Source organism: Streptococcus cristatus, assembly GCF_001588905.1.
Lineage (GTDB): Bacteria > Bacillota > Bacilli > Lactobacillales > Streptococcaceae > Streptococcus > Streptococcus cristatus_N.
On sequence record NZ_LAWH01000010.1, the window covers coordinates 1 to 57,671 of the forward strand.

The window sequence follows — 57,671 nt, forward strand, 5'->3', positions numbered from 1 at the left end:
CTAGGACTTTTGTCCCAGCCTCTTTTTTGAACTCATTTTTACCTATAAATAATTTCTAATATATTGCTTTTATGATATACTATAGATGGATAAAGTCATTTGAAAAGCTTGAAATATCTCTCTTCAAGCTCTCTTTAGAAAGTGTGATCTTATGAAACGAGTCTTTATTATCTTTTCTAATCTTTTTGTCACCAGCTTTCTTCTTTGGATTGCCTTTATTTCACCAAATACGCTTATCCACCGAAGTCTCCCTGTAGTAGGAGTTCTTAAACAAGAAAGAAATATCACCAATGAGGAGCTTTCAGCCAACTTAGATCAGTTAGCAAGGGAAAGCAATAGTGTAATCGCTCGCCAGATTCAACAAACGGATTCGCAAGGTCAGATCAAGTTCTCCTATGATATCTACGGAGAGGGAGAGCTTCCAAAGGGCATCAAAAAAGCAGATAAAGAAGTCGCTTCTAAGAAAAGCTTACTTACCAATTACTATATACTCTCAGGGAAGTTACCACTCGAAAAGTTGGATCAAAAACTACACGAACTTGCTTTCTCAAAGACTTTCATGAATAAGCCTAATCTCTTGCAGAATTTTATGGCATTTTTTGGTTCCAGTTCCCAATCCTTAGCCTTGGTTATTTTTATTCTTAGCTTTAGTGCATTGACCATTATTCAAAAAACACTTGAATTGAGGAGTGCAGGGATTCGTTACATTGCAGGGATGAGACGGTACCAACTCTTTGGACGTTCTCTCATGGAAGACAGCAGAGAGCTGCTTTTAGGATGTATTGGAGCCGGTGCCTTAGGATCCATTTTGATTTATTGTTTACAATTAACCCCCTTTGCCTATTCCTTCATCATTTCGAGTAGTATCATTTACAATATGCTCTTACTCATCGTATCAGCTCTCCTGTCCTTTATCTTTGCTTTCAGCATCCAGACGGTGCACTTGGTTAGCCTTTTAAAAGGGAAAATTCCAGTAAAAAGGATTTTAGTTTTTCTCTTTACCTGTCAATTTCTCGCTGTTGCTCTCATTGGCCTTGCTATCCATCGAGTCAGTATCTATGGTTCTGTCTGGCAGACTTACCAAGAGGGGAAAGTGGCTTGGTCTAAAGAGACGAATTGGGTTCAAATTGGTGTAAATCGGGAGGATTTTTCACAGAGTACAAACAAAGAGACGCAAATTGAGAACAGAGCCAAATGGTCTAAGCTCATCGAGTCTGGCATCGAAAAAGGTGGTCTCTTGGTCTATCATCAGCTCGCATCTTTTGATTCAAAAGGCTTCATGAATGATCCTAGAACAGGGAGAGATCTTTCGATCACAGATTACGATTCTCTTGCCAATACTCTGTATGTCACTCCAAATTACCTTGATATCCAAAGGATCTCAGTTTCCCCTGAGGAAAAAGAGCGCTTGAATCACTTGCAAGCTGGAGAATTTGGACTCTTGCTCCCTGAAAAGTTGAAAGGGCAAGAAGAGGAGTTGAAAAAACGCTATGAAGATTATCTGACTCCTAAAGATAATCAAGGAAAGAGCCAGTTACACATGAAAGCACGGATGACCTATCTTCCTAACAACCAAAAACGATTTATCTATAATAATACACCTCTGAACTATCAGCAATTCTTAACCGATCCGATTTTGGTTGTTGTTCGACCTAGAAGTTTTGGTGGCTACGACAATCCTTATTTCTCTCATCTTAATTCTTATCTGTATTTTGATGGACTTGAAAAAAGCAAGAAGCTAATAGCTGAGCATGGGCTTGAAAAAAACGTGAGTCAATACGACTATGCAGCGGCTGTCTATCAGCAGATGATGCAATCCATTCAATTAGAGAACCTCATGGCCATTGCTGGCGGTATCTTCGGAATGGGGACCTCCATTCTACTCTTTAACACCATGAATTTCCTCTATTTTGAAGAGTTTAGAAGACCGATATTCCTGAAGAAGATTGCGGGCATGGACTTTTTGAAAATTCATAAAAGTATGCTCGTATCAGAGATTACCATGCTGCTATTAGGTAGTGTCCTGATTTTCTTTCTCACACAGGAATGGTGGATCGCTCTCGTCACGCTTTTATTATTTACGATTAATGCTTGGCTGATTCTCCTTTACCGCTCGCACAAAGAAGAGCATTTCTTGCCCATTATTCTGAAAGGAGCCTAATATGATAAAAATAGAACACCTGGCAAAATCATTTGGAGAACGAACTGTCTTTCAGGATATCAATCTGCAATTTGCAGCAGGAAAAGTCTATGCCCTAATCGGAAATAGCGGTTGTGGCAAAACAACCCTGCTCAATATCCTGGCTAAGCTAGAACCTTATGATAAGGGAAGCATCAGCTACCGAGGGCAAGAGCTTAAGCAAATCAAATCTCATCACTTTTTCAAAAATGAATTAGGCTATCTCTTTCAAAATTTTGGTCTTCTTGAAAACGAGACCGTAGCGGCCAATTTAGAACTTGGATTGATTGGTCAAAAATTGACTAAACAAGAGAAGAAGCAGCGAGAAGAAGAAGTCTTAGAAAAGGTGGGATTGGATTATCTCACACTCGGTCAAAAAGTCTATGAATTATCAGGCGGAGAAGCGCAACGTATCGCCTTGGCCAAAGTCATCCTCAAGGATCCTACCTTGATTTTGGCAGATGAATTGACTGCAGCACTCGATCCCGAAACTTCACAAGAAATTATGAACTTACTGTTATCATTGAAAAAGCCCGACCGTTTGATGATTCTTGCAACGCATAACCCAGCGATTTGGGAAAAAGCTGATGAAGTGATTCGGTTAAATACTATCTAAGTAAAAATACTCTATGATTAAAAATCGTAGAGTATTTTCTGTGTATGTCATAATTTTAATTATGTAAATCAAAGCTTATCTAGAGCATTCTTTTGCTCATCATTGACAATGTGGGTGTAAAGGTCAGTGACTTGTGTACTAGCATGCCCTAGCTGGTGACTGACGAGAACTTGAGATTTGGTTGCATCATACAAACGTGTAGCAAGTGTATGGCGGAGTTTGTGGGGAGTCACCCGCACTTTGAAGTCCTCAGAATACTTAGCCACCATTTTTTCGACACTGGAAGCATCAATTCGATTCGGAGTGCCACGGTATTCAGTCAAAAAGAAGGCTGTATCCGTCTTTTCGGCCTTGTATCGTTTGCTCCGAATGCTCAGATATTTCTCTAAATAGGGCTTAGCAAAAGCAGCAACGTTGACAGAGTCCCTTTTTCCGCCTTTTCTTGTCACTTCAATAACCATCATTTTGAGATTAATGTCTTTCAGGTCTAGATTAACAGCTTCAGACAGACGAACACCAGAGGCAAGCAGCAAGGCAATGATGGCTAGATCTCGTTCCTTGTTTTTGTTGAAAGAGGACAGGGCGCGATTAGAGAGCTTCTTAGGGTACTCCGTATCGATATATCGGAGAAATTCCTCGGTTTCATCTCCTAAAAAAAGCTTCTGCTTAATATTCTCTGCACGAGCAGCCAGAGTTTCTTTTTTCTTCTTAGTAGCAACTTTTTTCATTACATTTCGATAGAAGTAGGGCTCACCCTGCTCGTTTTCCACTTCCTCAGTCAAATATTTGTAGAGGCTGGACAAAGCTGACAGAGTCCGATTGATGGTTGTCTGGGAAACACCGTTTTGTGTCGTGTTGGCATTGAGGAGCGGCCGCTCTCGCAAATACAGAATGAAGGCCTCCATGTCTTTCTTGCTCATATTTTCCAAGACAGAAAGAGGAATCTCAGCAATCTCTGAAGCGTCAGAAATATCGGAGTCTAAAACCCAGCGAAAAAATCGATCGTATTCTTTAAGATATTCATACAAGGTCGTAAAACTATAAGGTACCGCCAGCTTGGACTGATAGTACTCTAGAACGTACCAGGGCATGATTTGCTTCAGCTTATCAATTCGTTCCAATAAAATCTCGCGTTTCATTCAATCTTCCTCATAATTTTTCTATAAAAGAAGTATAGCATATCTAGATATATTTTTCAAGAAAATTATAGTTTTTCGGAAAGATATCAGAGGGGAGATATGTGTCCGACTTTGCTAGAAAATAGATAATAAAGAAACAAGACAGAATTGAAAAAACAAACTCTGTCTTGTTTTACCTAAAATTTATTCTTCTAATTCGATTTTTTGAAAATAATCCAGTTGCCATTTTTGTGTTGCCCGAGCTGCTTTATTTAAATTGCTGCACCAGGACGGATAAAACCGCATAGCCATTTTTCCTTTACAATCCTTTGTAGAAAGAATTTTTTTACTGATAGCCACCTCTTTGGGAATTATAAATATACCGCAATGACGGTCGTCGATGACGACAATAACCAGTTCATCTCCCAAGTCCTCATCGCTATAAGGAATATTCTTGTTGTCTTGGCCTTTTTTCCAAAAGACTGTAAAGTAGCCTTCTTTTTTGGGTGTTTTCTTTGCCAAACGGCATCTTTTATATTCTTGATCATCCTTTGGCTTAATCAAAATGTTTTCATAGTCTTCATTCCATCTTTCATTTATCAGATCAAAGTCACCATAATACCTATGAAGAATGTCTGTCATTTTCATTGTTTTATTGTCTTTCTAAATTTTTACCGAAATAAAATTATGTAATATAATTATTAGAATAAAAACTCCCGAATTAAATCAATGACTTGATCATTTTGCGGCAGAGATGAATGATGTGCAGTCTTACCTGTGATGACGACCTCTCTGTGCGAAGCGATCTTTCCTTTATAAATCAAGCTCCCAGCTTCTACACTGCTTCTATGGACAATTCCGTCACCATCCCGGAAAAATATCCCTAAAATCGATAGATGCTGCAGCTTCTTAGGCAGTTTTTCCTGATTGGCTACAAAGTCATCTAGCATCGCAACTCGATGATTGAGATTTTTCTTATTCAGATTATAAGGGCTGCCAATAGTCAGGAGCTTTTCCATCTCTAACCCAGAATAGTTTGCAAGATATTGCTGCAGGAATACTGTATAAATTAGGCCACCGTTTGAATGCCCCAGCGCCTTAAAACTGTTAAAAGAGTACTTCTCTCGCAAAACAGTCAAGGCAGCGTCAAACATTGCCGCCTGCTTCTTGATATTTTTGTAACCATCGCGATTATTCTGAAAACCGACCACAAAAATGGGGGTTCTGTCCTTTCGCTTCAAATGCCCACGATAAGTCATGTGGCCGTCATTCCAGACTTTGATACGAATGAGACTATGGTGAGGATGCTGGCCGTGATTGAGCTTTCTAACCATTTTGTTAAAACGATTCTCTGTTGCTGAACTGCCCGGAATCATGATAATTGGCTGAATATCAACTTTGCTAAAGGGCAGATGGCTGATGGGATGGGAAGTGAGCTTCGCTTGTATGTCGTTATAAAGCCGAATTAGGTACTTAATAAACTTTTTCATTTCTTTTTCCTAAGTGTATAAAACAAGTTACATAAAATAAATTATGTAACTTGTTTGCGATTACTTCCGTTTTTTCTTGTTTTTCTTCATTTGCTTGGCCATTTTATTCATGCTGCGGCGCATGAGAAATTCTCCTGCTTTCCCTTTGAGGCCACCGCCAAAAAGTTGGCTCATATCTGGCATTCCTGCTCCGCCTAGGGCAGATAAATCAGGCATACCGCCTTGTCCCATCATGCCTTCTAAAGCTGACATATCAGGCATGCCGCCCGGCATATTTTTAGGTAGATTGTTAGGATTGAGCCCCATCTGTTTCATCATTTTGTTCATATCTCCAGATAGGACACCCTGCATCATCTGTTTGGCTTGGTTAAAGTCTTTGATAAACTTATTGACTTCGACAAAGCTATTACCAGAACCAGCCGCAATCCGACGACGACGACTCGGGTTGAGCAGATCTGGATTTTCCCGCTCAGCTGGCGTCATAGAAGATACGATGGCACGCTTACGAGCAATTTCTTTTTCATCTACTTTGATGTTCTTTAGAGCAGGATTATTGGCCATACCTGGCAGCATCTTGAGCAATTCTTCCATAGGCCCCATGTTCTGCACTTGGTCCAGTTGGTCGATGAAATCATTGAAATCAAAGGTATTTTCCCGCATTTTTTCAGCCATTTCAAGAGACTTTTTCTCATCGTACTCTTGAGCGGCCTTTTCAATCAGGGTCAGCATATCTCCCATACCGAGGATACGGCCAGACATACGGTCTGGGTGGAAGGTCTCGATATCGGTAATCTTTTCACCAGTACCAGTAAACTTGATTGGTTTGCCGGTAATCTGACGGACGGACAGTGCCGCACCACCACGAGTATCCCCATCAATTTTAGTCAGGATAACCCCGGTTACTTCCAGCTGATTGTTAAATTCACGGGCTACATTTGCTGCTTCCTGACCGATCATAGCATCGACCACCAGCAGAATTTCATTTGGCTGTGCTAAAGCCTTGACATCAGCCAGCTCCTGCATGAGTTTTTCATCAATTTGTAGGCGACCAGCCGTATCAATCAGGACATAGTCGTTGTGATTAGCCTTGGCTTGCTCCAAACCTTGACGGACAATCTCTACTGCTGGAATTTCTGTCCCCAAGGCAAAGACTGGCACATCAATCTGTTGGCCCAGTGTTTTCAGCTGATCAATAGCCGCTGGACGGTAGATATCCGCCGCAATCATCAAAGGACGAGCATTTTCTTCTTTCTTGAGTTTATTGGCCAATTTACCCGCAAAGGTCGTTTTACCAGCCCCTTGCAAACCAACCATCATGATAACAGTCGGAATCTTTGGTGACTTGATAATCTCGGCAGTATCAGAACCTAGAATGGCTGTCAGCTCTTCATCTACGATTTTGATGATTTGTTGAGCTGGATTGAGCGTGTCAATAACTTCGTGTCCAATAGCTCGCTCACGAATCTTTTTAATAAAGTCTTTAACAACAGGCAGGGCAACGTCAGCCTCCAATAGAGCAAGACGGATCTCTTTGGTCGCTTCCTGGATATCACTCTCAGAAATTTTGCCCTTTCTGCGTAGGTTCTTAAAGACGTTCTGTAAGCGTTCAGTTAAATTTTCAAAAGCCATAAATTTTTCTCCTCTTAATTATCAAATGATGAAAGTGGACAGGTTTCTATCCGCTCTATTCTCGGTTATCAATACTGGACAAAACCGCAAGCTGCTCCTGCAAATAGGGATCATCAGGGTATTTTTCCATAATCTGGTCGAAAATCTGACTTCTGACGATATAGTCAGAGTACATGTGCAGTTTCATTTCGTAGTCTTCCAGAATTTTCTCTGTCCGCTTGATATTGTCATAGACAGCTTGGCGGCTCACATTAAACTCCTCGGCAATCTCAGCAAGGCTGTAGTCGTCCGCATAGTAAAGCTCAATATAGTTCATCTGCTTGTCGGTCAGCAAAGCCGCATAAAACTCAAACAGAGCGTTCATTCGATTTGTTTTTTCAATTTCCATAAAGAATATTATACCAAATAATCCCTTTAAACTCCACTCTTTCGGTAGGTTTGAAAATAGAGAATTATAAAAAACTGCCGACCGACAGTTTTTATAACGTAATTTAAATTATGTAATTATTTGTTTTCTAAATAAAATTCAAAGCGTTCGCCGACATACTGGCTTTTTACATATTCAAAGGCCGTTCCATCATCAAAATAAGAAACTTGTGTCAAGCCTAAAATGGCATGACCACGGGGAATTCCTAGGTATTTAGCGATTTTCTCCTTGGCCAAACGGGCGTAAATGGTCTGTTGGGACTTGCCAATTTTATAGCCGTGCTCTTGCAGGGTTTGAAAGAAATGGCTGGTCACTTCTTCTTTTTTGAAATTTTTTATAAATTTCTCTGGGATCGAGGCGACCTCATAGACTACGGGGATATCGTCAGCGTAGCGAACCCGTTCCATGCGGATGATGTTCTCTGTCTTATGAATGCCCAGCTTTTCGACTTCTCGCTCGCTAGGCAGCGTCCGACGGTAGGAAATCAGCTGGCTGGACGGTATTTTCCCTTGAGACTTCATAATTTCTGTAAAACTAGTCGTTCCACGCATCTTTTCCTGAACGCGTGTACTTGCAACATAAGTCCCGCTACCGACTCGACGCTCTAGCACTCCTTCCTCCACCAGAAGCGTAATAGCTTGGCGCAGGGTCATTCTGCTGACCTCGAAAGTTTCAGCAAGATCACGTTCACTTGGTAAACGCTCGCCAATCTCCCAAACCCCTTCGTCAATATCTTTTTTTATTTGATCATGTATTTTCACATAAGCAGGTAACATCAATAGCCCTCTTTTCTGATTTTAAGCAGCTTTTTATACATTTATTGTATTATCAATTAGTTTAAAAGTCAAACTAAATATCAATCATTGTAGGGAAATCCTATTTGATTATCATTCTTTAGAACAAATGTCCTAGCTTTTCATTTATTTTACTTGCAGCTAGCCCTATAACCTTGGAAAAATCCGATTTTTGTGATAAAATGAGGGGAAAAGATTACTTCTTTTAAGAAAGGGAAAAGATGACAACTACAACTGAATTGCAAGATGTTGAAAAAATCATCGTGCTTGATTACGGCAGCCAGTACAACCAGCTGATTTCACGTCGCATCCGTGAAATTGGTGTATTTTCTGAACTTAAGAGCCACAAGATCACAGCGGATGAAGTCCGTGCTATCCGTCCTGTCGGGATTATCCTTTCAGGTGGACCTAACTCAGTTTATGAAGAAGGTTCATTTGATATTGATCCAGAGATCTTTGAGCTGGGGATTCCAATTTTAGGGATTTGCTACGGTATGCAGCTTTTGACTCATAAATTAGGCGGGAAAGTATTGCCAGCAGGTGATGCCGGCAATCGTGAATATGGTCAATCCAAACTGACACGTGCTACTTCTCCTCTTTTTGAAGGTACACCAGATGAGCAGCTTGTCCTGATGAGCCACGGTGATGCGGTGACAGAGATTCCTGCAGACTTTGTTCGTACGGGTACATCTGCAGATTGTCCTTTTGCATCTATTGAAAATCCTGACAAGAAAATCTACGGAATCCAGTTCCACCCTGAGGTTCGTCATTCTGAGTACGGTTACGATATTTTGCGCAATTTTGCTCTCAATATCTGTGGTGCTAAGGGCGACTGGTCTATGGATAACTTCATCGAGATGCAGATTCAAAATATCCGTGAAACAGTCGGCGACAAACGTGTTCTGCTCGGCCTGTCAGGTGGTGTTGACTCTTCTGTTGTAGGTGTCCTCTTGCAGAAAGCTATCGGCGATCAATTGATCTGTATCTTTGTAGATCACGGTCTTTTGCGTAAAGGCGAAGCTGATCAAGTTATGGAGATGCTAGGTGGCAAATTTGGTCTTAACATCATTAAAGCAGATGCAGCGAAGCGTTTTCTTGACAAACTTGCTGGTGTATCAGATCCAGAGCAAAAACGTAAAATCATCGGAAACGAGTTTGTTTATGTCTTTGATGACGAAGCAAGTAAGCTAAAAGATGTAAAATTCCTTGCTCAAGGAACACTATACACTGACGTGATTGAGTCTGGAACTGATACTGCTCAAACTATCAAGTCACACCACAACGTTGGTGGACTTCCAGAAGACATGCAGTTTGAATTGATTGAACCATTGAACACTCTTTATAAAGACGAAGTCCGTGCCCTCGGTACAGAGCTTGGTATGCCAGACCACATCGTATGGCGCCAACCATTCCCAGGACCAGGACTTGCTATCCGTGTCATGGGTGAAATCACTGAAGAAAAACTAGAAACTGTTCGTGAGTCTGATGCTATCCTTCGTGAAGAAATCGCTAAAGCTGGTCTTGACCGCGATATCTGGCAATACTTCACTGTCAACACTGGTGTTCGTTCAGTCGGTGTTATGGGTGACGGTCGTACTTACGACTACACGATTGCTATTCGTGCCATCACTTCTATCGATGGTATGACAGCTGACTTTGCCAAAATTCCTTGGGAAGTCCTTCAAAAGATTTCTGTACGTATCGTAAATGAAGTGGATCACGTTAACCGTATCGTCTACGACATTACAAGTAAACCACCTGCAACTGTTGAGTGGGAATGATTTATAAACATGATTTGAAGTGAAATGGTTGATTTAACAGCATTTTCAGTTATTATAAAAGGTTAAAAATTAATCAAAATTGATTGGTTCCCCACCAAGAATCCCACCAGAAATATTCTGATGGGATTTTTTATATTAAATTCTATTTTTATATTAAAAGAGTTTATTAGCAGTTCTTTCTGCAAAATACATCATAACACCAACAATTAATGCCGTCAAAACAGGAATCTTGAATTTAAATGCTGAAATCATTAACTTAACACAACCCAAATTCCATTTCGGCCAAATTGATGAGAAAGAATTGTCAGATAAAATCAAGACCGCGCACCGTAATACAGTGAGAATGATATTAAAAATCATAGCTTATCAACACCAATCCGATTTATTACCAGAAAAGTGGGAGATTGAACATATCCTTCCTTAAAAATGGCAATCAAGTTATTTCCAAACGAATTCAGATTCTGATGTCAAAGAATTGGTTGAACATATTGGAAATAAAATTCCCTTTGAAAAGAGGCTCAATATTATCGCAAGCAACGGATACTTTGTTAAGAAAAAAGAAAGCTACAGGAAATCCAAAGTTGGTATATTACTCGAAATAACAGCAATTGGGGACTTGATGAAATTAGAGAACGTGATATTCGTATTTCTGATAAATTAGTTGAAATACTGAAGGACTGAAGCTTAAACCAACATGAAACCAATATTGCAGAATCGTTAACATTTATCCCGGAAGATCGATCTCCAGCCTATCTTGAATTTTTAAAAATTTTCAAAATGGAAGATTCAAATGAAGCAAGAGAAAAATTTTTGAGTATATAAAAAATCAACAAAGCACTTTGGCCGGTAACACATATTATGTTACAATCAACTAAAGTGCTTTTTGTATATATTTATCAGCAATTATTAATATGTTTATCTATTTGTATCTGCTTCCACATTAAAAAAGTTTTTACAAAATTTTACTTATACACATAGAAACTCTGCTACAGCAGATTTTGCAACAATTCTTAAAAATGTAATATTATATTTAAAACAACTAATTTAAATATTAAAAACACCTTCCTCAATAATTAGTTTCAAAAAACCTACACTTGTATATGCTGCATAACTTTGATAAACATCATTTTTTTCTGAATTTGCAAAATCACAGACGCTCTTAACGGCAAGAAAGTTTTCTGGCTTGGGTGTTGAAGTATTCATACATGAAAAATACATTCCATATATTTCCATTTCAAGTCCTAACAATTTCCTAGTCATACTTTTGGGTTTTTCCAAAACTGCTGAATCTCCTACAACAGCTGAACCTGATGCAACTGGACCAATCTTCATTTTTAAATCATGATTAGGAGCTTTCCCTTGAAAACTCTGTTTAATACCAAATAATTTCATTGGCATGTCGGTGATTTTCCTTATCTTCGAGTGAAGCTCTGGTTTAACGGCAATCGCACTATAATCTGGACGGAATCCTTCTTCTACTATTTTTCCACTTTCATAGTTCCATGACTCACTAGCCACCATTATATCACCAAGACCAATCTCCCCTTCGACCCCTGCAGCAATTCCAGTCATACAAACATTTCGAGGTCGAAATGTTTGTATGATCTTTTCTGTAAACTGAGCCATCGCAACCATTCCCATTTTATCATCTGTTGCTAACAAAAGTTTTTGTCCATTGCTTAGTTTTGCTTCATAGTAAATAGAGCTATCTCCCACAACATTTATCGGGTTATAGTCTACAAAAACTTGCTTTACGGCATCAAATTCTGGACTATTCAATGCCGTAATAATTGCATAATCGTAGAGATAACCGCTTTTATAATAATAGCTAGGAGTAGACTGTTCAATTGTTTTTATTTTTGCCAATAAATTTTCACGCCACTCCTGAGTCGAAAAATCAAATTTTATTATCTCAGTAAATGAAGAAGAGAATATCGGATTTCCTTGATCAAGTGCTTCAACGTCTGCTGTTAAACCAACAATATATTTAGGCCTTACAATCTTTGTACTTCTTTGGAGTTCCTCCAACAAGTCAACTGAATTTTTTAACTCTGGATTATCTAAACCAAATATTTTAGGTATAACTAAATCTAAAATCAATAAATCAAATTCATATTTTTTTATGAAACTTATAGTGTCATAAATTCCAGTCGCAACCTGAATTTCCCATTTTTTTTGATCAAAAACTTCTTTTATTTTAGAAATTTTGTTTTCATTGTCATCAACTATCAGTACTTTCATTAAGTTCTCCTACTAACTTTGTTAAGTTCTCAAACCAGCTTTTTGAGGACGAGCTATAATATATAATCTCAATAAAATTTTTATGATATTTTTCCTTTAAAATAGTTCTCATTTGAGAAATAGTGATTTGTTCTTCCCCAAAACTTTCATATTGAGTTATAATGATTGTTTTTAGATTAATCTCGCGTTGTAGCATTTCTTCTAAAATTTCCATTCCAGCAAAATTCCTTATTTTTCCACCACCACTATTGGTGTCGATATCGAAAGTTGGCAGGGTCATATCAAGAAGTAGCAAATCAAAACTAGAATTTCTCAGGGATTTGACACCCTGTTGAAATGATCTTTTTTCTGAAAATGTTAAATTGGAATACTGGCTATTTAAACGTTCTATAACTTGAGAACTTTTATTTTTATCATCCTCGATTATTAGTATCTTCACTATACTCCCCCATGTTAATAATAACTTCAAATTCTTCAGAGGTTACTTCAAATTTAAAAGTTAGCTTTTTCTGCAAATTAAATTTTATTATTTTGTACAATTTTGAATACCCTGATCCGCCCTCTTTCGTTAGCATTGGAATATCGAGACTACTATCAATAACTTGCAATTCCTTTTCTAACTTCTCAACTGATTCTTTTATAGTTGCCTCTTTATTACTTAAGTAGTTATTTCTAAATTTAATAACCGAACAATCGTCTTCATCAGTTATCGAAGCATTAATAATCAAATCCTCACTTTTAATACCACTATGCTTCATAGAATTATTAAATAAGATAAGGAGAATATCGATGTAAAAAGGTAGTTCTTTGCTTGATATACTATAGTCCTCACTTAAATTTAAATTAAACGTAACTTTTTCAAAATCCGAATTTATTTTAGAAATAATATTTTCCGAAACAGAAATCAAATCTTCGCTTCTGACAATAGTATCTTCAGAAATTTGTGAGCGTTCAAACCAGCCCGCCACTTCCTCTAAAGCAATTTGAATTTCTGTCTTACAAGAAGCTATATTATTTTTAATACTAGGAACTTCTACACCGTTTGTAACCAAATTAGATTCTAATGTTGTCAGTTTATCAATAAAATTATTTGTAATATCATTTTTTATTAAATCCTGTAACTTAGATACCTTGTTATCAATTTTTTTCCAAATATATTCTACAATTATATCGTAGATTTGCTTTTGATTACTTAGCACCTTAACTTTGTCATAAACTTCTTTTTCCAGATCGCTGAAACTTTCGTTTAAGTTAAAAATACCGGAGTCAATCCCTCTACTTTTATATTTAATTTGCAAGAGTTCTTGCTTAATAGAAGATATTTCATCATCTATCGATTTTGAAAATTTATCTAAAATATCAGATATCTTTCCATACTCGACTCCAACTATGTCTCTTATGTGTTCATTTTGAGCATAAACTTCTGAAGAATCCGATATTTTCTCGGTTATCAAGTAATAGTTATTAAACGGCTTCCTTATCTGCCCCTGTAGAGTCCCATGCCTAATTCTTGTGCTAAGATATGAGTCTAATCCATCGTCATCAAATAAAAATTTATTAACTATTCTCTCAAACAAACCTTCAAGTGCTCTCATTTTAGGGGTATATTCTTCTAAATTTAGTAAAAAATATTGATTCCCATCACTTAAATTTATTGTTTGCTTTGGAATATATTCAATTTCTCTAGAATCCGCACTATCGAAAAAATCATTGAAAAATTTTTCAAAATCATTCTTATTTTTTTCATATATTTTTTCGCTATCAACAGTTAACTTACTTTGGTTAACCGATTGAACCAGTTTCTTCAATAGCACCTCTTGAGATAACTCACTAATTTCTTTTGTATATTTATTATCAAAGTCTTCTTCATTTTCCTCGTTCAATTTGCTGAGAATACTTAGACGTTCGCTAACTACTTGTTCCTCAGATTCAAATAACAATGCCATATCAGATAAAAAATCACGTGTACAAATACGCTCTAATATAAACCTGACCCTATCTTTATTACTAGTTGTAATTTTAATATTAGAAGGATAGTCAATTGAATTACCTTCTAAGTAATCTTCGAAAACATATTTCAGTCTATCTGAGCCACACAGCTTTGCAAATATTGGTACCTCAAGTTTTGACAAATCTAGATTACGATTTTCTGCATCAAAAAAATCTTTCATCTCGTCTAACGGGTACATAAAAATAGCATTTGGGGTTCGGAAATATGTATCTGCAAATTCTAATACTACATTTCCCAAATCTCTTTTTCCAAAATAATATTTATAGAGGAAATACCTCACCTCTTCTTGATACCAGTTAGGTAGTTTCTGTCTTTCGATTACTTCAATAAGAATTTTAAAGTCAGTAATATTAATTTCTGACTGCCTCAACAAACTTAAAACCACCTCAAATTCTAGTGCGGATTTTAGATTCTCGAACTTTTGATCAGTTATACTTGCAAAATCTATATTTGATAATGCACTTGTTTTAGAGAGAAACTCTACAGTTTCTGAAATATTGCCAACATATTTCAAATAAGAGAAGCCAATGTACCTATCATACAATTCTATACTTATATCATCTTGGCTTCCATTTAAAAATTGTTTTAAATACAACAGAACTTGATTGAGTAAGTCAAAATTACTATATTTTCTTGTATAAAAGAATAGTTTGCTAACATATTTTTCAAAAGAAGTTTGACTAAAACTCTTTACTGATCGATAGCAATCAATAATATCTACCAAGTCAAAGATATAAGCTGAATTTAAAATACCCTCGTCATAATCTCCCTCACTAATCTGTAATGAAGTGTAGTAGGACAACATATCGAGGCTCGATTTGCTTATGTAAAACTCTTTTATTATTCTACTAATTGGATCTAGGCACTGCTTGTAGTTTCCACAATACAAGTTAATTTCTAATTCCATAAATTGAATATCAATATCTTTCATATTTTCAATAAATTCGGAATCTTCAAATAAAAAATGTTTAATTCTATAATCATCAAACTGACATAAAATATCTATAAAATTCTTCCGAATTCTTTTCTTTATATTTTCCGGAAAATTCAATAATAACTTTACTAAAATATTGAATCTATCTATTACAGAAAGCAATGTGGATGTTGATAATAACATTCCAACCATTTCTTCATTGTCAGTTGGGAAATTCTCAAATGAAGCGAAAAAAGAGAGTATAGGCTTGAATGTAGGGTGTACATTCTCAATTTGCCTTTTACTTGTTTTACTATAGAGAACTGGATCAGTCTCATCTACCATTTTATTGACTACTAAAGATAGTAAATATGAATTAAAGTTTAAATAGCTACTTTTATTCTGAATTTGATTTTCATAATATTGTTGAAGCTCCTTTTTTGAAAGATTATTTTTGTTTTTCTGAATCAATAATTCATTCTCAATGCCCCACAACGAAAAACCAAATTTCTCCTTTATTTGAGTTAAAATGGCTTCGCCAAAATCTGTTCCTTTCTTAAAAAAAGAATCTTCAAATTCCAATTTAAGTGATGAATATTCATTCAATTGTTTTTTATAGAAGAGAAGTTCTAAAATATACCATTCCATTTCTTTCATAAAACCAACAGAGTCTACATTAAGTACCCAAAGATCTTCTACCTTTGTAATATCTTTAATAATGGTATTTTTAGAATATCGTAAAAAATACTCATTGGCAATAATTGTTGTTCTAAAAAAATCCCTTTTAAGTTCGGAGTTGCTCGATTCTTTTATTTTTAATATGTCTTTTATTGATAGTTTTTTCTGAAAGGCTTTTGCCTTAAGTTTTGGCAAATTCTGCTTATTTGTAACATGCTTTTTCATCTTTGAACTCATCCTCTATCTCCAGACATTCTATAATAAAATTCTATAATTTAATATTATTATACTACTTTTTCACTCGTTATGCTAGTTAATTTTTAATCATCTCAGGTTATAAGCAAATATAATTCGCTCAATTCTCAACTACAATCCTGTTAATCATCTAGTTGGTGACTAAATAACAACAAAAATAGTAGAAAGGTCTGCTAATCGCGTTTCAATGATTCATCTCATAACCAAGAGTTCCAACAATTGTCTTGTATAACTCCTCCCATATTTTGACGTAATGGGGTCCAAAGATAGTAACCTTGCTGTTTTAAATGATTTCTGAGTTCATAACTAAGATAACCTAAATATGCTAATACCGTTAAGAACAATTTTCTAGTAAGTCATCAACGGCCCTAATATTATCAGCTGAGCTACGTATCACAATATAATTCAGACTATAGCCTGATAGAGTGACTTATATATACTTTAAATCCATAGAACCAAATGTGCTTAGAGAAATTACAACCAATGATGGCTAGTTCATTAAAATCATATGATATATGATTACGAACAGGTTGACAAAGTGATTAAGGAAAACTATCGATGATGACAGTGCTATTTTGAGAAATATGAGTTTTTATTCCTTTCCATATGATTTGAACTTACCAAATTTATTGTCTTGACCATAGATTATATCGACTTCTCTCAAGGAGACACACTAAAGGAAAGAGTTTATATATCCGATATAAATAATTTTGTGATTTAATACCTAGTTCATCCTGTAAAATAAGTAGTAATTAATTACTCTGTTTACAAGCAAGTGTTAATTGTTTGAAGCAACTTATCAACAACTAAACGAATCTATAATGATATAAATAGAGATAAGGTATTATAAAAGATATAAAATCCTTCATCATTTTGTTAAATTTGAAATATATACATTTTAAAAATAGCTCAAGATAAATCTGGACCTCTTTTCTTTTTATTTATACTTCATCTTCACTTCCTGCATCCAATTTGGAAGGACTTTGTTTAGCTCCATATTAAGTTTGAGCTTGCTTCCAGAAAATTCACTCGTTGCCTTAGTTGTGTCAAGTGTTTTTACGAGATCTTCCCTGAATGGAATTTCTTCTGGCTTTTTCAAGTCATAAGATTTAAGTGATTTAGTAAGTAGTTGATTATCTAATCCCCACTCTGTCGCAAATTCTTTTACAAGATTCATTTGTCTGTTTTCCTGCCATGCATCACTGTTAATTAATGAATTAAATGTTTCTGTACTTATTCTATCAAAACGTTTAGGACACTCTTCTCCTGAAATCACCTTGAAACACTACTCACATCTATGGGATGGCGCTGATGAAGTTATCAGTAATGAAATGGTAGGAATTATTAATGTTTCTTTCCCATCTTCTAGCTTAGTACATTTCAATGGGAACCAATCAATTTCAAAATAACATTCCCACCAAAAACCCCACCAAAGAATTACTAACTCCTTAAAAAGCCTATTAGATAGAGATTTCCAAGGAGTCTGCAACCGTTGAGTGGGAATAAGAAATATGAAAAACCAGCTAGATTCTAGCTGGTTTTTTAGTTATATTTTTAAAGACAGTCTTATTGACCTAGCAGGCCCTTAAAGAAATTAACGATTGCATTCCAGATATTGCTAAAGAAATTACCGCCATCTTCAAGAAGTCCGTTTGCATCAAAGTTAAGGTTGATATTATTGAAGGTATCACCAGCCTTTGAGACAATGCTGTTTTTCAGGTCGGTGAGCGTCTTTGTGAAATCAGAATTTGTGATGACTCCGCTATTTGAAAGATTGACTGCAAAGTTAATAATCAGATTGATTTGGTCAGCTGTGATTGAACTACTGAGACCGTAGTTCTTCAGTGTTTCTTCAACGATTTTACGGACATCAGCTTCTGTCAAGTTGCTGCTATTCTTTTTAGCATTGGCAACAGCTGTTTTTATATCTGTCAAAGCCACATTCAATTTATCAGCATCGTAACCTTCCTTGCCCTGGTTCTCGGCGTTGATATTTGAAAGTGCGGATAATTCTTCCTGAGCCAGATCTTTATTTTCTTGAGGAACGCTCGCTCCATTTTCCTCCAGTGAGTAATAGATACCAGCCAGGGCGCTTTCTCCAGTTACAGGGATAGGTGCTGCTACTGTGATTTCTGCATGCTGTACGCCCAAGGTGACTGCCGCATTGCGATACATATCCTCTGTAACCTTGGTGATGTTTTGCGGCGTAACAATCTTAACTTGAAGTGGCTTCTTGTTGCCCAACTTCTTAATCTTAACAGAAGAATATAGCTGCAAACTAGGATCATTTGCCACATTCATAATTTTTGAATAGACATCAGGTGTCATTGTTTTCAAAGGTTTAGAATCGCTCGATGCATTGTAGCCTAAGAGCTGAAGCGTTTGCTCTTTTTGACTATCATCCAAGGAATAGCCCAAGACATACTCAGGCTGAACATAGGTTTCGTCAATGACTTTTTGAACGTTTGTGTCAGCAGTTACTGTGGATACGGTAAAGAGCGTAGCTAGAAAAGCTCCTGCCGTTAGTAATGTTTTCTTAAATTTCATTTTACTCCTCAATCTATCTCTAAACAATAAGGTTTTAGAGAAGTTTCGATTATAATCAGCGGATTGCGCTGTCATACTAAATTAGGAAAGGAAAACTTTCCATAGAACAAAATAGTATAAAATGCTTAAAGTTTTCTTATAGACAAAGAATAGCCTTCATTTCTTAAAATTATTTGCCCCAAAGAAAGTCAATCAATAATCTATCGACTTCTGGATTTTCATGCAGCTGGCTATGCTGGGCCAGAGGGCCAGTCACTCGTTTTTCCTGATAGGACTTGGCATTGTCAATTACAAGATACTTGAGACTGCGAGAAGAAACGTTTAAGACGGAACCATCTGATTGATTTTTAAAATCTCCATAGATATTGAGAACATCCACTTGATCTTGCGGATAAATTTCGCGCAAGCCTAGAAGTTTTTGATAGCTATCACTCATGGCGCTAGGTTCCCCTGTTTTGGAATTTAGAATGGTCAAATTAGCCGGCAAATCCATGCCCTCCAAACCATTGACATGATTGGCGATATTTACCTGCTTTTGTAGTTGTGGAAGTTCTTCATTTTGAGCGTGCTCCAATAGGTAAAATAAAATAGACATATTTCCCATAGAATGTGCAACAAAATTCATCTTTTTAAAGCCATATCTTGCTTGCAACTCTCTGACAACTGCTGCCGCATACTCTCCATCCTGAGCATAGTTGGCATTTCGATTGTCTTTGAACTCAACCATAACAATTGGATTGATAGCATCTTTTGTTATCTCTCCTTTCAAGCTTACTTGAGCATGACTATCAACTGTAGCTGTGATAATTGTTTGAGTAACTCCAGCTTGTCTGGCTGCTTCTACCATATGCTTTTCAGCATTGGCACTCGATCCATAACCGTGGAAAAATAGGGTCGGAGTCCTTGACTGAATATAGTCACTACTATTTAACTCTCTTGTTTGCAGCTTGGACACTAGAAATAAAGTGACAAGAGCAATAAACAGAAAAGTTGAGAGTGCTATGATAGACCGTTTACTCATTTTCCACCTCCTATCTTGTATGGATCGTATTATAACATTTCTAATAGCCTTAAACAACTAAAGAAGACAGTGTTCTATTTAAAAAGAATTCAAAGGAACCTAATTTGTATTAAATCGGATATGTTTTGTTTTTATTCGTATTAACTTGAATAAAAAATCATCGCACCGAGAACTATCATGTTATTCAATTTTATCGTCATACCTTCTCTTATAAAGCTTTTTAGCTTTTTGCGTGTACCGTCTGATGAAGTCAGTTTTAGCTTCTGTGTAAGCATCACGATTGTACTCATACTTTTTCCATAAGATTAATTTTAACTGCTCGTAGTCTTTAGCGACAGCTGGATGATCTTTCAGATAGTCTCGGAAATAGAGTTCATCATGGTCTCCATAGTAGCGCAAATGCAAGTGAAAAATACGCTCCGCAAAACCTTGCAGTGTATAGCCCTTGTTAAAAGACATGCGACCTTCTGACTCTGACATAAGCAGGTAGCCATGCTCTAGCAATTCTCTCTTGATGCTCCCCATATCTTCACTTCGAGGAACTTCTAAAAGAAGGTCTATAATCGGCTTAGCCCATATCCCCTCAATAGATGTGGAACCAATATGATACATTTCATACAACTGATTTGCTGGCAAAAAACTTTGTATTCTTCTGCTTTCCTCCTGATACCAAGCTGCCCAGTTCTTATTGTGCTCCTCTAAGAAAATCGGGAACAACTGCCATAATTCTTCTAAAGACATATCTTCTAGGGCTTTTGCCATGTGACTTCTCCTTACCTTGTATCAAATGAGAATTAGAGTAAAGACTGGGAATCCTATCCTAGCCTCAGTTTTTATTACCAATAAAGCAAGCCATAAGTCAGTAAAACGCTGATCATGCTAAAAAGTGAACCGATCAGATAGTATTCTGCAAAGGACTGGCTTTCCGAGATCTTATTATAGCGGGCAATAGATTTAGCTGTAAAAACTAACCCAATGGCAGTAAACTGCCCGAAAATAAGGGAAAGTCCCATAATCAAGCGCTCCAAAATCCCAATCATTGCACCAGCCCCCGCAATAGTCTCTCCGCTGTCTTCTCCTGCCTGATACTTGCTGAAGAAGAGTTTAAAGAGGATATTAATCGGCTTACCAGTAAGGGCGAAGAAAAAGAGAGCTTGCAGCATGAGATAACGATCAGACAGCCAATTAGGTGCTGAATTTTGCTGCTGCCCTAAAAGAAAATAAAGAGCAAAAATACTAATTAAATGCAAGATCTGATCCAGTATAAAGGCAAACTTTTGAGCATGATGCTGGACAATCAAAGAATTCAGCTTATATTTCAAGAGGTCAATAAGCGCATGACTGAGCCAGACCAAGGCGAAATATAGCAGATACTTAGGTAAAATTATCCCTAAGAGCAACAAGGGCAAGAGAACAATTCCCAAGTGGAGAATCAAAAAATGCAACCGCCGGCTTTTGAGGTCGGCCATTTTCTGACTTTGAAGCTGAAAATCAGCTAGTACATGAGCCAGCAAAGTCAGTACAAGAATCGGATTCTGCATGAAAAATTCTGAAAATCCCATAAAATTTGTCATTGTTCAGCCTCCTTTGCTGCCTGTAGAATCATTCTCATAGCTAAACGGCGATTTCTCAGATAGATCTTCAGACCAGACGACTTGAGCCGCTTACTAAGCGCACTGGGACTAATCTGCAGCAGCTCTGCTATTTCCCCATGAGAAAAATTCTCGTCATAGATATATTCCATGAGCATCCGCTCGAGCACCTCTCTCTGGCTAGCATTCCACTTGCTCTGGATAAAGGACGCAGCCGCCAGCACCGTATTGACCGCCTGACTGAGCTCTTCATCTCCTAAGGATACAGCTATGCGACTGCTTCCATAATCATTTTTTTCGTGGACTGCGTTAATAGCTGCGCGTGCCCTCCAGTAGGCTGGACCGTCCGAGCCAATACTTTGCTCTCGATTGATATCCGTCACAATCTCACCCAGACCAAGACCAAAGCGAATCGGGTGAGGAAAGCCTAAGGCAATCTGATCAATGAGCCGCATGATCTCAGGATTAGGCCGCAGCAAAGCCTGAAACTCGTCTCCAGTCGTTACTGTAAAAGGCGACACCAGATAATCCCGATAATCCTGGTTCAAGACTGCCATCAATTCCTGCAACTCTTGCTGCGCCTGCTTGCGGTTTTTTAGCTGTTTGGATTCGATCAAATCTCCAATAAGAGCAATATAAAGCATAGCTGACCAAACCTCCTTTAAGTCCATTATAAAGGAAAATTTTAAAAATGTCTATTACAACGGAAAGTTTTAGAAATATCCATTAGAACAGAAAGACTATTTATTCTTTTTAGCTGCTGGTAAGGCAGGATAGGCAGCTTCAATCAGATTACAGAGAAAGGCAGCATCTTCTACTTCTTCTATATGAAGCATTGGCTTTGCACCTGGATAAGGGAGTTCATAGACTAGATTCTCTAAGAGAGTCAGAGCAGGCTGGACTGGCTTGAGCAGCAAGCGATTGTCATAAATCCCGCCAAATAAGCGACCTCGATAATAGAGCAAATATTCCCCCATCATCTTGCGAAAGCTGATTTCTTGGCCTAAGCCTTGCAGCTGCTTCAGGATAAAATCCAAATATTCTTGGCTAGACGCCATCGGAACACCTCTATTCATTGATACTTTATTATATCAAAAATGGATGAAGATTGCTGATGTATCTTCTTCAATCTGCAGTCTATCTATTCTAAAATAAGTAAAAAAGCTAGACCTTATAAGTCTAACTCTTTTACTTCTTATTTTTTTAAAAGCCCTTCCTTGACCAGAAAGTCACGCGCGACGTCTTCTGCTTTCTTGCCTTCAATGCCAACTTGATAATTCATCTGGCTCATCTGGCTTTCTGTAATTTTACCAGCCAGCTTATTGAGAATACCTTCCAATTCAGGGTGTTTTTCTAGCAGTTCAGCCTTCAGGAGAGGTGCCCCTTGATAAGGAGGGAAAAGATGTTTATCGTCTTCTAAAATCTGAAGTTGATAGCGCTCAATTTCAGGGTCAGTTGAGTAGACTTCCATAATCTGGATATCGCCTGATTGAATCGCATCATAGCGAAGGGCTGGCTCCATAGTTGACACATTGAGATTGAGTCCATAGACAGACTGCAAGCCCTTATTCCCATCTTCACGGTCGTTAAATTCCAAGGTAAACCCTGCCTTAAGCTTATCTTGGACTGCTTTAAGATCAGAGATGGTTTTAAGATTGTATTCTTTAGCAACACTCTTAGGTACTGCAATGGCATAGGTATTTTGATAAGCCATGTGATTGAGCAAGACTAGATTGTCCTGTTTTCTGATTCCATCACGCGCTGCTTTAAAGACTTCTTCAGCATCATTGCTGACCTTTGGAGCAGGTTGCAAGAGAGTTCCAGTAATCGTACCAGTAAACTCAGGATAGATATCAATATCACCTTTTTTCAGTGCTTGATAAAGGAAGTCGGTTTTACCAAAGTTTGGTTTGACCGTCACAGTCATATCCGTATTTTCCTCGATGAGGAGTTTATACATATTCATGAGGATTTCTGGTTCTGGACCTAATTTCCCAGCAATAACCAGATGATCCTTGCTTTGTTTTGGTAGCAAGCTTGGCGTGTAAGAAGCGCCTAGTCCGAGGATTAAGACCGCAAAAGCTGTAAATACCGTCCGAAGCTTAGCCTTTTCCATCCATTTAAGGAGACTGTTGAAAAGAATTGCCAAAACTGCAGATGAAATTGCTCCAATCAAGATCAGACTGGCATTGCGACGGTCAATTCCTAGAAGGATAAAAGAACCTAGCCCACCAGCTCCGACAAGGGCTGCCAGAGTCGCTGTTCCGATAATCATTACCGTTGCCGTCCGAACTCCTGACACGATGACGGGCATAGCTAGAGGCAGTTCAAACTTCTTGAGTCGCTCCCACTTAGTCATCCCAAAGGCGATTCCAGCTTCTTCTAAACTAGGATCAATCCCATTCAAAGCCGTGACAGTATTTTCTAAAATCGGGAAAATAGCGTAGATCACCAGGGCAGTCAGTGCCGGCAGTGTACCAATCCCCATGAGGGGGATAAAGAGCCCCAGCAAAGCCATTGAAGGAATGGTTTGAAAAATTCCTGCAATTTGTAGCACCCAATTGGCTGCTTTTTTGTGACTATTGAGATAGATAGCGAGTGGAATGGTCAGGAAGATGGCCACTAGTAAGGTCAAAAGAGATAGCTGGAGATGTTGCCCTAAAGCTGCCAACCATTCGCCAAAGCGCTCTTGAAAGGTAGAAATTAAATTAGCCATGTTGAACACCTCCAAATAAATCTGCTACGAAGCTGGTTGCAGGTGCAGATAAGATTTCCTCAGGTGTCGCCACTTGACGAATCTCCCCGTCCTGCAGAACGGCAATCCGATTCCCCAACTTTAAAGCCTCGTCCGTATCATGGGTGACAAAAATGGTAGTCATCCCAAATTCATTGTGCAATTCTCTGGTCAAAGTTTGTAGTTGTTTTCTCGAAATGGCATCCAAGGCCGAAAAAGGTTCATCCATGAGGAGAATCTTAGGTTGACCAATCATGGCCCGGACAATGCCCACCCGTTGCTGTTCTCCACCAGATAATTCACTAGGAAGTCGATGTCCATACTCAGCTACTGGTAAACCAACCTTAGCCAAAAGCTCTTCTGTTTTCTGAGCAATCTCTTCCTTAGTCCACCCCTTCATTTCAGGAATGAGAGCAATATTTTCAGCCACAGTTAGATTGGGAAAGAGGGCAATCGCCTGTAAAACATAACCAGTAGAAAGACGCAGCTCACGCTCATCATAGTCCTTAATCCGCTTCCCATCCATGTAAACATCGCCATCTGTAGGTTCCAAGAGGCGGTTGATCATCTTGAGCATGGTTGTCTTACCAGACCCAGAAGGACCCACTAAAACCATGAACTCTCCATTCTCAATCCTTAAATTGACATCTCTCAAGACATCCTTTTCAGTATAGCGTAGCGCTACATTTTTATATTCAATCATTCTTTCTCCTCATTTTTTACGATAACCTTGCCAAAAGACTGGCTACTTTCCAGATAAGCATGCGCATCCTGGATTTGCTCAATAGAAAATACTTTTTCAGGTCGTACGTCTACCTGATAACGCTCCACAAAGTCCACTAAAGCTTGTAGCTTGTCTTGAGACACATTGCCAGAAGCAAAGGTAGTCAAGTAGAGATTGCGGTAAAGCATTTCAATAGGGTCGAAGTCTGGAATAGTCCACTGACCGCCCAGCAAGCCACAAGAACAGATCATACCACCATCTGCCGTACGAGCAAATGTATCAAGAATAGCACTCGGACCGACAAGATCTAAGACCTTATCAAACTGCTCTTCCGTTTGCAAGACGCCATCCTTATCCAAAATCACCTGGTCAAATCCTACTTCCTTTAGTTGCTCTTCCTTGCCCAGACTACGGCTACTTCCAGCTAGATAGACATTTGGAAATTGCCCTTTGAGAAGTTTTGCAAAAGCAATCCCAACACCACTAGTCGCCGCCCGAACCAGAACTCGGTCTCCCTCCTCAATCTTGAGATTGATATAAGAGCCAAATGCTGTGTAGTAGGTTTCAGGCAGTGCAATTAAACTTTCCAAAGCAAGCTCTGTCCTCACAGGATAAACCTGTTCATCTGGTAGCAAAACATACTCAGCATAACCACCATCAAAAGCACGCCCCATTTCTCCCATGATGGAAATGATTTGCTGCCCGACCTGCAAATCGGGACGATTGGTCTCCTCTACAAGTCCCACACATTCAATTCCTAAAATCCGTGGAAATTGAACGGAGAGCGATAGTCCTTGACGAGTAAAGATCTCGCTATGGTTGATTCCAAATCCTTGTACCTTGACCAAGGTCCAACCTTCTTTAACAGTCGGTTTTGGAACTTCCACAACCTGCAGAACTTCTGGTCCTCCGGCTTCCTTAACAAGCACAGCTTTCATCTTAGTATCTCCTTTTAAAACTTCCCTCGATTGGTCAAGTCTTCTACCTTAGGCATGACTTCTTTATTGTCCCAATGCTCCACAATCAAGCCATTCTCATCCGCACGGAAAGTATCTGTCGTCACCCATTGCGCTTCCCCGCCATTGAGATATTGGTGAACATGGACAAAGACCAGATTGCCGTCTTCAATAGTGCGAACAATCTTCATCTCACGCTCTGGATAACGCTCAAAGAAATTTGCAAAAAAAGCCGCAAAACCTTCTTTCCCATCTGGCACACCTGTCGAATGTTGAATATAGGTATCCCCTACAGACTGAGCTTGGGCCTCGGCAACACGCCCATCTTGAATGGCATGAATATATAGATTTTGTGCATTTTCAACTTGTTTTGACATGATTTATTCCTCATTTGCTTTCTCTTTCAGATTGGCTAAAATGCGTTCCTGATAATTTTCAAACTGGCGAATTTCATCTTCTGAGAAACCTTTGTAAAAAATCGCATCCAACTTTTGACTAACACGATGCCCAACTTCTTTCTGAGACCAACCTTGCTCCGTCAACTTGATATATTTTTTTCGCTTGTCTGAACCACACTGACTAAAGGTTACCAAATCTTGCTCTTCCAACTTTTTCAGCATAGTCGTAAGCGTATTATTGGCAAGTCCTGTCGCCAGCGCAATATCTGTCGCCGTCGCACAGCCTGTCTCGCTATTCCATAAAACGGTGAGAATCTTGCCCTGTTCACTGCGATAAAGTGCTTCAGGATCTTGATTCAGTAACTTTTGAAAAATCCGCCCATTCAACAAACGAATATGATGGGCAACTAAATGACTGTCTTTCATACTCCCTCCAGTTTATTTCTATATCGAATTGTTTTTATTTATTGTAACACTAGATATAACATCTGTCAAGAATTTTGTTCTATTTAGAAATAATTTTAAACTGAATAAAGATTTTAAACTAAAAATTCCAAATAAAAAACTCAGTGTAAAGAGGAAATCTCCCTCTCCTACACTGAGCTTATTTTTTTATCTTAGTAATATTCACCCTGACGGTAATCCCATGAGTTGAAAGTATCGGACAGGTGCATCATGATTTTGTCGATGTCCAAGCCTTTGCGGATGACCACTGGTGCTGGTGAGACGGAACGTTGCCCACCTTGTTCTGGAATCAGTTTTCCACCCTTGTCCACCATGGAGACCATAACACCTTGCTCGTAGCGAGTTTCAATGGTCTTGTCTGGCTGGATAGAGGCTACATAGTCATCTGCTTCAATGACGAGGTCAACAGCGTTTTCGATGCGCTCGCCAATTCCTTCGACCTTGCCGCGGTTTCCTTTACCGGATGGGTTTGCTGAGGATGCATAAACCATCTTGCCTTCTTCCCAAAGCTTAGCTGCCAGCTGCTCGCCCGCCTTACCAAACTTAATAACAAAACAGCTCGTGCCACGAACATCTGTCATCAGCTCTTCCCGACCGTCGCCATAGGCTTTAAGCTTTTCAAAAGCTTCTGGCTTCCATGGAAGGATACAGCCCAAGAGGATGTCTTCATCCCAATGCTTTTGATAAAAAGCTTCAATTTCCGGATTGAGTTGTGCTAAAGCACGAAGCTCATCCATACTGCCACAGAGGACAACACCTGGCTTATTACGGTTACGAGCCTTAGCTTCGAACTTACGCTCCAAGCCAGCTTTATCGCTAGTCATAATGATGTAACCCACCTTGGTCGGGCAAACGATACAGCCGCCATCGCCTTTCAGGATGTCATAACCTTCTTGTGAAAGAGTTCCGTTCCATTGAATGTGTTTTGTCATAAGTTTCTTCCTTTTCTATTAAATTAAGATTTATTTTACCATATATTTTTATCGTAGACAAGATGTTTTCAGAATTTTCTCAATATATCGAAAATAATTTTATTGCCAATAAGAGGGACGATTTTTTTCATATTCTGCAATCAAATCCTCATACTGCAGGGTAATACCGATGTCATCCAGACCGTTGAGGAGCTTGTGCTTCCATTCTCCATCGATGTCAAAGGAGAATTCTCCCACCGGTGAAAAAATCTTCTGCTGCTCCAAATCCACCGTCACTTCATCCGTCGGCTTCAGATTAGCCAAAGCTTGCCGGACTTCGAGCGGCTGAACGATAGGCAACATTCCGTTATTCAGCTCGTTATTGTAATGAATATCCCCGAAAGATCCGGCAATAACTACCTTAAAGCCATAGTCAGCCAAGGCCCAGGCAGCGTGCTCCCGAGAGGAACCCGCACCGAAATTATCCCCTGAAATCAGAATAGTCGCCTTGCGGTACTCTGGTCTATTAAAGACGAAATCCGGATCTTCAGTATATCGATTGTCCAGATAGCGCCACGCGTACATGAGATACTTACCAAAGCCTTTTTTATCAATCAACTTGAGAAACTGCTTGGGCAAAATTTGGTCTGTATCGATATTATCGTTCATGAGGGGGACTGTTGTCCCCGTGTAGATTGTAAATTTTTCCATAAAACTTCCTTACCTTACTGGACCTCCGGTAGTTGGCGGACGTCTACGAAGTGCCCGGCAATGGCTGCCGCTGCTGCCATGGCAGGACTGCAAAGATGGGTTTTAGCGCCAAATCCCTGACGATCCTCAAAGTTCCGATTGCTGGTTGAGGCACAGTGAACTCCGTCTGGCACCTTATCTGGATTCATTCCTAGGCACATGGAACAGCCTGGATCGCGCCACTCAAAGCCTGCATCCATGAAAATTTTATCCAGTCCCATCTTTTCAGCAGCCCGCTTGACCGGACGAGAGCCTGGTACGACGATAGCAGTCAGATTGGGAGCAATGTGCTTACCAGCGACGAACTTAGCTGCCAGCTGCAAATCGCTGAGTCTGGCATTGGTACAGGATCCGATAAAGATATAACCTAGGTCAATATCTTCTGCTTTCTTACCCGGTGAGAGGTCCATGTAATTGTAAGCCCGCTCGTCGTTCATGTCACGGATTTCAGGGAAAGCCGCTCCGAACTCTACTCCCATAGAAGGATTGGTTCCCCAAGTCACCATAGGTGCCAACTGGGAAACATCCATCTCAATGACCTTATCATAGACAGCATCAGGATCACTGACCAGAGTCTTCCAATCAGCTACTGCTGCCTCAAAATCCTTGGGAGCGCCCGGCCGCCCTTTAACGTAATCATAAGTCTTCTGGTCAGGATTCATAATGCCCATCTTTGAGCCAAACTCTATGGACATATTGCAGATGGTCATGCGCTCTTCCATGGTCAAATGATCAATCGCATCACCGGCATATTCGACCACATAGCCAACACCGGCAGCTACACCGTATTTGGCAATCAAAGCGAGGATGAAGTCCTTGGAATAAACACCTTTAGGTGGCACACCGGTAAATTTGACCAGCATTTTCTTAGGCTTGACCTGCCAAATGGTCTGCGTTGCAAAGACGTGCTCTACCTCTGAAGTACCGATTCCAAAAGCAATAGCTCCAAAAGCTCCGTGAGTGGCCGTGTGACTGTCACCGCAGACGATAAATTTCCCTGGCTGCGTCTTGCCCGTTTCGGGTCCAACCATATGAACAATCCCCTGCAGTTCCGATCCGTGAGCCGCATGCTCGATGCCAAAATCCTTGACATTCTCAGAAAGCTTATCAATCTGAGCCTTGGAAATCACATCCCGAATATCATAGATATTGACCGTAGGAACATTATGGTCAAAGGTTCCAAAGGTCAAGTCCGGCCGTCTAACTTTGCGCCCTGCATCTCGAAGGCCTTGAAAAGCCTGAGGGCTGGTTACTTCATGAATATAATGCTGATCCACATACATAAGCTGGGGTTGACCTTCTTGGCCTGTTATTACGTGTCTTTCCCAAATCTTATCAAAAATTGATTTTCCAGCCATACTAGCTTCTCCATATGTAATACAAAATTCCAATTTCCACTATTATTCCGCCAATCCAAGCCAACCAGAAATACCATTTTCTGGTCTTGTGATGAAAGAGGCGACCGCCTAATAAAGCGCCCAAACCTCCGGCTGCCAAAGATGACAACAGCAAGGTTTTCTCTGGAATGCGGTAGTGATTTCTCTTAGCCTTTCGCTTATCCCAGCCATAAAGCAGGAAAACGACAAGGTTCCATAGCAGGCAAATACCCGTTAATATCCATTTCATAAGTTCTTAATAATTGCCTCCGTCATTTGAGCTGTTCCTGCCTGACCGCGAAGATCTCGGGTTAAAATCCCTTGAGCCAAAGTCTTCTCAACCGCTGCTTCAATCGCCTCTGCAGCTTCAAGCTCTGCAAAACTATCCCGTAGCATCATAGCTACAGAAAGGATCATACTGATAGGGTTGGCAATGCCTTGCCCCGCAATATCAGGAGCAGAACCATGAATGGGTTCATAAAGACTTGGCCCAGCAGCCGAATGACTGGCCGATGGCATAACTCCCAGCGTCCCTGATAGGACACTGGACTCGTCGGATAGAATATCTCCAAAAAGATTTTCCGTTACCACAACATCAAACTTAGCAGGATTGGTAATCATGAGCATCGCAGCGCTGTCCACCAGTTGGTGCTCCAAGGTCACATCTGGATAATCCTTGGCTACTTCATCTGCTACTCTACGCCAGAGTTTGGATGTCGCTAGCACATTTTGCTTGTCAATACTGGTCACGCGCTTTCTGCGACCACGCGCAATATCAAAGGCCTTACGGACAATCCGCTCCACCTCTTCATAGCTGTAATCATTAATATCCCTAGCAGATTTGTCCTCCAAAATATGCTCGCCAAAGTAAATCCCACCAGTCAGCTCGCGCACGACCACGAAATCCACACCAGCAATTCTTTCAGCTTTCAAAGGCGACAAATGCTTAAGAGCATCAAAAATCTTAACTGGACGGATATTTGCATAGAGTTCAAGCTCCTTACGCAGAGCGAGCAAACCTTGCTCCGGACGAACCGGTGCATCATCATACTGGGGACTGCCGATAGCTGCAAGGAGAATAGCATCCGCCTCCTTAGCCGCTTCTAGAGTTGACTGAGGCAGAGGATGACCTTCCGCATCAATACCAGCACCCCCAAAAGCTTTCTCCGTGATATGATAAGTAAAACCGAACTTGTCCGCAACAGCAGCCAGCACTTGGAGACCAGCTTCCATAATTTCTGGGCCGATACCGTCACCCGCTAGAGCTACAATTTCTTTTGTCATAGTCGCTTCCTTCTAATTATTTGCAGGCAGATCGTGGTAGGATACCTGATGGCCGATTTCACCCGCATTTTCCTTTTGCACAAAGGTGTTGGCATGGATATAGGCAATGGCGCTAGCCTTAAGAACATCAAAGTCAATACCAGAGGAGTTGAAAATGGTATCTGTGTCCGTATTTTCAACAGCTACCAAGACGCGAGCCTGGGAGTCGATACCATCCGTTACTGCCTCTATGTTATAAGACAAAAGCTGAACAGACTGGTTAAAGAATTGGTCAATGGCATTAAAAATGGCTTCGACGCTTCCCTTACCTTCCGCCACACAGCTAACCGTCTCACCATCGCCATTAACCAGCTGCACATCTGCTGTGATGGTATGATCGTCATTGGTCGTCAGCTGCAGATCATTAAAGTGGAAGCCTTCTGGATTTTCAACTGTCGTCCCAGCAATCAGAGCCCGAATGTCAGCATCTGTAACTTCATTTTTCTTATCAGCCAAGACCTTAAACTTAGCAAAGAGCTCATTAATTTCAGATTCTTCAAAGTCCAGAGACAGCTCTTTGAGCTTTTCAACAAAGGCGTGGCGACCAGACAGCTTGCCAAGCGGAAGTGAATTGCTCTTGACACCAACCAGCTCAGGTGTGATGATTTCATAGGTCAGTGGATTCTTAAGGACACCATCCTGATGGATACCAGACTCATGAGAGAAGGCGTTTCCACCAACGACTGCCTTGTTCTTAGGCACCGGAATGCCTGAGAAACGAGATACTAGCTCAGAAGTGTTGATGGTTTCATTGAGGACGATATCTGTCTCGACCTGATAATAGTCCTTGCGAATTTCCAAGGCAACTGCTACTTCTTCCAGCGCTACATTCCCAGCCCGCTCACCGATTCCATTGATAGTCCCCTGAACACGACCAGCACCGTGCTTGATAGCCGTCAAAGTATTAGCCGTTGCCATACCAAGGTCATCATGACAATGAACACCAAATACCACCTTATGATCAGAAGTCACATTTGCCACTAGGTAGTCGAAAATATTTGCAAACTCTTCCGGAGTAGTAAAGCCGACTGTATCTGGAATATTGATATAAGTCGCACCTGCATCAACCGCTGTTTGTACCACCTGAAAAAGGAAATCCAGCTCTGTTCGCGTCGCATCCTCGGGTGAAAACTCGACTATATCGAACTTGGAGCGCGCGTAGGAGACATGCTCTTTCACAGTTTCTAAAATCTCTTCCTTGGACTTTTTCAGCTTGAACTCTCGGTGAATGGGACTGGTCGCAATGAAGACATGAATCTGTGGATGCTTGGCATCCTTGAGCGCTTCATAGCAGGCATCAATATCAGACTTGACCGAACGCGCCAGACCAGTAACAGAAGCTTTTGTGATGACTTTAGCAATCTCCTGCACCGCCGCAAAAGAATCTGGACTCGCAGCAGGAAAACCAGCTTCAATGACTGAAATACCCCACTTCTCTAACTGCTTGGCAATAGCCACTTTCTCCTTGATAGAGAAATTCACTCCTGGTGTCTGCTCACCATCCCGGAGGCTGGTATCAAAAAACTCAACTTTGCGTGTCATAGACAACTCCTTTTCTAAGATACATAGACCAATTAGGCAAAAATCTTCCCCAACTTCTAGGTCGTGTTCAATGACTGAGATGGTATGAGATAAATTGATTTCAGAAAAATCAAAATATACTCCCACTCCTGTTGCTCCTTTAGAATCCATTTCTTACCCATAGGAGCTTGAGGTAAGATAGGTGAAATAAAAAACATCTCGCTGGAAGCCAAGCGAGATGTTGATTTACTCCCGCTTGGTAAGCCAAACAGGACTAATGCTTTCGCACTAGCCCGAGTAACGCAACAACAAAGCAAAGTTTGAATATTGAGTTGACTTCATGTTTGACTGACTCCTTTTGAAATGTTATTGATTAGTATTTTAGCACAGTATCATTCAGCTGTCAACAGATAATTCGATATTTTCTGAAAATTTTTAATATGCTGGATTATTTTGTGGCCTTATTACTATAAATGCGAAAAAGAAAAAGAAGCAGGCCAGCTCCTTCTTCTAGTATTATATTATTTCTCATTTCTCTTCTTTTTATAATTTACTAATCAGGCTTCTTCATTCCTAAGCCGCCTCGTCTTTATCTTCGTACATACTGAACCAAGCGGAACATCATGAAGGTAAATAGAATTCCTGCAACGATCCAAATGGTTCGCAAGGCGTAAAATTGGAGCAGGTAGGTAGAAATAATGGCTCCGATGACAAAGCTTCCTAACAAAGCAACAAAGAAAATGCCCTCTTTCAAGTATGGTTTTTCCTGAGTTCGCACAAAATTTCCAAAAGCCACCATCGTTTTCTTGATATTTCCTGTCATAAAGGAATTATTGTAGACTATGCCATCTACTTCGCCAAAAGCTGTCGCAACGACTCCCATACAGAAAGCAATCGGAGGAACAATCAGCATATTTGGCACGGTACTTGGCATAAAGCCTACCAGAGTACAGATGAGCACCATTGGAGAAATGCTACTTACTCGCCATATTGACTGCTCAAAAAAGGGGCGGAAAACGGTTATCAGAAAGATCCCCAGCATAAAAGCCAGCATGGTAGCCAGTTTCACTTCAATCTCTCCAGTCTTGTGATGAATCAGCTCAACGGACAAAAAGACGACGTTTCCTGTCTGGCCCGCAACCAATGTACCCCCGCGTTCCATAAAAGTGTAAGCATCCACAAAACCTGCGCAAAAGGTCAACAAACAGGCAAAAAACTTTGATCGAGAATGGAATTCTCTTTTGACGAACTTTCTCATAATTTACCCAAAAAGTCCAGTGTAACACCAGACTTCCTTTCTATCCTTCTCTAGCTTCCTCCAAAATCTTTTCAATCTTGGTGGTAATCAAATCAATCGCAACTTTATTAGAAGCGCCCTCTGGAATGATGACATCCGCATAGCGCTTGGTCGGCTCGATAAACTGATGGTACATAGGCTTGACGACACCCAGATACTGCTCAATGACACTATCCAAACTGCGTCCACGTTCTTCCATGTCCCTCTTAATCCGACGAATAATCCGCACATCATCATCAGTATCAACGAAAATCTTGATGTCCATCAAATCGCGGAGGCGTTGATCTTCCAAGACCAAAATCCCCTCTACAATGAAGACATCCTGCGGTTCCTGGCGATAGGTTTTATTACTGCGCGTGTGCTCCGTATAGTCATAGGTCGGGATGTCCACTGGACGGCCAGCCAAAAGCTCCTTGATCTGCTCAATCATGAGATCTGTATCAAAAGCAAAAGGATGGTCATAGTTGGTTTTGACCCGCTCCTCAAAGGTCAAATGAGACTGATCCTTGTAGTAAGAATCATGCTCAATCATGGAAATCTTTTCATTAGGAAAATGATCTAAAATAGCCCGAGATACACTGGTTTTTCCCCCACCAGATCCACCTGTAACACCAATAATAATAGGTCTGTTTTGCATTGTTTTCTCCATTACTTGTTATCTTATCTATTTTACCTTAATTCATGATATAATGAAAGGGTGAATCAAGAAAAATTCAGGAAAATCATTTTAAAGGAGAAAGTATGTTACAACTCGGAATCATCGGCACGGGGTCCATTTCTCATGAGTTTATCAAGGCAGCCCAACTGAGTGGTGAGTATCAGTTAACAGCTGTTTACTCGCGCACCTTGAGTTCTGCGGAGCGTTTTGCGCAAGCTTATCAAAACATCGCACTCTACACCGATATGATTGAATTCTTATCTGCCGACCTAGATGTAATTTATATCGCCAGTCCCAATAGCCTCCACTTTAACCATGCCAAGGTAGCCATTTTGGCTCGAAAGCATGTCATCGTTGAAAAGCCGGCTGTATCAAGGCCTGAAGAATGGCAAGAATTAGTCAAGCTGGCCGCTGAACATCAGGTTTATATCTTTGAGGCAGCCAGAAACTACCATGAAGCAGCTTTCGCAGTCATTCGTAACTTCCTAAAAGACAAGAAAATCTGGGGAGCCAATTTTACTTATGCTAAATACTCCTCAAAGATGGGCGCTCTGCTGAGTGGACAGGAACCCAATGTTTTTTCTGCTAAATTCTCAGGCGGTGCTCTAATGGATTTGGGAGTCTATACGCTTTATGCAGCTACCCGACTATTTGGTGCTCCACAAAGCGTTTGCTATACAGCTCAACAACTACCAAATAGCGTTGACCTCAACGGTTCAGGCAGTCTGATTTATCCTGATTTTCAGGTTCGTATCCAAGCTGGAAAAAATATTCATAGCCAGCTGCCAGCTGAAATCTATACGGACCAAGGCACTCTGACCTTAGACGGTATCGAGTTTATCCGCTCTGCCATTTTCCAAAAGCTCAATGGAGAGACGGAAAGTCTAGCTATCCGCCAAGCAGACCACCAAATGCTGGAAGAGGCTCAGGCTTTTGCTCGTGTCCTTAAAGGCGGCCAGGAAGAACTTTATAGCGACTTTCTGCAGGCTGCTGCTACTGTGCATGAGTGCATGTTTGCTATGAGAAAAGAGGCTGGCATTAGATTTGAGGTTGACCATGATTAAAGAAACATTTCCAACAGTTTGGCAGGAACAGCTAAATCAGCTCGGTTTTGATGAACTGACTGCCATCCAAGAAAAAATATTCCAGCCCATTTCTCAGGGAGAAACGGTGCTAGGCATCAGTCCGACCGGTACTGGCAAGACATTGGCCTATCTCTTTCCTAGCTTATTAAAATTGAAGCCTAAAAAAGCGCAGCAGCTTTTGATTTTAGCTCCAAATACAGAGCTGGCGGGACAGATTTTTGATGTTTGTAAGTATTGGGCGGAGCCTTTGGGATTGAGTAGTCAACTCCTCCTCTCTGGTAATAGCCAGAAAAGGCAGATTGAGCGACTCAAGAAAGGTCCTGAGATACTGATTGGTACACCTGGTCGGATTTTCGAACTTATCAAGCTCAAGAAAATCAAGATGATGAATGTTGACACTATTATTCTAGATGAATTTGATCAACTTCTCAGTGATTCCCAGTATGCGTTTGTTGATAAGATTCTGCATTATGCACCGCGTGACCACCAGCTGATTTACATGAGTGCTACTGCTAAGTTCGATCAAGATAAGATTGCTGAAAATACTCTGCGCATCAGCATTGACGACCAGACTTTGGACAATATCCAGCACTTCTATATGCAGGTGGAAAAGCGCGACAAGGTCGAACTCTTGCGCAAGCTATCCAATGTAGAAGAATTTCGTGGGCTAGTCTTCTTCAATAGCCTGTCAGATTTGGGCAGCGCCGAAGAAAAGCTTCAGTACCGAGGAGCTAGCGCGGTCTCTCTTGCCAGCGATGTCAATGTGAAATTCCGCAAGGTCATTCTTGAGAAATTTAAAGATTACGATATCACGCTCTTGCTGGCGACTGACATAGTTGCGCGTGGCATTGATATTGATTCTCTAGAATGCGTAGTCAACTACGAAGTGCCACGCGATCTGGAAACCTACACTCACCGTTCCGGCCGGACGGGTCGCATGGGCAAGGAAGGCTATGTTATCACCTTCATCAGCCACCCAGAAGAACTAAAAGCTCTCAAAAAATATGCCTCTGTCCGCGAAATTATCTTGAAAAAACAAGAACTGTATGTGCAGCCTTGAGTGAGAATTACGGTCATCGATAGTTTTATCTGATGATAGCAAAGCAAAAAGCATTGGAAATCTTAAATTTCCAATGCTTTTTTTAATTTCTGCTGTAATAAATCTGATGTGGTTGAAGCTGATTTTCTAATAGTTCATCAACTGTCACCAAAGTATAGCCGTTGTTCTTTAGATAGTCAAGAACGCTTGGCAGAGCATCGATGGACGTCTGATGGATATCGTGCATGAGAATAATAGATCCCGGCTGGGTCTTCACGATCTCCTGCATAATAGCCTTTGTATTACGCGTTTTCCAGTCGAGACTGTCCACGCTCCACATAATAAAGGACTGATCGACAGCATTTTGAACCGTAGAGTTGATGGCTCCGTAAGGCGGTCTTGTGATCATAGGTCGGATACCAGTCGCCTTATAAATGGCTTCCTGAGTGTCTAAAATTTCCTTTTTGGATTGATTCAGAGGTAACTTGGTCAAATCCGGATGGCTCCATGTATGGATGCCGAGCTGATGGCCTTCATCAAGGACACGTTTAGCCAGTTCTGGATTGGCAGCAACATTTTGTCCCACCATAAAGAAGGTCGCTTTAGCATTGTAGCGTTTCAGAATTTCCAAGGCCTGAGGAGTCGTTTTACTGTCGGGACCGTCATCAAAGGTCAAGGCAACCATTTTCTCATGCCGCTTGGTTTCATACTGCTGGTAAGCTGCCAAATCAGCCCCCTGCAAATATTCCGAACGGATTAGGTCATAAAAACTAGACAGAGGCACTGTCACGCTCGACACACCGTTGATTTCTTTGGGCAGACGAATGGAAAATAAACTTTGCTCATAGTGAAAATTCCACTGGCTCAGTTCTATTTCTCGGAGGTCATTTAAAGCTGCTGTTTGCTGGCTTTCCTCCACCTGTCTAAAGGTTAGCTGACTGGTCAACTCCTTCAGGAAAATTTCCTTAGCAGCTTCTGGATTTTGAAACAGCTTGTCCAAAGTGACCGCCGTACCTTCCTGATTGATATAAGTTGAGGCTACCTCTCTTGCCTCCTCAGACTTGATGTCTCTTTTTGAGATGCTGTAATCTTTTCGCTGAATGACTACTTCCTTGGTATTGGCCAGACTAGTTGACTTTTCTTCTGTATAGTAAAAGGTCAAAGCAGTCAAGTTTTCCTTCTGCTTTTTGTCATCTGAAATGCTCTGACTGTCCTGCAACATTTTATCTTTGACACTTTGAAGAGGCTGCCTATTCATCAGAGGATAAAAAGCTGCCACATAATGGCTGCCAATCCTACCAGACTGCTTTTCGGCATTACCAGCATGATCTTGCTCTTCCTTGGCAATCACTTCTGTAACCTTTTTCTGGAATTCCTGCTCCTGAAACATTTCAAAGATTCGCAGTCCGCCAAAAACAAGAGATCCTAAGAGAAGCAGATTCAGAAGACTGATAATCAGTCTATATTTTCGTCTACGCTTCCTTTTATGTTGTCTTTTCATCTATTATCCCCTAAGCTATTGTCATAAAATGATTCTGATGTTAAAAAACTTGTATCTTACAAGTGCTAAAATACAAGTTTCACCTATTTTTAAAGACTTTTTTCTCGAATCACTTCGACCTTGTAGCCATCAGGATCTTTGATGAAATAATAATTTGGCGGATTGCCTGGCAGCCCTTTTGGCTCAGTCACTTCATAGCCCTTGGCAGCATGCTCAGCGTGCAAACCTTCCAAATCAGGCGTGCTAAGAGCAATATGAGCAAAGCCATCACCGATTACATAAGGTCCGTGGTCATAATTATAAGTCAATTCAAGCTCATAATCATCGCCATCCAAACCAAGATAAACAATAGTAAAAGCATGCTCTGGAAAGTCCTTGCGGCGCAATTCCTTAAAACCAAACGCGTCTTCATAAAAGGCAATCGAAGCCTCTAAATTTTCCACTCGTAAACAAGTGTGCAACATTTTTGATGTCATAGTTTTACCTCTCTCATTTCTTTCTTTTATTATACCGCAAAAGCAGTCAAATTTGAAATAATATGAAAAGTTTTTCAGCTTTTGCTAATTCGTTTTCTAATATCTGACCTAAGGGGAACTTTGATTTCAAAAATAGTTCCACGCGGTTTGTTGTCTTTGACTGTGATGGTTCCTTTTAAGGCGTCTACAATTTGTTTTGCCAAGGATAGGCCTAGTCCAAAACCACCCTTTTGACGAGTCCGAGCCTTGTCCACCCGATAAAAACGATCGAAGACTTTTTTCTTATCATCGCCCGCAATCCCTGGACCATTGTCAGAGATCCGCAAGGTCAAGCTCCGATCATTGGCGGAAGCCACGAAATAGATCTCTCCATCTTCTTCCGTGTATTTGATGGCATTATCAAAAAGGATGGTCATCACCTGCTTAAGCAAGACCTTGTCTGTCGTGATTGATTTTGAAACTAGATTTTTAAAATCAAAGACCTTATCGCTTTCCTCTGCGATAATAGCATAGTTAGAGAAAGCTGTCGTGAAGAAGTCTGGGGTGACTTCACCGTATTCTGGCTTGATACCGTCATCGCGCCGAGCTAGGTTGAGTAAGTTGGTCGTCAACAGACGCATATTTCGCACTTCCTCTAAACTAGATGCGATGCTCTCACTAGACTCCATAATCGTGGCTTCAGGCTTGCGGAAGAGAGATTCCAGACGATTTTGCAGAACGGCCAAGGGCGTTCTCAATTCATGGCTGGCATTCTCAACAAAAGACTTCTGCTTTTGCATGCTATCCAAGAGAGGCTTGACACTCATCCGAGCCAGATAGATACTGGCAATCAAAGAGATACCCCAGAAACTAATCATGACAATAGCAATCAGCTTTTCATGCTTTTCGCTAGTCTGCTCCAGCTGGCTGATACTGGTCATGACAACTGCGTATTTGACATTCTCAATTTCATCATCTGGATCAATGTCAAACATATAGGCCCGATAACTCTCGACCTGTCCATAGCTATTGGTCAGCTGAATTTGCTTGATCTGATTAAGAAAGCGTTTGTTAAATTTAATCGCATCAAAGTTTAAAAAGCTATTTTTTGCCGATACATTCTGATAATCATCATTCAAAAGAATAGCTGAAGTATTGGCGCTAACATTTACCCTACCCGGTTCCTCAATCTTGATATCATGAGCTTGCACAGACTCTGAATCTCTATTCTCTGAATCCTTATTCTCAGGATCTTGGTATTGCCGACCCGTCGTCCGATAGGCTAGATTGGCTACCCAGGCGGGATTTTGACTGAGACTTTTGAGATTATCATCAACGGTCGTGTAGAGGCTAGAGCGCATGACTTGGATAATAATGAGCGTCATGGCCGAGAAAATCAGGGTGAACACACCAAAATAGCGAATGAAATAAGAAAAATCATCCGCATAAAAGGTTTTTTTGAGTTTATTCAGCATTCTTTAAAATGTAACCGACACTGCGAAGAGTTTGAAGATTATTCGCAAAAGCCGTTCCTTTCAATTTTTTCCGAATCTTAGATACATAGACTTCCACCACAGAAATCGTCGTATCGCTGTCAAAGCCCCATAAACGATCGAAGATCTGAGTTTTAGGCAAAATGACATTTTGATTCTGAAGGAAGTAGACCAACAGATCAAACTCTTTACCCAGCAGCTCAACTTCCTTTCCATCTACCAAGGTCGAATTGGTCGAAAGATTGACCGTCACATCACCATAGGAAAGGGTATTTTCATTAAACTTACCAGAGCGTTTGAGCAAGGCCTGAATCCGCATCTTCAGCTCTTCCAGATAAAATGGCTTGGTCAGGTAATCGTCAGCACCGAGCTCAAAACCATGGCCTTTATCATCGATACTTTCCTTGGCAGTCATGATGAGGACAGGAGTGCTCACCCCTTTTTCACGCAATTCTTTGAGTACTTGGAAGCCGTCCTTTTCAGGAAGCATCAAGTCCAGTAGAATCAGGTCATACACACCGCTTTCTGCTTCGTATAAACCTTCTTCGCCATCAAAGACCTGCATAACATCTGCAAAATCATCTAAAAAATCAAATACTGAATTTGACAGACCGAGGTCATCCTCCACTAATAGAATCTTAATCATCCTGTTCCTCCCTTTCTAGAAAAAGCTTATGCTGTGTAGTTTAAATTGAGACATGGTAAACACTTCTCATTCTATCTTCACTTATCTTTTTCTATTATATCATGACTTGTCGAAAATGCTTTAAGAATTTGTTGTTTTCGAGTTATTTTCGCTGTTCTTATCATCTTTTGTTGTGCCGTCAGCGTTTGATGGCTTCTTTTTTGATTGATTTCCTTCTTGGGGTCCCTCTAGCTGACCATTTCCTTGTGGTGGCTGACCTCCACCTCCAGGACCGCCTTGGCCATCTTGACCGTTTTGTCCCCCCATCTGTGGTGGCATACCATTTTCATTTCCCTGCCCCTGACCTTGAGGAGCTTGACCACCTTGACCTGGCATCCTGCCATCTTGCTTGTTTTGCTGAGGCATAGTGGCTTGCACTGAGCTCTGTTGCGGGCTTTTCTGGGTCAAAGCACCAATTCCATAGCCACCAATTGCTCCGACAGCTAAGGAGGCACTAGCTACTGCTGTCATCCACCATTTGGTACTCTTTTTAACTACAATTATTTTTTCCATATCCATTAAAGTTTTCCTCTTTCTAAATTTTGTATTTCATGGATTTTAACACTATGAAGCAATATAAAGTTTGATTACACAAGTTCACATCTTTTCACGTGCTAGAGTTATTATAGGGAGTTTTGCTTAAACGGGACTGAATTTTTTCTTAAAGAAGACTGAAACTATGGGATTCTAAACAACAAAAAAGACCAGACTTTATAATCTGATCTTTTCATTTATCTAGACTGATGCTTTGATAGCTTTCTCAACTGCTGCTTTTTCACGGGCAATCAAGTCAACACGCGCTGCGATTTCCTTGATTCCCATGCTGATGTTACGGCTGATAGCCATATCGTCCAGCTGCGGCTCAAAGAAGGCCTTGTATTCTTCTAGTCTTTCCTCTGTCTTGAAGGCATTAGCTGGATAAATGACGAATTTATCAAAGCTCATGTCGCCACCCAAAGCCGCCTTTATCCACTCCCAATTCTCACGCGCCCAAGTCCAAGCAGTGGCTTGAGTAAATTGGTGATTCAAGAGAGGGAAATACCAACTCATGGCCAAATCTTGTGGTTTTACGATATCCTTGTTTTTCAAAGATTCCAAGATACGAGCAAGAGTTTCTGCGTCCTTAGTGTAAGCCAAAGCAGATGCCAATTGGCGTTTGAAGCTACCGTCAACTGTTGAAACATAATCATTCAAGTATTGGTCGGCCAATTCTTTGCTCTCAAAATGCTTGATTTGGTTGATGAGAATATGCAAGCGAATAGCTGCAGGCAATTTCTCCAAGTTCTCTTGATGAGCAGCAAAAATGCGACTTGCTTCTTGACTTGCTGCTTGATCGTCAGCTGCAATCAGACTTCCTACAACAATCTGACGAACCAACTCATCTTCATCACTTTCGCCTTCTTTTGCTTCAAAGCCTAGGCGGTCAAAGTTGAATTTGCTAAGTTTAACTACCAATTTATGATAGGCTTTCTCGCACTCGCTTCCTTCGTCCACAAACAGCTTGAGACCATTTAGAACGGCTTTGACTCCTGAGACAACCAAATAAGAGGTTTCTTCTGTTAGTTTTTCAATAACTGGAACCAAATCAGCAAATGAAATGCTGCCTGCTTCAGCCAAAAGACGGCGCTCTTGCACCACTTGAAGCTTGCTGGTGCTATCCAAGTCTGTAATGGTATCTAAAATCTGCTCAAGCAAGACACCTTGATAGTCCGTGATATAGTGAGCTGTATTTTCAGTATTAAAGCGCAGGGCTCCTTGGTTTTGAGCAGCCAAGGTAGAGTAATTTGGAATTTCCAGCGTTTCTGTTTCCAGCGTATCTGGCAAACCTTTCCAGTTGCTATTTAAAGGCAAGACCCAAGTGCGTTTCTTATCTTCGTGCTCTCCGATAAAGAATTGTTTTTGAGAGAGTTTCAAGGTATCGTTTTCTACTGTAGCTGTCAAAACAGGGTAGCCTGGCTGTTCCAACCAAGAGTCCATAAAGGCTGCTACATCACGACCAGAAGCAGCTCCCAAGGCATTCCAGAGATCACGACCGATGGTATTTCCATACTGGTGTTTAGCAAAGTAAGCGTTCAATCCTTTAGCAAAGGCCTCATCACCCAACCAACGACGAAGCATGTGCATAAGGCGGCTTCCCTTAGCATAAACGATAGCCGGATCAAACAAGGTATTGATTTCGTCAGGGTGCTTCACTTCCACATGGACAGACTGAACTCCGTCTGTCGCATCCCGCTTAAGCGCCAAAGGCACACCTGTTGTTTGGAAATTCTCAAAGATATTCCAGCTTGGTTCAATCGCATTGACACAGACATACTCCATCATGTTGGCAAAACTTTCGTTGAGCCAAAGGTCATCCCACCACTTCATAGTGACCAAGTTTCCAAACCATTGGTGAGCCAACTCATGAGCAACGACAAGTGCTACATCTTGACGGCTGGATACCGTAGAATTTTCATCTACTAAGAGATAAATCTCACGGTAGGTCACCAGACCCCAGTTTTCCATAGCACCAGATGAAAAGTCCGGCAGGGCAACATGCAGCGACTGAGGAATAGGGTATTTAACACCGTAATACTCTTCGTAAAATTCAATCGAGCGAACCGCAATGTCCAAAGCAAATTCTAAGTTGCTAGCTGGGTGAGCCTTGGTTGCATAAACACCGACCAAAGTGCCGTTTTTAGTTTTAGCAGTAATTCCTTGCATATCACCTGCAGCAAAAGCCAAGAGATAGGAAGACATGCGAGGCGTTCTTTCAAACTTCCAAATGCCAGTCGCTTTCCGGTTTTCAACGTCGATTTCAGGCATGTTAGACAAGGCAAGTTCGCCTTCTGCTTGGTCAAATTTCAAGGCCAGATCAAAAGTTGCCTTAGCTTCTGGCTCATCCACACTTGGAAAGGCTTCGCGGGCAAAATGGCTCTCAAACTGAGTAGAAATAATTTCTTTTTTCACTCCATCCACAGTATAGTAAGATGGGTAAATCCCCGTCATATTGTCAGTAATCTTACCTGTATAGGTCAAGGTTACTCCCACAGAGCCTGCTGTTTCCAACTCAACATAAAGAGCTTCATTGTCATTATCAAGAGTGAAGGGGCGAGCTTGTCCAGCCACTTCTACGGTCTCAATCGTCAAATCCTTTTGGTGTAAGGAAATTTTCTCAGCTTTGGCTTCACCGGTAATGGTAACTTTCCCTGAGAAAGTCTTATCCGCACGATTTAAATCCAAAAAGAGATCATAGTGCTCTGGAACAAAGGTATCAATAAAATGTGCAACTGCTTGCATGTTTTTCTCCTCATCTAATTGAAGGGGTTGGTATAAACCAACCTCCATTCAGGATTCATCTCTTACTATTCTACCATATTTAGTGACTTTATACTCATTCCAACTGAACCAAAATTGATTTTTACTTTCAAACATATAGTAATCATTTTAAAGCCACTCTATCATGCACTTTTCTCCTCCCAAAACAAAAAAGACAAGCTTAGCCTGTCTCTTTAACATATATTATAATTCAATAATTTTACCCGTTTCAAAGTAAACGACCCATTCGCAGATGTTTTTGGCATAATCGCCGATACGTTCCAAGAAAGAAATAACCTGGAAATAATCACGGCCTGTAACGATGGCTTCAGGATTTTTCTTGATTTCTTCCGTAGCCAGATCACGAATGCTATCAAAATAATGGTTGATTTTTTCATCCATGGCTGCTACTTCATAGGCTTGATCTACAGAACCATTCAGGTAGAGATCAAGGGCAGCTTCAACGAAATTTTTCACATCGCGGCCCATCTTTTTAATTTCGTCCTCGACAGCTGGAATACGCTGCTCGCCCTTCATACGAATGGCTGCTTTTGCAATGGATACCGCATGGTCTCCCATACGCTCTAAGTCTGAAACAGCCTTGAGAACGGTTAAGACAGTACGAAGGTCTTGAGAAACAGGTTGTTGGAGGGCAATCATTTCAAATGATTTCTTTTCCAATTTCACTTCATATTCATTTACTTCTGCATCATCTTCGATGACTTCCTTTGCCAAGTCACGGTCATGCGTGACAAAAGCACGCACCGTGCGGTTGATTTGTGAGAGCACTTCTTGTCCCATTGCATAGAACTGATTGTGCAATTTCTCCAAATCTTCTTCAAATTGAGATCGTAACATCATTCAACTCCTTATCCAAATTTTCCTGTAATATAATCTTCTGTTTCCTTATTTTGTGGGTTGAGGAACATCTCCTTAGTATCATTAAACTCCATCAAATCACCACCCAAGAAGAAGCCTGTTTTATCCGAAAGCCGAGAAGCCTGCTGCATGGAGCGAGTTACCAAGAGCATGGTATAGGTGTCCTTAAGTCCATAGAGAGTTTCCTCAATCTTACCCGCAGAGATTGGATCTAGCGCTGACGTTGGCTCATCCAAGAGGATAATTTTCGGGCTGGTAGCCAAAACGCGTGCTACACAAATCCGCTGCTGTTGACCACCCGAGAGGCCGATAGCCGAATCATGTAAACGGTCTTTCACTTCGTCCCAAATAGAAGCCCCGATCAGGGAACGCTCCACCGCTTCATCTAAAATTTGTTTATCCTTGACGCCGTTAATGCGCAGTCCGTAGACAACATTTTCATAAATGGTCATCGGGAAAGGATTAGGTTGCTGGAACACCATGCCAATCTCTTTGCGCAACTCCACCGTATCTGTCCGAGGACTGTAGATATTGTGGCCGTTATAGATGACTGTGCCTGTCGTAGTGACTTCTGGATTCAAATCACCCATACGGTTGATAGCCTTGAGCAAGGTAGATTTCCCTGAACCTGACGGTCCAATCAAGGCAGTGATTTCATTAGGCATAAAGTCCAAGGAGACACTATTGAGCGCTTTCTTTTTATTATAATAAACCGACAAGTCCTTGACTTGCAAAATAGGTTCTGTCATAAGTTCATTCCTTTAGTTTCTTCACCTCTAACCAAAATGACCAGAAACATAGTCATTGGTCGACTGCAGTTTGGCATTTTGGAAGATATTGGCAGTCTTGTCGTACTCAATCAAATCTCCCAGATAAAAGAAGCCGGTGTAGTCACTAGCCCGGGCAGCCTGCTGCATATTGTGCGTCACGATGATGATCGTATAGTCCTTTTTGAGCTCAAACATGGTTTCTTCTAGCTGCATGGTCGCAATCGGATCCAGCGCAGATGCTGGCTCGTCCATAAGCAAGATATCAGGCTTGACCGAAATAGCTCGGGCAATACAGAGCCGTTGCTGCTGTCCGCCTGACAAGGTCAAGGCTGATTTATGAAGATCATCCTTGACTTGGTCCCAAAGTGCGGCTTGTTTGAGCGAAGTTTCAACAAGCTCATCCAAAATCTTTTTATCTTTTACACCAGCACGTTCATGGGCAAAGGTAATGTTGCGATAAATAGACTTGGCAAATGGATTAGGCCGTTGAAAGACCATGCCGATATGCTTACGCATCTCGTAAACGTTGATATCAGGACGATTGACGTCTATTCCTTGGTAAAGAATCTGCCCTGTTACCTTGGCAATATCAATCGTATCATTCATACGGTTGAGACTGCGGAGGTAGGTTGATTTCCCTGAACCTGAAGGTCCAATCAGAGCTGTGATTTTATTCTTTTCAAACTGCATATCAATGCCCTTGATGGATTCTTTTTTACCGTAGTAAACATGCAAATCCTTGGTCGAAAGGGCTACCTTTTCTTCAGGAAAAGTAATGATATGTTTTTCATTCCAATTATATTCTGTCATTGCTTCTCCTTTATGCAGAGGTTAATTTCTTGTGCAAGTAGGAACCGAGTTTGCGGGCTCCAAAGTTGAAAATCAAGATAAAAATCAGAAGCACCGCTGCTGATCCTGCTGACACCACAGTGCCATCAGGAATGGTCCCTTCACTATTAACCTTCCAGATATGGACGGCCAGCGTCTCCGCTTGACGGAAAATCGAAATCGGGCTGGTAATGCTGAAAATGTTCCAGTTAGACCAATCCAGAGCTGGCGCAGATTGCCCAGCAGTATAGATCAAGGCAGCTGCTTCACCGAAAATCCGACCAGAAGCAAGGACAATCCCTGTCACAATCCCTGGTAAAGCTTCAGGAATGACCACATGAAGCACTGTTTCCCAGCGGGAAATTCCGAGAGCCAGCCCTGCTTCGCGTTGTGTATGATGAACGTGACGTAAGCTATCCTCGACGTTCCGCGTCATCTGAGGCAGATTAAAGACTGTCAGCGCCAGAGCACCAGAGATGATAGAAAAGCCATATTCAAACTGGACAACAAAGATCAAATAGCCAAAGAGTCCGACTACCACGGATGGCAGCGAGGACAGGATTTCAATACAGGTACGGACAAAGTTGGTCACCGGACCTTTTTTAGCGTACTCAGCCAAGTAGACACCCGCTCCCATCGAAAGGGGAACAGAGATAATCAGAGTAATCACCAGCAGAAAGAAGGAATTGTATAGCTGAATCCCAATACCACCGCCAGCCTGATAGGAAGAAGATTTTCCAGTCAGGAAAGACCAAGAAATGTGCGGCAATCCTCTTACCAGAATATAAAGAATCAGAGAGGCAAGGATGGCAACAATGATACCAGCTATCGTATAGAGGATACCAGTCGCCAATTTATCTAATTTCTTAGCGTGCATAGTTTTTCTTACCTCTTTCTTTTGTAATCAGTTTAATGACACTGTTAAAGGCTAAGCTCATCATCAAGAGCACCAGAGCCAGAGACCAGAGAACGTTATTATCCACTGTTCCCATAACGGTATTTCCGATACCCATGGTTAAGACAGAGGTCAGTGTAGCTGCTGGCGTTGTCAGAGAGGTTGGGACCACTGCAGAGTTACCAACAACCATCTGGATAGCTAGGGCTTCACCAAAGGCACGTGCCATTCCAAAGACCACTGCTGTAAAAATACCTGAGCGAGCAGCCTTGAGTGTTACCCGCCAAATGGTCTGCCAGCGCGTTGCGCCCATAGCTAGACTAGCTTCACGGTAGTGACGCGGCACAGCACGAAGACTGTCCGTCGTCATAAAGGTTACTGTCGGCAAAATCATGACAAAGAGCACAAAAATACCAGACAAAATCCCAAATCCGGTACCACCAAAAACAGTCCGAACAAAGGGAACAACAACCTGCAAGCCGATAAATCCGTACACAACAGACGGAATCCCGACCAAGAGCTCGATCGCAGGCTGAAGAATCTTAGCTCCTTTAGGCGATACTTCAGTCATAAAGACGGCTGCTCCAATAGCAAAGGGAGTTGCAATCAATGCTGATAGGATCGTAACAATGAAGGACCCCAAGATCATCGGCAGGGCACCGAATTCCTTACCTGACGGATTCCAAGTGGAGCCAAATAAAAATTCAAACACATTGACTCCATTGACAAAGAAGGTCGATAAGCCTTTTTGTGCTACGAAGATTAAAATCATGGCTACAATCAGGACGATTAAAGACAGGCAGGCAAAGGTGATATATTTCCCAAATTTTTCCAGACGAGAGTTTTTCGAAGGGGATAGTAATTTTTTTGCTAATTCTTCATTTCTCATTTGCTATCTCCTTTTAAGCTCATAACATTTCCATCAGCAGCCTTGCTGACCTGCATTTCCTTGATGGAAATATAGCCCATTCCTGAGACGATTCCATCTTGAACTTCATCTGACAGCATGTAGTCCAGAAACTCTGCTGCCAAGCCCTTAGGCTGACCAAGAGTGTACATATGCTCGTACGACCATAGTGGCCAAGCATTGGTCGCAACATTCTTAGCCGTTGGCTCGTAGCCATTAAGCTTCAAAGTCTTGACAGAATCATCCACGTAAGCAAAGGCCAGATAAGAAATGGCTCCCGGTGTTTGAGAAACAATGGACTTAACCATCCCATTTGAATCCTGCTCCTGACTTTGAACGGCTGATTTACCATTCATGATGACACTGTCAAACGTAGCTCGAGAACCAGAGCTTGCCGCACGGTTGATGATGGAAATCTCTAGATTTTTCCCACCCAGCTGCTTCCAGTTGGTCACTTCACCAGTAAAAATCTTCTGCAGCTGCTCCGCCGTTAAATTATCGACAGATACTTCTTTATTGACAATCACGGCAATTCCAGCAACTGCTACTTTGTGGTCAACAAGGGCTGAAGCATCAATCCCTTCTTTTTCCTCAGCAAATACATCTGAGTTGCCAATTTCGACCGCACCAGACTGAACCTGAGACAAGCCCGTACCTGATCCGCCACCTTGAACATTGACCGTTTTTCCAATATTGGCTGAACCAAACTCATCTGCTGCAGCTTCAACGAGCGGCTGAAGGGCTGTCGAACCAACGGCAGTCATGGACTCCCCTCGGTCAATCCAGCTGGAACAGGCTGATAGGCTGACTGCAAATAGCACTAGAACCGCTGACAAAATCAGCTTATATTTTTTCTTTACCATTTTTTTCCTCGAAATCTTGAGAATGATAGTGGAATGTCTATTTGAAAGAAACTGAAAATCCCACTATATCCACTATAACATAGAAAGAGGGCTTTGCCTAGTCTTTTGAACGAAAGCGAAGCCCCTTTGGGAAATAATTTTTCAAGGTATTCCCAGTAATTTTTGCAAAACCCAAACCGTTTCCTTGGGCAAGCACTTGATACCAGCCATTTGGATAGTTTTGAGAAAGTTGAACCGTCTCGCCTGCTACATATTTGCTAAAGGCATCCTCATCAATCTCAAGGACTGAGACGACTTCACTCGGCCTCAAAGCCAGCCCTAAGGCAAAGCTCGGTTCAAAGCGATTTTTCTTAAATTCTCCTAGATGCAGGCCATTGCGAGCGATTTTCAGCTTGGACATGTCTGGCAGTCCAGCTGGCAGCAGATAAAGATTGTCCCCAAAAGTATCTAAATGTCCTTCTAGCTCAATGTTTAGATGCTTTTTCTGGAAATCTTGCCAGAGTTTTCTCTGCTCTGCTGTCAATTTATTTTTGGTCACCTTGATTTTTTTAGCAGACTGACTGCCTGTAAAACGAAATTTCGCTACAAATTGCCCTTCACCTTTGAAATGGTGGGGATACATACGAGCTGTTTCTGGGAAATCAATCCCTGCTACCATGCCATTGATTTTTGGTATTTCCAGCAATTCCAAGGGAAAATTCTCTAAAAGCCAAGCAACAACTTCTTCATTTTCTTCTGGCGCCCAAGTGCAAGTTGAATAAACCAACTGCCCGCCTGTCGCCAACATCTTGACAGCGTCCTCTAAAATTTCTCGTTGCAAACGCGCGCACCGGGCAGGATATTCCAGACTCCAATACTGGATAGCATCTGGCTGCTTGCGAAACATTCCTTCGCCAGAGCAAGGAGCATCCAGAACAATGAGATCAAAATAGCCCTGAAAGACCTTAGCCAATCGATCCGCAGATTCGTTGGTGACAAGGACATTTCGCGCTCCAAAACGCTCTATATTTTCTACCAAAATTTTACTGCGTTTGGCATTGATTTCGTTAGAAACCAGCACACCTGTATTTTCTAGATAAGAGAGTAGATGAGTAGATTTTCCTCCTGGTGCGGCAGCTAAGTCCAGAACTTTCATGCCCTTTTGTGGTGCTGCAACTTGGGCAACCATTTGGGCAGCTGGCTCCTGAGAATAAACTAGGCCCGTGACATGTTCTACCGACTTCCCAGACACTTTCCCGTAATATCCCCAGTCTGTATTCGGGATAGCATTCACAAAATCTTTCTGATTTTCTTTTAAAGGATTGCTGCGAAAGGCTGAAATCGGATCTTGTTCAAAAGTCGCAAAAAAAGCCTCTGCTTCCTTCCCCAAGAGCTCCTCATACTTTTCCTTAAAACCTACTGGAAAGTCCATACTAGCCTTTTCCCTTTCGTAAATACTCTTGTAATTCGTCTAACTTACACTTTGGTGCAATCATAATCGGCTCCTGAGTCTGAAAATTCGGCTGTTCGCCATCAAGAGTCTGAATGACGAAGCCTAGTTTGTCAGCCATCACATAGGCCGCCGCATAGTCCCAAGGCCAATTATAAGAGAAATAGGCAACTAAACCACCAGCCAAGGTCTTAGCAAAACTAATCCCAGCACTGCCATAGACACGCACTCCCAAGCAATCACGAGCCAAGTCAGCTAGTCCCCAGTGATTATGCTCCAGCATACTAGCATTTGAAGCCATAAGATATTGCTGTAAGGGCTTATCGGTAAAAACAGTCAACTTTCTGTCATTGCAGTAAACATCAAAAGCCCCGCCTCCGTGAAAAAGCTGGTCTCTTGTCACATCGTAAATTAGGCCGAACTTGCCCTGCCCATTTTCAAAATAAGCTAACATAATAGCAAAATCGGCCCGCTGGGTGATGAAATTATTGGTACCATCAATGGGATCAATCACCCAGACATTACCATCCGCTATGTCGTGTCGCAGGTCATTTTCCTCAGCCAAAATCGCGTCGTTCGGATACTGGGCTAAAATTTTCCCAACCAAGTCATCCTGGATGAGCCGGTCCATTTGGGTTACCAAGTCAGTCGGACTGCTCTTTTGTACGACATCCAAGTCATCATAGAGATGGTCTCTTAAAAAAGCACCTGCCTGATAAACTATTTCTTTCGCAAAATGAAATTTATTTTCCAAGAGAAATCATTCCTTTCCCTTTCCTTTTTGCCTCCTGAACAGCGCGATAAAGAGAATAGCCACTGACCGTCTCAAACTCACGGCCGAGTCGCTTCTCTTCTCCCTTGCTGGGAACAACTTTCTTGAAGACTGCATAGGACTGGAGCAGTTTCTCCGCTTGAATCTTCTGTTCATAGGCTTGCTCTACATCATTAAAAAAAGAAAGCACTGAAGCAAGCTCTTCAGTGCTCCACGATAAGTCTAGTGGGTAACTATAATTTTTTTCCATATTTTAAATATCAGCACGCATAGTTGCGGCTCTAAGTTCTTCTTTCCGATATCCTCTAGGCAAGAAAGCACGGATTTCATCTTCATTGAAGCCGATTTGCATTCGTTTACCATCGAGGATAATTGGGCGACGCAAAAGACTAGGATTTTCCTCAATCAGCTTAATAAGCGTTGAAATCGATAAATCCTCTACATCTAAATCTAGTTTTTGAAAAATTTTTGAGCGGGTTGAGATGATGTCATCAGTGCCGTTTTCTGTCAATGAAAGAATGTGTTGCAATTCTGGAGCAGACAGAGGGCTCGTCATGATATTATGCTCCGTAAATGGAACTTCATGACTAATCAACCAAGCACGCGCCTTGCGACAGGAAGTGCAGCTAGGCGATAAAAATAATGTAATCATGCTGTTCTCTTCTTATTTTTATATAGTAACTAACTCTATTATACTAAATTTTATCTCTCTTGACTAGATATTTTTAAGAATCGGCTTGAAATACTAAGAAAAATATCAAAAACCGACATTTATTCCGAACATTCCCAGTTTTTTGCCACTTCTTCATCACTCTTTAATTGAGCAACCAGTTCTTCAATACCATCAAATTTGACCATATCACGAATCTTATCCAACCAGATAATCCTGATCGTATCGCCATAGATTTCCTCCGAAAAGTCAAATAGATTAGCCTCAAACCGAAGTTCATCTCCTTCAAAGGTTACATTTTTTCCGACACTAGCCATACCTCGATAAATCTTACCATTGTGTTCAACATCCACTACATAGACGCCATCTGCTGGCAAAATCACGCGATCCAAAGGAGCCAGATTAGCTGTCGGATAGCCAATGGTGCGCCCTCTAGCATTGCCATGAACCACAATGCCACGAGTAGAGAGAGGGTATCCTAATAGCTGATGCGCCTTGGCAACATCACCATTTTGGATGGTTTCTCTAATCCGAGTAGAAGAGATTTTTTCCTCATCTTGATTGACTGATGAGACGATGACAATCTGACCATCGAAATAGTCTGCAAGCTCCTCTGCCTTTCTCTTATCAGAACCAAAGTGATAGTCAAATCCCGCCACAACTGCCTTTGCTTTCAGCGCAGCAACGTACTTATCAAAAAATTCTTGAGCAGTATTTTTAGAAAAATGGCTAGTAAAGTCAATCAAGTAAAGGTAGTCCACACCCAAATTTTCTAAGTGAGCAGCTCGTTCCTCTGGATGATTCAAATGCAACATCAACTCTGGCTGATAGCGGACAAAAGCTAATTTTGGTGACTCAGGAAAGGTCAGTACGGCAATCTTCAGTCCTTGCTCAGCTGCAATTTTCCTTGCTTCCTTAAAAAGTGTCTGATGCCCTTTATGCAGGCCGTCAAAATAGCCCAGAACCAAGACTGTATCTTCTTCCTGATTTATCTCTAATTCATTATTTATTCGTCTTATTTTCATCATTTTTCTATTTTACTATGTATCCGCTTTTTTTACAACAAATTAAATCCCATGAAAAGAACTTCTATCGCTCCAAGAAAACACCTTGCTATCTCTAACAAAGTGTCTCTGTAAATATTTGAAACTACACTGGTTACTGACGATCATCATAGCCATTTGGATGATTGGAATGCCATTTCCAAGCAGTTTCGATAATGGTTTCGATATTGTCAAATTTCGGCTGCCAGCCCAAAACTTTTCTCGCTTTCTCAGAGGAAGCAATCAGCGTATCCGGATCCCCTGGGCGCCGCTCTGCTATTTCCAAAGGAATAGGATGGCCGGTCACCTTTCGTGCTGCTTCTACAATCTGCAGGTTGGAAAAACCAGTCGAAGAGCCAAGGTTAAAGGAATCCGAAGGTTGTCCTGCACGCAGATGCTCAACAGCCAGAATGTGGGCTTCAGCCAAGTCGAAAGGATGGACATAATCGCGGACATTGGTGCCGTCTGGAGTATCGTAATCATCGCCAAAGACGGCAATCTTCTCACGTTTGCCCTGAGCTACCTGAAGCACGATCGGTAGGAGATGAGTTTCTGGTCCGTGGTCCTCGCCAATCGAGCCGTCAGGTTTGGCACCGGCCACATTGAAATAACGCAGGGCTACAAACTTAATGCCATAGGCCTGATCTGCCCAGCGCATAATGGTCTCCATCATAAGCTTGCTCTCACCATAAGGATTTATTGGCTTTTGCAGAGTCGTTTCCAGAATCGGAACTTCCTCAGGAATGCCATAAGTTGCAGCGGTTGAAGAAAAGACAATGTTTTTAACGCCGCATTCCTGCATGACCTCCAAAAGAGAGACCATGCCGGCTGTGTTATTGTCAAAATACTTAAGCGGGTCCGCCATAGACTCTGCGACCAGTGAAAAGGCAGCAAAGTGAATAACTGCATCGATAGATGGATGTTTGGCAAAAACGCCACGCATAAAGTCCTTGTCCGCCAAATCCCCCTCATAAAAGACTGCCTGAGGATGAACCGCTGCGCGATGACCAGTCACCAAATTATCAACCACGACTACCTCTTCCTTGCCTGCTGCTACCAAACGGTCTACCATGTGCGAGCCGATATAGCCAGCGCCACCTAATACTAAAATTGCCATGTTTCTCTCTTTCTTGTCTTGATTTTTATTTAACTATTCTATCAAAAATAGGGACAAATGAAAACTCTCACTGCAGTTATTCCTCTTTCAAACCAACAGATCGTACAAAGCGCATGAAAGCATCCTGCCCTTCCTCTGTTCGCTTGTAAACTCCCGCGTCTTCCAGCACACGGCTGAAAATTTGTCCAACTGAAGCCTGAACTACTCCTTCCACCGTTTCAGCGGAAACATTTGGATTTTGGTCTTTGAGTTGATTGGCCCACTCCTGATGATAGGCAGCAACCTGACAGTCTTCTCCCAGCAAGAAAAGTTTCACCTGCTTGAGTTCTTCCTTGAGCCGAGGCGGCAGAATAGCCAGCCCCATAACCTCAATCAGACCGATATTTTCTTTCTTAATATGCTGCACATCCCTATGAGGATGATAAATGCCGTCTGGATGTTCTGGGGAAGTTTGATTGTCCCGCAAGACCAAGTCTAGCTCAAAACGTCCATCTTTCCTGCGGGCAATTGGTGTGATAGTATGATGCGGCTCACCCTCAGACTCTGCCAACACCTGCACACTTGGGTCAGAATAAGTTCGCCAAATTTGCAAGATCTTGTCAGCCAACTTAATCAACTGTTCCTTCTTCTCAGATCTCAGCCGAATGACGGACATGGGCCACTTGACAATGCCTGCTTCCACCTCTTCAAATCCGCTAAAAGTAAAGCTGCAATCCAGCTCTGCCATTTCCATAGGAAAAGTATGCCGTCCACCCTGATAGTGGTCGTGAGTCAGGATGGAGCCACCGACAATAGGTAGGTCGGCGTTAGAACCTGCGAAATAGCCTGGAAAGGTCTTGACGATGTCCAGCAGGCGCTCAAAGGTCAGCCGGCTGATAGCCATAGGAAGGTGCTGGCTGTGCAGAAAGATGCAATGCTCATTAAAGTAGGCATAGGGGGAATACTGGAACCCCCACTCCTGACTAGCCAAGTCAAATCGAATAATCCGATGATTGGCGCGAGCTGGATGGTCCAAGCGGCCTTGGTATCCTTCATTTTCCATGCAAAGCTGGCAGGCTGGATAATGGCTGTTCTTAGCCTTTTTAGCTGCCGCAATCTCCTTGGGATCCTTTTCTGGCTTAGAGAGATTGATGGTAATTTCCAAATCTCCATATTCAGTCGGTGCTTTGAAAGCAATGTTTTTAGCAATGGCCTTAACCTTGATATAGTCATTCTTTTGACTAAGCTGGTAAAAATCAGCTACAGCTTGCTCGGGACTTGAAGCATAGGTCGTCCAGAAGTCCTGATTGATCCGACTAGGGGCTGGTGTAATCAAGTCCATGAGCTCAGCACCAAGGATTTCACGCGCAGTCTGACTATCCTCAATCGTCTCTAATCTAACTGCCTCCTCAACCAGCTGGTCCTTGAGGTCAATCAAGTCATCCAACTCAGTCTCAACTTCCAAAACACATTCGCCCACTCGAGCCAAAACACGATTGGTTAGGTAGATTCGATCCATTTCCTCAAATGAACTTCCAGCAATGACTTCCGTGATAAATGCATCTAGAACTCCCTGACTCATTGATTCTCCTTCTTACTTTCTAAATAGTCTCTGACAGCATCTAAATCCTGAAAAACTTGTTCTGTTTTATTTAAGAAAGACTGTGCTGGCATTTTCAAGTCTGGAATACAAATAACTGGTATCCCAGCTCTATACGCTGCTTCAATCCCTGCTTCACTATCCTCTAATACTAAGCAATTCTCTGGTAAAACATTCAAATCACTACAGGCCTTTAAAAATATATCAGGGTAAGGTTTGCTTCGCTTTACATCTTTTGCAAAAACTAGATGATCAAATAGAGCCAGTATACCATTACTATCCAAAATCATTCTAGCTCTAGATTCAACACTTGAAGTTGCTAAAGCGATTGAAATACCTTCTCTTCCCAAAAAAACAAGCAAATTTTTAGCACCTTTTTTTAAATTTACACCTTTGGCTAAGATTCGAGCTTCCAGTTCATAAACTTTTTCCAAGGTTTGGTCAAAGTTCCAAGGTAAATCATAGGTATCCAAAAATCGTTGAACATTCTCCTCTTCCCTATGTCCACTGTATTCTCTAGAATATGTTTCTTCTGTGAAAGGAATTCCAAAATCTTTAAGCAATTCTTGATAAACTTTTAGAGAAATGATCTCAGTATCAGCTAATAAGCCATCTAAATCAAATATTACAGCGTCCATTTACTTCTCTCCTAGTCTAAAACGCGAGTGCCACCTGCAACTTCAGCGATATAGAAGCTTGGAGCGTATCCGACTACTTCCTCGTAATGTTTGCCAACTGCTTCTTTAAAAGTTGCGACCGCATCTTTTTGAACCAAAGCAATAGCACAGCCACCGAATCCTGCTCCAGTCATACGGGCTCCCAGGACACCTTCTTGCTCCCAGGCCGTGTGAACCAAGGTGTCCAGCTCTAGACCAGTCACTTCATAGTCATGCTCCAGAGAGACGTGAGAAGCATTCATGAGACGGCCAAACTTGTCAAGATCGCCTGCCTGCAAAGCTGCCCGCGCTTGCAAAGTGCGTTGATTTTCCAAAACAGCATGGCGAGCTCGTTTGAGACGATTTTCGTCCTCTATCAGATAGCTATATTCGTCAAAGGACCACTCGTCCAACTCACCCAAGGTTGCGATAGATAGCTTGCGGTTCAGTTCTTCAACAGCTTTTTCGCACTCCGCCCGACGCTCATTGTACTTAGAGTCCGCTAATTCACGACGCTTGTTGGTATTCATAATCACCACGACATTGTCCTTGAGATCAAGTGGCACCAAGTCATATTCAAGAGTATTGGTGTCTAGGTAAATAGCCCTCTGGTCAGCACCCATTCCGATAGCAAACTGGTCCATGATGCCAGAATTAACTCCGATAAACTCATTCTCAGTTAATTTACCGATTTTCACTAGGTCCAGTCGTTCCAACTGCAAATCAAAAAGTTTCTCAGCCATGATACCAGTTAAAAGCTCTAGTGACGCGGAAGAAGACAAGCCAGCACCATTTGGAATATTTCCATAAACATAGACATCCATGCCTCGGTCAATCTTATGGCCTGCCTCCTGCATAAAATGCAGGACTCCTTTCGGATAGTTGGTCCAGTTATGCTCAGGCTCAAAGTGCAGGTTTTCCAGCGGCACTTCAATAATCCCTTTTTCTTCAAAATTTCCTGAGAAGAATCGCAAGAGCTGGTCGTCCCGCTTGCGAGCCGCTCCATAAGTTCCTAGAGAAATAGCTGAAGGAAAGACATGACCGCCGTTATAGTCCGTATGCTCACCGATCAGATTGATCCGACCGGGTGAAAAGAAAGTGTGGTCCGCTTCTACTCCAAAAACCTTGGCAAAATCTGCGCGGATTTGCTCTACTGAAATGACATTTGACATAAACTAAACTCCTTTAAAATGATGACGATATTGTAATCGTTTTCTTAATTTCATTATAACTGTTTCCGAGTAAAACTTCAATAAATTTAGTAAAATTTTACTTAATAAAATAATTGGGTAATATTTACTAA

Annotated in this window: 54 protein-coding genes and 3 pseudogenes; 6 read left to right on the forward strand and 51 right to left on the reverse strand. The window is 41.2% G+C overall.

What is annotated here, in order from left to right:
- Positions 1-151 precede the first annotated feature (151 nt).
- Positions 152-2,161: a DUF1430 domain-containing protein gene (locus A0765_RS01905; RefSeq protein WP_062004397.1), complete on the forward strand. Its 2,010-nt coding sequence runs from the start codon at positions 152-154 to the stop codon at positions 2,159-2,161.
- 1 nt (position 2,162) lies between these two features.
- A complete protein-coding gene (locus A0765_RS01910; protein WP_062004398.1) occupies positions 2,163-2,795 on the forward strand; it encodes an ABC transporter ATP-binding protein in 633 nt (210 codons plus the stop codon).
- 68 nt (positions 2,796-2,863) lie between these two features.
- On the opposite strand, the gene xerS is transcribed toward A0765_RS01910, so the two are convergent.
- The 6 genes from xerS to A0765_RS01940 form a co-directional block, all read right to left on the reverse strand.
- On the reverse strand, positions 2,864-3,934 hold the full coding sequence (gene xerS / locus A0765_RS01915; protein WP_062004399.1) for a tyrosine recombinase XerS: 1,071 nt from the start codon (positions 3,932-3,934) through the stop codon (positions 2,864-2,866).
- Between the two features lie 183 nt (positions 3,935-4,117).
- Positions 4,118-4,561, reverse strand: a complete 444-nt coding sequence (locus tag A0765_RS01920; protein WP_048763855.1) for a MepB family protein — start codon at positions 4,559-4,561, stop codon at positions 4,118-4,120.
- A 53-nt stretch (positions 4,562-4,614) separates the two neighbouring features.
- Complete coding sequence (locus A0765_RS01925; protein WP_062004400.1) at positions 4,615-5,403, reverse strand: alpha/beta hydrolase; 789 nt, start codon at positions 5,401-5,403, stop codon at positions 4,615-4,617.
- A 60-nt stretch (positions 5,404-5,463) separates the two neighbouring features.
- Positions 5,464-7,032 carry a signal recognition particle protein gene (gene ffh / locus A0765_RS01930; RefSeq protein ID WP_061909023.1) on the reverse strand — a complete coding sequence of 523 codons (1,569 nt, stop codon included), beginning with the start codon at positions 7,030-7,032 and terminating at the stop codon, positions 5,464-5,466.
- Positions 7,033-7,087: 55 nt separating this feature from the next.
- Positions 7,088-7,420, reverse strand: a complete 333-nt coding sequence (locus tag A0765_RS01935) for a putative DNA-binding protein (RefSeq protein ID WP_005590307.1) — start codon at positions 7,418-7,420, stop codon at positions 7,088-7,090.
- A 116-nt stretch (positions 7,421-7,536) separates the two neighbouring features.
- On the reverse strand, positions 7,537-8,235 hold the full coding sequence (locus A0765_RS01940; protein ID WP_062004401.1) for a GntR family transcriptional regulator: 699 nt from the start codon (positions 8,233-8,235) through the stop codon (positions 7,537-7,539).
- Positions 8,236-8,474: 239 nt separating this feature from the next.
- Between A0765_RS01940 and guaA the strand changes: the two genes are divergently transcribed.
- Positions 8,475-10,034 (forward strand): glutamine-hydrolyzing GMP synthase, encoded by a 1,560-nt coding sequence (gene guaA, locus A0765_RS01945; protein WP_062004402.1) that lies wholly within the window; start codon positions 8,475-8,477, stop codon positions 10,032-10,034.
- 1,044 nt (positions 10,035-11,078) lie between these two features.
- Here guaA and A0765_RS01960 read toward each other — a convergent pair.
- The 5 genes and pseudogenes from A0765_RS01960 to A0765_RS01975 all read right to left on the reverse strand — a co-directional run bounded on the left by A0765_RS01960 (position 11,079) and on the right by A0765_RS01975 (position 17,408).
- Positions 11,079-12,275: a phosphorylase family protein gene (locus A0765_RS01960; RefSeq protein WP_062004403.1), complete on the reverse strand. Its 1,197-nt coding sequence runs from the start codon at positions 12,273-12,275 to the stop codon at positions 11,079-11,081.
- The gene (locus A0765_RS01965) at positions 12,256-12,714 is read right to left on the reverse strand and encodes a response regulator (protein ID WP_048763870.1); all 459 of its coding nucleotides are present in this window, start codon (positions 12,712-12,714) and stop codon (positions 12,256-12,258) included. Before A0765_RS01965 ends, A0765_RS01960 begins: the two co-directional genes overlap by 20 nt.
- Complete coding sequence (locus tag A0765_RS01970; RefSeq protein WP_152901985.1) at positions 12,689-16,102, reverse strand: hypothetical protein; 3,414 nt, start codon at positions 16,100-16,102, stop codon at positions 12,689-12,691. Before A0765_RS01970 ends, A0765_RS01965 begins: the two co-directional genes overlap by 26 nt.
- Positions 16,103-16,327: 225 nt before the next feature.
- Positions 16,328-16,884 (reverse strand): annotated as a pseudogene (locus tag A0765_RS10730) (transposase); the annotation flags it as partial.
- Positions 16,885-17,069: 185 nt separating this feature from the next.
- A complete protein-coding gene (locus tag A0765_RS01975; protein WP_239665865.1) occupies positions 17,070-17,408 on the reverse strand; it encodes a restriction endonuclease subunit R in 339 nt (112 codons plus the stop codon).
- On the opposite strand from A0765_RS01975, the pseudogene A0765_RS10555 reads away from it, so the two are divergent.
- Positions 17,326-17,541 (forward strand): annotated as a pseudogene (locus A0765_RS10555) (tyrosine-type recombinase/integrase); the annotation flags it as partial. The gene A0765_RS01975 and the pseudogene A0765_RS10555 sit on opposite strands and share 83 nt — an antisense overlap.
- 157 nt (positions 17,542-17,698) lie before the next feature.
- On the opposite strand, the gene A0765_RS01980 reads toward A0765_RS10555, so the two are convergent.
- The 19 genes and pseudogenes from A0765_RS01980 to udk form a co-directional block, all read right to left on the reverse strand.
- On the reverse strand, positions 17,699-18,679 hold the full coding sequence (locus A0765_RS01980) for a DUF1002 domain-containing protein (RefSeq protein ID WP_062004404.1): 981 nt from the start codon (positions 18,677-18,679) through the stop codon (positions 17,699-17,701).
- Positions 18,680-18,848: 169 nt separating this feature from the next.
- Positions 18,849-19,700 carry an alpha/beta hydrolase gene (locus A0765_RS01985; RefSeq protein WP_062004405.1) on the reverse strand — a complete coding sequence of 284 codons (852 nt, stop codon included), beginning with the start codon at positions 19,698-19,700 and terminating at the stop codon, positions 18,849-18,851.
- 180 nt (positions 19,701-19,880) lie between these two features.
- Complete coding sequence (locus A0765_RS01990) at positions 19,881-20,462, reverse strand: GrpB family protein (protein WP_048763880.1); 582 nt, start codon at positions 20,460-20,462, stop codon at positions 19,881-19,883.
- Between the two features lie 74 nt (positions 20,463-20,536).
- Positions 20,537-21,274: a DUF3307 domain-containing protein gene (locus A0765_RS01995; protein ID WP_048763882.1), complete on the reverse strand. Its 738-nt coding sequence runs from the start codon at positions 21,272-21,274 to the stop codon at positions 20,537-20,539.
- Entirely contained in the window at positions 21,271-21,936 is a 666-nt protein-coding gene (locus A0765_RS02000; RefSeq protein WP_062004406.1) for a SatD family protein, read from the reverse strand. The genes A0765_RS01995 and A0765_RS02000 overlap by 4 nt, the downstream gene beginning before the upstream one ends.
- Positions 21,937-22,032: 96 nt before the next feature.
- On the reverse strand, positions 22,033-22,350 hold the full coding sequence (locus A0765_RS02005) for a TfoX/Sxy family protein (protein ID WP_048763885.1): 318 nt from the start codon (positions 22,348-22,350) through the stop codon (positions 22,033-22,035).
- A gap of 137 nt (positions 22,351-22,487) precedes the next feature.
- Positions 22,488-24,008 carry an ABC transporter permease/substrate-binding protein gene (locus A0765_RS02010; protein WP_048763887.1) on the reverse strand — a complete coding sequence of 507 codons (1,521 nt, stop codon included), beginning with the start codon at positions 24,006-24,008 and terminating at the stop codon, positions 22,488-22,490.
- Positions 24,001-24,729 (reverse strand): ATP-binding cassette domain-containing protein, encoded by a 729-nt coding sequence (locus tag A0765_RS02015; protein ID WP_062004407.1) that lies wholly within the window; start codon positions 24,727-24,729, stop codon positions 24,001-24,003. The genes A0765_RS02010 and A0765_RS02015 overlap by 8 nt, the downstream gene beginning before the upstream one ends.
- Positions 24,726-25,688 carry a zinc-binding dehydrogenase gene (locus tag A0765_RS02020; protein ID WP_062004408.1) on the reverse strand — a complete coding sequence of 321 codons (963 nt, stop codon included), beginning with the start codon at positions 25,686-25,688 and terminating at the stop codon, positions 24,726-24,728. Before A0765_RS02020 ends, A0765_RS02015 begins: the two co-directional genes overlap by 4 nt.
- Before the next feature lie 68 nt (positions 25,689-25,756).
- A pseudogene (locus tag A0765_RS02025) lies at positions 25,757-26,083 on the reverse strand (nuclear transport factor 2 family protein); the annotation flags it as partial.
- Positions 26,084-26,086: 3 nt separating this feature from the next.
- Positions 26,087-26,530, reverse strand: coding sequence for a MarR family winged helix-turn-helix transcriptional regulator (locus A0765_RS02030; RefSeq protein WP_062004409.1), 444 nt, complete (start codon positions 26,528-26,530; stop codon positions 26,087-26,089).
- A 191-nt stretch (positions 26,531-26,721) separates the two neighbouring features.
- A complete protein-coding gene (locus tag A0765_RS02035; RefSeq protein WP_062004410.1) occupies positions 26,722-27,501 on the reverse strand; it encodes an L-threonylcarbamoyladenylate synthase in 780 nt (259 codons plus the stop codon).
- 99 nt (positions 27,502-27,600) lie between these two features.
- Complete coding sequence (gene leuD, locus A0765_RS02040) at positions 27,601-28,191, reverse strand: 3-isopropylmalate dehydratase small subunit (RefSeq protein ID WP_005590289.1); 591 nt, start codon at positions 28,189-28,191, stop codon at positions 27,601-27,603.
- A gap of 14 nt (positions 28,192-28,205) precedes the next feature.
- A complete protein-coding gene (gene leuC / locus A0765_RS02045; protein ID WP_015604912.1) occupies positions 28,206-29,588 on the reverse strand; it encodes a 3-isopropylmalate dehydratase large subunit in 1,383 nt (460 codons plus the stop codon).
- Between the two features lies 1 nt (position 29,589).
- On the reverse strand, positions 29,590-29,856 hold the full coding sequence (locus A0765_RS02050; RefSeq protein ID WP_062004411.1) for a DUF1294 domain-containing protein: 267 nt from the start codon (positions 29,854-29,856) through the stop codon (positions 29,590-29,592).
- Complete coding sequence (leuB, locus tag A0765_RS02055) at positions 29,853-30,890, reverse strand: 3-isopropylmalate dehydrogenase (protein WP_062004412.1); 1,038 nt, start codon at positions 30,888-30,890, stop codon at positions 29,853-29,855. Before leuB ends, A0765_RS02050 begins: the two co-directional genes overlap by 4 nt.
- Before the next feature lie 12 nt (positions 30,891-30,902).
- Positions 30,903-32,471, reverse strand: a complete 1,569-nt coding sequence (locus A0765_RS02060; RefSeq protein ID WP_062004430.1) for a 2-isopropylmalate synthase — start codon at positions 32,469-32,471, stop codon at positions 30,903-30,905.
- Between the two features lie 568 nt (positions 32,472-33,039).
- Positions 33,040-33,708 (reverse strand): YoaK family protein, encoded by a 669-nt coding sequence (locus A0765_RS02065; protein WP_062004413.1) that lies wholly within the window; start codon positions 33,706-33,708, stop codon positions 33,040-33,042.
- Between the two features lie 40 nt (positions 33,709-33,748).
- The gene (gene udk / locus A0765_RS02070) at positions 33,749-34,384 is read right to left on the reverse strand and encodes a uridine kinase (RefSeq protein ID WP_005591973.1); all 636 of its coding nucleotides are present in this window, start codon (positions 34,382-34,384) and stop codon (positions 33,749-33,751) included.
- Between the two features lie 104 nt (positions 34,385-34,488).
- Here udk and A0765_RS02075 point away from each other — a divergent pair, with 104 nt between their 5' ends.
- Together A0765_RS02075 and A0765_RS02080 are read left to right on the forward strand one after the other, a co-directional pair.
- A complete protein-coding gene (locus A0765_RS02075; RefSeq protein WP_062004414.1) occupies positions 34,489-35,469 on the forward strand; it encodes a Gfo/Idh/MocA family protein in 981 nt (326 codons plus the stop codon).
- Positions 35,462-36,550, forward strand: a complete 1,089-nt coding sequence (locus tag A0765_RS02080; protein ID WP_062004415.1) for a DEAD/DEAH box helicase — start codon at positions 35,462-35,464, stop codon at positions 36,548-36,550. The genes A0765_RS02075 and A0765_RS02080 overlap by 8 nt, the downstream gene beginning before the upstream one ends.
- An 82-nt stretch (positions 36,551-36,632) precedes the next feature.
- Here the strand turns inward: A0765_RS02080 and A0765_RS02085 are convergent, their stop codons facing one another.
- From A0765_RS02085 to A0765_RS02185, 21 genes are all read right to left on the reverse strand, one after another.
- The gene (locus A0765_RS02085; RefSeq protein ID WP_062004416.1) at positions 36,633-38,030 is read right to left on the reverse strand and encodes a polysaccharide deacetylase family protein; all 1,398 of its coding nucleotides are present in this window, start codon (positions 38,028-38,030) and stop codon (positions 36,633-36,635) included.
- A gap of 89 nt (positions 38,031-38,119) precedes the next feature.
- A complete protein-coding gene (gloA, locus tag A0765_RS02090) occupies positions 38,120-38,506 on the reverse strand; it encodes a lactoylglutathione lyase (RefSeq protein ID WP_005590267.1) in 387 nt (128 codons plus the stop codon).
- 74 nt (positions 38,507-38,580) lie between these two features.
- Positions 38,581-39,960 carry a sensor histidine kinase gene (locus tag A0765_RS02095; protein ID WP_048763917.1) on the reverse strand — a complete coding sequence of 460 codons (1,380 nt, stop codon included), beginning with the start codon at positions 39,958-39,960 and terminating at the stop codon, positions 38,581-38,583.
- The gene (locus A0765_RS02100; protein WP_045497279.1) at positions 39,950-40,624 is read right to left on the reverse strand and encodes a response regulator transcription factor; all 675 of its coding nucleotides are present in this window, start codon (positions 40,622-40,624) and stop codon (positions 39,950-39,952) included. Before A0765_RS02100 ends, A0765_RS02095 begins: the two co-directional genes overlap by 11 nt.
- 120 nt (positions 40,625-40,744) lie before the next feature.
- Positions 40,745-41,182 (reverse strand): hypothetical protein, encoded by a 438-nt coding sequence (locus tag A0765_RS02105; RefSeq protein ID WP_048763921.1) that lies wholly within the window; start codon positions 41,180-41,182, stop codon positions 40,745-40,747.
- Between the two features lie 216 nt (positions 41,183-41,398).
- Positions 41,399-43,942: a M1 family metallopeptidase gene (locus tag A0765_RS02110; RefSeq protein ID WP_048763923.1), complete on the reverse strand. Its 2,544-nt coding sequence runs from the start codon at positions 43,940-43,942 to the stop codon at positions 41,399-41,401.
- Positions 43,943-44,164: 222 nt separating this feature from the next.
- The gene (phoU, locus tag A0765_RS02115) at positions 44,165-44,818 is read right to left on the reverse strand and encodes a phosphate signaling complex protein PhoU (RefSeq protein ID WP_005591940.1); all 654 of its coding nucleotides are present in this window, start codon (positions 44,816-44,818) and stop codon (positions 44,165-44,167) included.
- A gap of 11 nt (positions 44,819-44,829) precedes the next feature.
- Entirely contained in the window at positions 44,830-45,588 is a 759-nt protein-coding gene (gene pstB, locus A0765_RS02120; protein WP_061909073.1) for a phosphate ABC transporter ATP-binding protein PstB, read from the reverse strand.
- Positions 45,589-45,615: 27 nt separating this feature from the next.
- Entirely contained in the window at positions 45,616-46,419 is an 804-nt protein-coding gene (gene pstB, locus A0765_RS02125) for a phosphate ABC transporter ATP-binding protein PstB (protein WP_061909075.1), read from the reverse strand.
- A 10-nt stretch (positions 46,420-46,429) separates the two neighbouring features.
- Positions 46,430-47,314, reverse strand: a complete 885-nt coding sequence (gene pstA / locus A0765_RS02130) for a phosphate ABC transporter permease PstA (protein WP_037615389.1) — start codon at positions 47,312-47,314, stop codon at positions 46,430-46,432.
- Positions 47,304-48,221 (reverse strand): phosphate ABC transporter permease subunit PstC, encoded by a 918-nt coding sequence (pstC, locus tag A0765_RS02135; protein ID WP_062004417.1) that lies wholly within the window; start codon positions 48,219-48,221, stop codon positions 47,304-47,306. The genes pstA and pstC overlap by 11 nt, the downstream gene beginning before the upstream one ends.
- Positions 48,218-49,102, reverse strand: a complete 885-nt coding sequence (locus tag A0765_RS02140) for a phosphate ABC transporter substrate-binding protein PstS family protein (RefSeq protein ID WP_062004418.1) — start codon at positions 49,100-49,102, stop codon at positions 48,218-48,220. The genes pstC and A0765_RS02140 overlap by 4 nt, the downstream gene beginning before the upstream one ends.
- A 97-nt stretch (positions 49,103-49,199) precedes the next feature.
- The gene (locus A0765_RS02145) at positions 49,200-50,513 is read right to left on the reverse strand and encodes an RsmF rRNA methyltransferase first C-terminal domain-containing protein (RefSeq protein WP_062004419.1); all 1,314 of its coding nucleotides are present in this window, start codon (positions 50,511-50,513) and stop codon (positions 49,200-49,202) included.
- Between the two features lies 1 nt (position 50,514).
- Entirely contained in the window at positions 50,515-51,285 is a 771-nt protein-coding gene (locus A0765_RS02150) for an inositol monophosphatase family protein (RefSeq protein ID WP_062004420.1), read from the reverse strand.
- Complete coding sequence (locus A0765_RS02155) at positions 51,275-51,553, reverse strand: UPF0223 family protein (RefSeq protein WP_005590249.1); 279 nt, start codon at positions 51,551-51,553, stop codon at positions 51,275-51,277. Before A0765_RS02155 ends, A0765_RS02150 begins: the two co-directional genes overlap by 11 nt.
- Positions 51,554-51,556: 3 nt before the next feature.
- Complete coding sequence (locus A0765_RS02160) at positions 51,557-51,955, reverse strand: Spx/MgsR family RNA polymerase-binding regulatory protein (RefSeq protein WP_015604875.1); 399 nt, start codon at positions 51,953-51,955, stop codon at positions 51,557-51,559.
- Positions 51,956-52,074: 119 nt separating this feature from the next.
- Positions 52,075-52,998 (reverse strand): bifunctional riboflavin kinase/FAD synthetase, encoded by a 924-nt coding sequence (locus tag A0765_RS02165; protein ID WP_306452464.1) that lies wholly within the window; start codon positions 52,996-52,998, stop codon positions 52,075-52,077.
- A 133-nt stretch (positions 52,999-53,131) separates the two neighbouring features.
- Positions 53,132-54,133, reverse strand: a complete 1,002-nt coding sequence (galE, locus tag A0765_RS02170; RefSeq protein ID WP_062004422.1) for a UDP-glucose 4-epimerase GalE — start codon at positions 54,131-54,133, stop codon at positions 53,132-53,134.
- 76 nt (positions 54,134-54,209) lie between these two features.
- Positions 54,210-55,694, reverse strand: coding sequence for a UDP-glucose--hexose-1-phosphate uridylyltransferase (gene galT, locus A0765_RS02175; RefSeq protein ID WP_062004423.1), 1,485 nt, complete (start codon positions 55,692-55,694; stop codon positions 54,210-54,212).
- Positions 55,691-56,350 carry an HAD family hydrolase gene (locus A0765_RS02180; protein ID WP_062004424.1) on the reverse strand — a complete coding sequence of 220 codons (660 nt, stop codon included), beginning with the start codon at positions 56,348-56,350 and terminating at the stop codon, positions 55,691-55,693. Before A0765_RS02180 ends, galT begins: the two co-directional genes overlap by 4 nt.
- A gap of 11 nt (positions 56,351-56,361) precedes the next feature.
- On the reverse strand, positions 56,362-57,540 hold the full coding sequence (locus A0765_RS02185) for a galactokinase (protein WP_062004425.1): 1,179 nt from the start codon (positions 57,538-57,540) through the stop codon (positions 56,362-56,364).
- Positions 57,541-57,671 lie beyond the last annotated feature (131 nt).

Excerpts from the sequence above, each read along its gene's own strand:
- guaA (WP_062004402.1), top strand. The coding sequence starts at position 8,475 with ATGACAACTACAACTGAATTGCAAGATGTTGAAAAAATCATCGTGCTT.
- A0765_RS02095 (WP_048763917.1), bottom strand. The coding sequence starts at position 39,960 with ATGCTGAATAAACTCAAAAAAACCTTTTATGCGGATGATTTTTCTTAT.
- pstC (WP_062004417.1), bottom strand. The coding sequence starts at position 48,221 with ATGAGAAATGAAGAATTAGCAAAAAAATTACTATCCCCTTCGAAAAAC.
- galE (WP_062004422.1), bottom strand. The coding sequence starts at position 54,133 with ATGGCAATTTTAGTATTAGGTGGCGCTGGCTATATCGGCTCGCACATG.
- A0765_RS02060 (WP_062004430.1), bottom strand. The coding sequence starts at position 32,471 with ATGACACGCAAAGTTGAGTTTTTTGATACCAGCCTCCGGGATGGTGAG.
- A0765_RS02165 (WP_306452464.1), bottom strand. The coding sequence starts at position 52,998 with ATGAAAATAAGACGAATAAATAATGAATTAGAGATAAATCAGGAAGAA.
- A0765_RS02020 (WP_062004408.1), bottom strand. The coding sequence starts at position 25,688 with ATGAAAGCTGTGCTTGTTAAGGAAGCCGGAGGACCAGAAGTTCTGCAG.
- leuD (WP_005590289.1), bottom strand. The coding sequence starts at position 28,191 with ATGGAAAAATTTACAATCTACACGGGGACAACAGTCCCCCTCATGAAC.
- A0765_RS01910 (WP_062004398.1), top strand. The coding sequence starts at position 2,163 with ATGATAAAAATAGAACACCTGGCAAAATCATTTGGAGAACGAACTGTC.
- A0765_RS02180 (WP_062004424.1), bottom strand. The coding sequence starts at position 56,350 with ATGGACGCTGTAATATTTGATTTAGATGGCTTATTAGCTGATACTGAG.
- leuB (WP_062004412.1), bottom strand. The coding sequence starts at position 30,890 with ATGACAAAAGAAATTGTAGCTCTAGCGGGTGACGGTATCGGCCCAGAA.
- A0765_RS01925 (WP_062004400.1), bottom strand. The coding sequence starts at position 5,403 with ATGAAAAAGTTTATTAAGTACCTAATTCGGCTTTATAACGACATACAA.
- A0765_RS01970 (WP_152901985.1), bottom strand. The coding sequence starts at position 16,102 with ATGAAAAAGCATGTTACAAATAAGCAGAATTTGCCAAAACTTAAGGCA.
- pstB (WP_061909073.1), bottom strand. The coding sequence starts at position 45,588 with ATGACAGAACCTATTTTGCAAGTCAAGGACTTGTCGGTTTATTATAAT.
- ffh (WP_061909023.1), bottom strand. The coding sequence starts at position 7,032 with ATGGCTTTTGAAAATTTAACTGAACGCTTACAGAACGTCTTTAAGAAC.
- A0765_RS02100 (WP_045497279.1), bottom strand. The coding sequence starts at position 40,624 with ATGATTAAGATTCTATTAGTGGAGGATGACCTCGGTCTGTCAAATTCA.
- A0765_RS02075 (WP_062004414.1), top strand. The coding sequence starts at position 34,489 with ATGTTACAACTCGGAATCATCGGCACGGGGTCCATTTCTCATGAGTTT.
- gloA (WP_005590267.1), bottom strand. The coding sequence starts at position 38,506 with ATGACATCAAAAATGTTGCACACTTGTTTACGAGTGGAAAATTTAGAG.
- A0765_RS02140 (WP_062004418.1), bottom strand. The coding sequence starts at position 49,102 with ATGGTAAAGAAAAAATATAAGCTGATTTTGTCAGCGGTTCTAGTGCTA.
- A0765_RS02035 (WP_062004410.1), bottom strand. The coding sequence starts at position 27,501 with ATGACAAAACACATTCAATGGAACGGAACTCTTTCACAAGAAGGTTAT.
- pstA (WP_037615389.1), bottom strand. The coding sequence starts at position 47,314 with ATGCACGCTAAGAAATTAGATAAATTGGCGACTGGTATCCTCTATACG.
- A0765_RS02185 (WP_062004425.1), bottom strand. The coding sequence starts at position 57,540 with ATGTCAAATGTCATTTCAGTAGAGCAAATCCGCGCAGATTTTGCCAAG.
- A0765_RS02110 (WP_048763923.1), bottom strand. The coding sequence starts at position 43,942 with ATGCAAGCAGTTGCACATTTTATTGATACCTTTGTTCCAGAGCACTAT.
- A0765_RS02085 (WP_062004416.1), bottom strand. The coding sequence starts at position 38,030 with ATGAAAAGACAACATAAAAGGAAGCGTAGACGAAAATATAGACTGATT.
- A0765_RS02105 (WP_048763921.1), bottom strand. The coding sequence starts at position 41,182 with ATGGATATGGAAAAAATAATTGTAGTTAAAAAGAGTACCAAATGGTGG.
- udk (WP_005591973.1), bottom strand. The coding sequence starts at position 34,384 with ATGCAAAACAGACCTATTATTATTGGTGTTACAGGTGGATCTGGTGGG.
- A0765_RS01985 (WP_062004405.1), bottom strand. The coding sequence starts at position 19,700 with ATGAGTAAACGGTCTATCATAGCACTCTCAACTTTTCTGTTTATTGCT.
- A0765_RS02080 (WP_062004415.1), top strand. The coding sequence starts at position 35,462 with ATGATTAAAGAAACATTTCCAACAGTTTGGCAGGAACAGCTAAATCAG.
- A0765_RS02155 (WP_005590249.1), bottom strand. The coding sequence starts at position 51,553 with ATGGAAAAAAATTATAGTTACCCACTAGACTTATCGTGGAGCACTGAA.
- A0765_RS01995 (WP_048763882.1), bottom strand. The coding sequence starts at position 21,274 with ATGACAAATTTTATGGGATTTTCAGAATTTTTCATGCAGAATCCGATT.
- A0765_RS01940 (WP_062004401.1), bottom strand. The coding sequence starts at position 8,235 with ATGTTACCTGCTTATGTGAAAATACATGATCAAATAAAAAAAGATATT.
- A0765_RS02010 (WP_048763887.1), bottom strand. The coding sequence starts at position 24,008 with ATGGCTAATTTAATTTCTACCTTTCAAGAGCGCTTTGGCGAATGGTTG.
- A0765_RS02050 (WP_062004411.1), bottom strand. The coding sequence starts at position 29,856 with ATGAAATGGATATTAACGGGTATTTGCCTGCTATGGAACCTTGTCGTT.
- A0765_RS01960 (WP_062004403.1), bottom strand. The coding sequence starts at position 12,275 with ATGAAAGTACTGATAGTTGATGACAATGAAAACAAAATTTCTAAAATA.
- galT (WP_062004423.1), bottom strand. The coding sequence starts at position 55,694 with ATGAGTCAGGGAGTTCTAGATGCATTTATCACGGAAGTCATTGCTGGA.
- A0765_RS01935 (WP_005590307.1), bottom strand. The coding sequence starts at position 7,420 with ATGGAAATTGAAAAAACAAATCGAATGAACGCTCTGTTTGAGTTTTAT.
- phoU (WP_005591940.1), bottom strand. The coding sequence starts at position 44,818 with ATGTTACGATCTCAATTTGAAGAAGATTTGGAGAAATTGCACAATCAG.
- A0765_RS01980 (WP_062004404.1), bottom strand. The coding sequence starts at position 18,679 with ATGAAATTTAAGAAAACATTACTAACGGCAGGAGCTTTTCTAGCTACG.
- A0765_RS02005 (WP_048763885.1), bottom strand. The coding sequence starts at position 22,350 with ATGGCGTCTAGCCAAGAATATTTGGATTTTATCCTGAAGCAGCTGCAA.
- A0765_RS02000 (WP_062004406.1), bottom strand. The coding sequence starts at position 21,936 with ATGCTTTATATTGCTCTTATTGGAGATTTGATCGAATCCAAACAGCTA.
- leuC (WP_015604912.1), bottom strand. The coding sequence starts at position 29,588 with ATGGCTGGAAAATCAATTTTTGATAAGATTTGGGAAAGACACGTAATA.
- A0765_RS02065 (WP_062004413.1), bottom strand. The coding sequence starts at position 33,708 with ATGAGAAAGTTCGTCAAAAGAGAATTCCATTCTCGATCAAAGTTTTTT.
- A0765_RS02030 (WP_062004409.1), bottom strand. The coding sequence starts at position 26,530 with ATGAAAGACAGTCATTTAGTTGCCCATCATATTCGTTTGTTGAATGGG.
- xerS (WP_062004399.1), bottom strand. The coding sequence starts at position 3,934 with ATGAAACGCGAGATTTTATTGGAACGAATTGATAAGCTGAAGCAAATC.
- A0765_RS01990 (WP_048763880.1), bottom strand. The coding sequence starts at position 20,462 with ATGGCAAAAGCCCTAGAAGATATGTCTTTAGAAGAATTATGGCAGTTG.
- pstB (WP_061909075.1), bottom strand. The coding sequence starts at position 46,419 with ATGACAGAATATAATTGGAATGAAAAACATATCATTACTTTTCCTGAA.
- A0765_RS02160 (WP_015604875.1), bottom strand. The coding sequence starts at position 51,955 with ATGATTACATTATTTTTATCGCCTAGCTGCACTTCCTGTCGCAAGGCG.
- A0765_RS02145 (WP_062004419.1), bottom strand. The coding sequence starts at position 50,513 with ATGGACTTTCCAGTAGGTTTTAAGGAAAAGTATGAGGAGCTCTTGGGG.
- A0765_RS01905 (WP_062004397.1), top strand. The coding sequence starts at position 152 with ATGAAACGAGTCTTTATTATCTTTTCTAATCTTTTTGTCACCAGCTTT.
- A0765_RS02015 (WP_062004407.1), bottom strand. The coding sequence starts at position 24,729 with ATGATTGAATATAAAAATGTAGCGCTACGCTATACTGAAAAGGATGTC.
- A0765_RS01920 (WP_048763855.1), bottom strand. The coding sequence starts at position 4,561 with ATGAAAATGACAGACATTCTTCATAGGTATTATGGTGACTTTGATCTG.